The organism is Shewanella sp. SM71 (assembly GCF_025653905.1).
Classification (GTDB): domain Bacteria; phylum Pseudomonadota; class Gammaproteobacteria; order Enterobacterales; family Shewanellaceae; genus Shewanella; species Shewanella oncorhynchi.
The window spans coordinates 57,672-115,342 of sequence record NZ_JAKKRW010000005.1 but is presented as its reverse complement, the minus strand read 5'-3'; the positions used below and the strand labels follow the sequence as shown (position 1 = coordinate 115,342).

46 protein-coding genes and 13 tRNA genes (2 of these 59 cut by a window edge) are annotated in these 57,671 nt (G+C 44.4%); 21 read left to right on the top strand and 38 right to left on the bottom strand.

The window, feature by feature from the left end; genetic code table 11:
• Positions 1-100: the start of a nucleoid-associated protein YejK gene (gene yejK, locus L5L97_RS06610; protein WP_263181489.1), read on the bottom strand. It extends 929 nt beyond the left edge of the window; the window shows 100 of its 1,029 coding nt (coding positions 1-100); the start codon lies at positions 98-100; the stop codon falls past the left edge of the window.
• A 77-nt stretch (positions 101-177) separates the two neighbouring features.
• Between yejK and L5L97_RS06605 the strand changes: the two genes are divergently transcribed.
• Positions 178-396: a YejL family protein gene (locus L5L97_RS06605; RefSeq protein WP_011847036.1), complete on the top strand. Its 219-nt coding sequence runs from the start codon at positions 178-180 to the stop codon at positions 394-396.
• Positions 397-462: 66 nt separating this feature from the next.
• The gene (locus tag L5L97_RS06600) at positions 463-2,250 is read left to right on the top strand and encodes a DUF3413 domain-containing protein (protein WP_263138480.1); all 1,788 of its coding nucleotides are present in this window, start codon (positions 463-465) and stop codon (positions 2,248-2,250) included.
• 260 nt (positions 2,251-2,510) lie between these two features.
• Here the strand turns inward: L5L97_RS06600 and L5L97_RS06595 are convergent, their stop codons facing one another.
• Positions 2,511-3,617, bottom strand: a complete 1,107-nt coding sequence (locus tag L5L97_RS06595; protein WP_263148935.1) for an NADH:flavin oxidoreductase/NADH oxidase — start codon at positions 3,615-3,617, stop codon at positions 2,511-2,513.
• Between the two features lie 117 nt (positions 3,618-3,734).
• Between L5L97_RS06595 and L5L97_RS06590 the strand changes: the two genes are divergently transcribed.
• Positions 3,735-4,601 carry a LysR family transcriptional regulator gene (locus tag L5L97_RS06590; protein ID WP_263162827.1) on the top strand — a complete coding sequence of 289 codons (867 nt, stop codon included), beginning with the start codon at positions 3,735-3,737 and terminating at the stop codon, positions 4,599-4,601.
• 85 nt (positions 4,602-4,686) lie between these two features.
• On the opposite strand, the gene trmY is transcribed toward L5L97_RS06590, so the two are convergent.
• Together trmY and L5L97_RS06580 are read right to left on the bottom strand one after the other, a co-directional pair.
• Complete coding sequence (trmY, locus tag L5L97_RS06585) at positions 4,687-5,283, bottom strand: tRNA (pseudouridine(54)-N(1))-methyltransferase TrmY (RefSeq protein ID WP_263162830.1); 597 nt, start codon at positions 5,281-5,283, stop codon at positions 4,687-4,689.
• A gap of 609 nt (positions 5,284-5,892) precedes the next feature.
• Positions 5,893-6,165, bottom strand: coding sequence for a sensor histidine kinase (locus L5L97_RS06580; protein ID WP_317629526.1), 273 nt, complete (start codon positions 6,163-6,165; stop codon positions 5,893-5,895).
• 116 nt (positions 6,166-6,281) lie between these two features.
• Between L5L97_RS06580 and L5L97_RS06575 the strand changes: the two genes are divergently transcribed.
• The gene (locus L5L97_RS06575; protein ID WP_372834732.1) at positions 6,282-6,707 is read left to right on the top strand and encodes an efflux RND transporter permease subunit; all 426 of its coding nucleotides are present in this window, start codon (positions 6,282-6,284) and stop codon (positions 6,705-6,707) included.
• Positions 6,708-7,173: 466 nt separating this feature from the next.
• Here the strand turns inward: L5L97_RS06575 and L5L97_RS06570 are convergent, their stop codons facing one another.
• The gene (locus tag L5L97_RS06570; RefSeq protein WP_263181488.1) at positions 7,174-8,943 is read right to left on the bottom strand and encodes a flavocytochrome c; all 1,770 of its coding nucleotides are present in this window, start codon (positions 8,941-8,943) and stop codon (positions 7,174-7,176) included.
• Positions 8,944-9,169: 226 nt separating this feature from the next.
• Here L5L97_RS06570 and L5L97_RS06565 point away from each other — a divergent pair, with 226 nt between their 5' ends.
• From L5L97_RS06565 to L5L97_RS06550, 4 genes are all read left to right on the top strand, one after another.
• The gene (locus tag L5L97_RS06565) at positions 9,170-10,198 is read left to right on the top strand and encodes a porin (protein ID WP_263181487.1); all 1,029 of its coding nucleotides are present in this window, start codon (positions 9,170-9,172) and stop codon (positions 10,196-10,198) included.
• A 123-nt stretch (positions 10,199-10,321) separates the two neighbouring features.
• Complete coding sequence (locus L5L97_RS06560; protein ID WP_028759678.1) at positions 10,322-11,203, top strand: LysR family transcriptional regulator; 882 nt, start codon at positions 10,322-10,324, stop codon at positions 11,201-11,203.
• A 44-nt stretch (positions 11,204-11,247) separates the two neighbouring features.
• On the top strand, positions 11,248-12,186 hold the full coding sequence (locus L5L97_RS06555; protein WP_263181486.1) for a DUF819 domain-containing protein: 939 nt from the start codon (positions 11,248-11,250) through the stop codon (positions 12,184-12,186).
• Positions 12,170-12,475, top strand: coding sequence for a DUF819 family protein (locus L5L97_RS06550; RefSeq protein ID WP_263181485.1), 306 nt, complete (start codon positions 12,170-12,172; stop codon positions 12,473-12,475). Before L5L97_RS06555 ends, L5L97_RS06550 begins: the two co-directional genes overlap by 17 nt.
• Before the next feature lie 347 nt (positions 12,476-12,822).
• Here L5L97_RS06550 and L5L97_RS06545 read toward each other — a convergent pair.
• A tRNA-Pro gene (locus L5L97_RS06545) sits at positions 12,823-12,899 on the bottom strand.
• A gap of 311 nt (positions 12,900-13,210) precedes the next feature.
• Positions 13,211-14,740 (bottom strand): alpha/beta hydrolase, encoded by a 1,530-nt coding sequence (locus L5L97_RS06540; protein ID WP_263181484.1) that lies wholly within the window; start codon positions 14,738-14,740, stop codon positions 13,211-13,213.
• Positions 14,741-14,961: 221 nt separating this feature from the next.
• Between L5L97_RS06540 and L5L97_RS06535 the strand changes: the two genes are divergently transcribed.
• Positions 14,962-15,462 carry a DUF6942 family protein gene (locus L5L97_RS06535; RefSeq protein WP_263181483.1) on the top strand — a complete coding sequence of 167 codons (501 nt, stop codon included), beginning with the start codon at positions 14,962-14,964 and terminating at the stop codon, positions 15,460-15,462.
• 117 nt (positions 15,463-15,579) lie between these two features.
• Here L5L97_RS06535 and nadE read toward each other — a convergent pair whose 3' ends face one another.
• From nadE to dapA, 10 genes are all read right to left on the bottom strand, one after another.
• Entirely contained in the window at positions 15,580-16,410 is an 831-nt protein-coding gene (gene nadE, locus L5L97_RS06530) for an ammonia-dependent NAD(+) synthetase (protein ID WP_263148506.1), read from the bottom strand.
• A 201-nt stretch (positions 16,411-16,611) separates the two neighbouring features.
• The gene (locus L5L97_RS06525) at positions 16,612-17,916 is read right to left on the bottom strand and encodes an inosine/guanosine kinase (RefSeq protein ID WP_028759658.1); all 1,305 of its coding nucleotides are present in this window, start codon (positions 17,914-17,916) and stop codon (positions 16,612-16,614) included.
• Between the two features lie 163 nt (positions 17,917-18,079).
• On the bottom strand, positions 18,080-19,084 hold the full coding sequence (gene hemH, locus L5L97_RS06520; protein WP_263148507.1) for a ferrochelatase: 1,005 nt from the start codon (positions 19,082-19,084) through the stop codon (positions 18,080-18,082).
• Between the two features lie 112 nt (positions 19,085-19,196).
• Positions 19,197-19,841 (bottom strand): adenylate kinase, encoded by a 645-nt coding sequence (gene adk, locus L5L97_RS06515; protein WP_028759655.1) that lies wholly within the window; start codon positions 19,839-19,841, stop codon positions 19,197-19,199.
• Positions 19,842-19,981: 140 nt separating this feature from the next.
• On the bottom strand, positions 19,982-20,845 hold the full coding sequence (locus L5L97_RS06510; protein ID WP_263148509.1) for a co-chaperone YbbN: 864 nt from the start codon (positions 20,843-20,845) through the stop codon (positions 19,982-19,984).
• 184 nt (positions 20,846-21,029) lie between these two features.
• A complete protein-coding gene (htpG, locus tag L5L97_RS06505) occupies positions 21,030-22,943 on the bottom strand; it encodes a molecular chaperone HtpG (RefSeq protein ID WP_263181482.1) in 1,914 nt (637 codons plus the stop codon).
• A 181-nt stretch (positions 22,944-23,124) separates the two neighbouring features.
• A complete protein-coding gene (locus L5L97_RS06500) occupies positions 23,125-26,220 on the bottom strand; it encodes an efflux RND transporter permease subunit (protein WP_131523289.1) in 3,096 nt (1,031 codons plus the stop codon).
• Positions 26,217-27,299, bottom strand: coding sequence for an efflux RND transporter periplasmic adaptor subunit (locus L5L97_RS06495; RefSeq protein WP_263181481.1), 1,083 nt, complete (start codon positions 27,297-27,299; stop codon positions 26,217-26,219). The genes L5L97_RS06500 and L5L97_RS06495 overlap by 4 nt, the downstream gene beginning before the upstream one ends.
• A 368-nt stretch (positions 27,300-27,667) precedes the next feature.
• The gene (gene bamC, locus L5L97_RS06490) at positions 27,668-28,765 is read right to left on the bottom strand and encodes an outer membrane protein assembly factor BamC (RefSeq protein ID WP_198572357.1); all 1,098 of its coding nucleotides are present in this window, start codon (positions 28,763-28,765) and stop codon (positions 27,668-27,670) included.
• Between the two features lie 3 nt (positions 28,766-28,768).
• Positions 28,769-29,653: a 4-hydroxy-tetrahydrodipicolinate synthase gene (gene dapA, locus L5L97_RS06485; RefSeq protein ID WP_028759649.1), complete on the bottom strand. Its 885-nt coding sequence runs from the start codon at positions 29,651-29,653 to the stop codon at positions 28,769-28,771.
• 172 nt (positions 29,654-29,825) lie between these two features.
• On the opposite strand from dapA, the gene L5L97_RS06480 reads away from it, so the two are divergent.
• Together L5L97_RS06480 and bcp are read left to right on the top strand one after the other, a co-directional pair.
• The gene (locus L5L97_RS06480) at positions 29,826-30,377 is read left to right on the top strand and encodes a glycine cleavage system protein R (protein ID WP_028759648.1); all 552 of its coding nucleotides are present in this window, start codon (positions 29,826-29,828) and stop codon (positions 30,375-30,377) included.
• A 3-nt stretch (positions 30,378-30,380) separates the two neighbouring features.
• Entirely contained in the window at positions 30,381-30,848 is a 468-nt protein-coding gene (bcp, locus tag L5L97_RS06475; protein ID WP_113940881.1) for a thioredoxin-dependent thiol peroxidase, read from the top strand.
• A 245-nt stretch (positions 30,849-31,093) separates the two neighbouring features.
• Here bcp and L5L97_RS06470 read toward each other — a convergent pair whose 3' ends face one another.
• Positions 31,094-31,711 (bottom strand): LysE/ArgO family amino acid transporter, encoded by a 618-nt coding sequence (locus tag L5L97_RS06470; protein WP_113940882.1) that lies wholly within the window; start codon positions 31,709-31,711, stop codon positions 31,094-31,096.
• Positions 31,712-31,836: 125 nt separating this feature from the next.
• Here L5L97_RS06470 and L5L97_RS06465 point away from each other — a divergent pair, with 125 nt between their 5' ends.
• Positions 31,837-32,772, top strand: a complete 936-nt coding sequence (locus L5L97_RS06465; RefSeq protein ID WP_263181480.1) for a LysR family transcriptional regulator ArgP — start codon at positions 31,837-31,839, stop codon at positions 32,770-32,772.
• Positions 32,773-32,881: 109 nt separating this feature from the next.
• Here L5L97_RS06465 and htpX read toward each other — a convergent pair whose 3' ends face one another.
• On the bottom strand, positions 32,882-33,745 hold the full coding sequence (gene htpX / locus L5L97_RS06460) for a protease HtpX (protein WP_006082065.1): 864 nt from the start codon (positions 33,743-33,745) through the stop codon (positions 32,882-32,884).
• A 435-nt stretch (positions 33,746-34,180) separates the two neighbouring features.
• Between htpX and pepE the strand changes: the two genes are divergently transcribed.
• Both pepE and L5L97_RS06450 read left to right on the top strand, forming a co-directional pair.
• Positions 34,181-34,894, top strand: a complete 714-nt coding sequence (pepE, locus tag L5L97_RS06455) for a dipeptidase PepE (RefSeq protein ID WP_263181478.1) — start codon at positions 34,181-34,183, stop codon at positions 34,892-34,894.
• A 452-nt stretch (positions 34,895-35,346) separates the two neighbouring features.
• Entirely contained in the window at positions 35,347-36,930 is a 1,584-nt protein-coding gene (locus L5L97_RS06450) for a glucan biosynthesis protein G (RefSeq protein WP_263181528.1), read from the top strand.
• 454 nt (positions 36,931-37,384) lie between these two features.
• On the opposite strand, the gene L5L97_RS06445 is transcribed toward L5L97_RS06450, so the two are convergent.
• The 11 genes from L5L97_RS06445 to L5L97_RS06395 form a co-directional block, all read right to left on the bottom strand.
• Positions 37,385-37,471 (bottom strand) — tRNA-Leu (locus L5L97_RS06445).
• A gap of 137 nt (positions 37,472-37,608) precedes the next feature.
• Positions 37,609-37,695, bottom strand: a tRNA-Leu gene (locus L5L97_RS06440).
• 49 nt (positions 37,696-37,744) lie between these two features.
• Positions 37,745-37,818: transfer RNA gene (locus L5L97_RS06435), tRNA-Cys, on the bottom strand.
• Positions 37,819-37,861: 43 nt separating this feature from the next.
• Positions 37,862-37,937, bottom strand: a tRNA-Gly gene (locus L5L97_RS06430).
• A 213-nt stretch (positions 37,938-38,150) separates the two neighbouring features.
• Positions 38,151-38,699, bottom strand: a complete 549-nt coding sequence (gene pgsA, locus L5L97_RS06425; protein ID WP_028759642.1) for a CDP-diacylglycerol--glycerol-3-phosphate 3-phosphatidyltransferase — start codon at positions 38,697-38,699, stop codon at positions 38,151-38,153.
• A gap of 47 nt (positions 38,700-38,746) precedes the next feature.
• Positions 38,747-40,576, bottom strand: a complete 1,830-nt coding sequence (gene uvrC / locus L5L97_RS06420) for an excinuclease ABC subunit UvrC (RefSeq protein WP_263181527.1) — start codon at positions 40,574-40,576, stop codon at positions 38,747-38,749.
• 103 nt (positions 40,577-40,679) lie between these two features.
• Positions 40,680-41,324, bottom strand: coding sequence for a UvrY/SirA/GacA family response regulator transcription factor (uvrY, locus tag L5L97_RS06415; protein WP_006082070.1), 645 nt, complete (start codon positions 41,322-41,324; stop codon positions 40,680-40,682).
• 475 nt (positions 41,325-41,799) lie between these two features.
• Positions 41,800-41,890, bottom strand: a tRNA-Ser gene (locus L5L97_RS06410).
• A gap of 748 nt (positions 41,891-42,638) precedes the next feature.
• Positions 42,639-42,729: transfer RNA gene (locus L5L97_RS06405), tRNA-Ser, on the bottom strand.
• A gap of 179 nt (positions 42,730-42,908) precedes the next feature.
• Positions 42,909-44,906 carry a methyl-accepting chemotaxis protein gene (locus L5L97_RS06400; RefSeq protein ID WP_263181477.1) on the bottom strand — a complete coding sequence of 666 codons (1,998 nt, stop codon included), beginning with the start codon at positions 44,904-44,906 and terminating at the stop codon, positions 42,909-42,911.
• A gap of 452 nt (positions 44,907-45,358) precedes the next feature.
• A tRNA-Ser gene (locus tag L5L97_RS06395) sits at positions 45,359-45,449 on the bottom strand.
• Between the two features lie 221 nt (positions 45,450-45,670).
• On the opposite strand from L5L97_RS06395, the gene L5L97_RS06390 reads away from it, so the two are divergent.
• Positions 45,671-47,404 carry an AAA family ATPase gene (locus tag L5L97_RS06390; protein ID WP_263181476.1) on the top strand — a complete coding sequence of 578 codons (1,734 nt, stop codon included), beginning with the start codon at positions 45,671-45,673 and terminating at the stop codon, positions 47,402-47,404.
• A 74-nt stretch (positions 47,405-47,478) separates the two neighbouring features.
• Positions 47,479-47,994 (top strand): bifunctional 3-hydroxydecanoyl-ACP dehydratase/trans-2-decenoyl-ACP isomerase, encoded by a 516-nt coding sequence (gene fabA, locus L5L97_RS06385; RefSeq protein WP_028759638.1) that lies wholly within the window; start codon positions 47,479-47,481, stop codon positions 47,992-47,994.
• A 122-nt stretch (positions 47,995-48,116) separates the two neighbouring features.
• On the opposite strand, the gene rmf is transcribed toward fabA, so the two are convergent.
• From rmf to rlmKL, 5 genes are all read right to left on the bottom strand, one after another.
• The gene (gene rmf / locus L5L97_RS06380; RefSeq protein WP_006082074.1) at positions 48,117-48,293 is read right to left on the bottom strand and encodes a ribosome modulation factor; all 177 of its coding nucleotides are present in this window, start codon (positions 48,291-48,293) and stop codon (positions 48,117-48,119) included.
• A 187-nt stretch (positions 48,294-48,480) separates the two neighbouring features.
• Positions 48,481-50,316, bottom strand: coding sequence for a DUF3466 family protein (locus L5L97_RS06375; protein WP_263181475.1), 1,836 nt, complete (start codon positions 50,314-50,316; stop codon positions 48,481-48,483).
• Between the two features lie 28 nt (positions 50,317-50,344).
• The gene (locus L5L97_RS06370) at positions 50,345-52,270 is read right to left on the bottom strand and encodes an ABC transporter ATP-binding protein (protein WP_173497384.1); all 1,926 of its coding nucleotides are present in this window, start codon (positions 52,268-52,270) and stop codon (positions 50,345-50,347) included.
• A 1-nt stretch (position 52,271) separates the two neighbouring features.
• Entirely contained in the window at positions 52,272-52,526 is a 255-nt protein-coding gene (locus tag L5L97_RS06365; protein ID WP_113940891.1) for a glutaredoxin family protein, read from the bottom strand.
• Positions 52,519-54,648 carry a bifunctional 23S rRNA (guanine(2069)-N(7))-methyltransferase RlmK/23S rRNA (guanine(2445)-N(2))-methyltransferase RlmL gene (gene rlmKL / locus L5L97_RS06360; protein ID WP_263181473.1) on the bottom strand — a complete coding sequence of 710 codons (2,130 nt, stop codon included), beginning with the start codon at positions 54,646-54,648 and terminating at the stop codon, positions 52,519-52,521. Before rlmKL ends, L5L97_RS06365 begins: the two co-directional genes overlap by 8 nt.
• 257 nt (positions 54,649-54,905) lie before the next feature.
• On the opposite strand from rlmKL, the gene L5L97_RS06355 reads away from it, so the two are divergent.
• The 5 genes from L5L97_RS06355 (at position 54,906) to L5L97_RS06335 (ending at position 55,786) form a co-directional block, all read left to right on the top strand.
• Positions 54,906-54,982 (top strand) — tRNA-Met (locus L5L97_RS06355).
• A 41-nt stretch (positions 54,983-55,023) separates the two neighbouring features.
• Positions 55,024-55,100, top strand: a tRNA-Met gene (locus L5L97_RS06350).
• 155 nt (positions 55,101-55,255) lie between these two features.
• Positions 55,256-55,332: transfer RNA gene (locus tag L5L97_RS06345), tRNA-Met, on the top strand.
• Between the two features lie 155 nt (positions 55,333-55,487).
• Positions 55,488-55,564, top strand: a tRNA-Met gene (locus L5L97_RS06340).
• 145 nt (positions 55,565-55,709) lie between these two features.
• Positions 55,710-55,786: transfer RNA gene (locus L5L97_RS06335), tRNA-Met, on the top strand.
• Positions 55,787-55,990: 204 nt separating this feature from the next.
• On the opposite strand, the gene L5L97_RS06330 is transcribed toward L5L97_RS06335, so the two are convergent.
• The 3 genes from L5L97_RS06330 to recR all read right to left on the bottom strand — a co-directional run.
• Positions 55,991-56,404: a hypothetical protein gene (locus L5L97_RS06330; protein WP_263171931.1), complete on the bottom strand. Its 414-nt coding sequence runs from the start codon at positions 56,402-56,404 to the stop codon at positions 55,991-55,993.
• 233 nt (positions 56,405-56,637) lie between these two features.
• Positions 56,638-57,129 carry a GNAT family N-acetyltransferase gene (locus L5L97_RS06325; protein WP_263181471.1) on the bottom strand — a complete coding sequence of 164 codons (492 nt, stop codon included), beginning with the start codon at positions 57,127-57,129 and terminating at the stop codon, positions 56,638-56,640.
• Between the two features lie 441 nt (positions 57,130-57,570).
• A protein-coding gene (gene recR / locus L5L97_RS06320; protein ID WP_028759631.1) for a recombination mediator RecR crosses the window boundary here: on the bottom strand, positions 57,571-57,671 show its 3' portion. It continues 499 nt past the right edge of the window; 101 of the gene's 600 nt are visible here — the last part of the coding sequence; its start codon lies off the right edge, out of view; it ends in the stop codon at positions 57,571-57,573.

Sequence of the window (57,671 nt, the reverse complement as noted above, 5' to 3'; positions counted from 1 at the left end):
GACCGTTCAGCAGAGGTTGAGGACGTAAACGGCAGCGTAATTGCCCCTGACTGTCCTGAGAAATCTCGTGAATAATTGCGTGTTCGATGTTAATACTCATAAGCCCTGATAGTGATACTGGGATAAATCCGCTATTATATGCCGCTAATCCATTCCAAAGTGAAACATTTTTTGATTATGGCAATCCAATCGAAATACTCAAACACCCAAGTTGAATCATTAATCGCCGAAATATTGGCTGTGTTAGAAAAGCATAAAGCACCGACTGACCTGAGCCTGATGGCATTGGGTAACTGCGTGACTAACTTGCTAGAACGTAAAGTGCCCAGCGAATCGCGCCAAGCCGTGGCCGAACAATTTGCAAAAGCACTCGCACAATCGGTTAAATCCCAGTAAGTTAACTGGGTAATAATCATCAAAAGAATATAAGATACAAGGCCTTTTAGGAATAAGCGGATCACTATGGTCGAGCGAAAAAAGCAAATGAGCCGCGATCGGGTTTCCCGGCTCATCAACTGGGGGCATTGGTTCGCCTTCTTCAATGGTTTATTAGCCATGATAGTCGGAAGCCGATACCTTGGCAGCGTGGGTTATCCAGAAACTTGGTATGGCTGGTTTTATCTGAGCGTCAGCACTATTGGTCAGTTTAGCTTTCTCGCCTTTATCGCCTATTTGATCTGCCTATTTCCACTAACCTTGATATTGCCCTATTCAAAGATATTAAGAGGTGTCGCGGCGGTGATCGCGACCCTAAGTCTTTGTATCTTATTGTACGATACCATTGTTTACGCCGATTACGGCATGCACTTGAGCCCCTTCGCCTTCGATTTAGCTTGGGCGGATCTCAATGCCCTGCTCCGTGGTACTTCTTATATCGTCACACCGCTGGCCATCATCGCCATTGAACTGACCATGGCCAATTTTTTGTGGAAACGCATAGAGAAAATCCAAAAACTCAATTTAGGCAATAAAGTTATCACCTTAGTGTGTATCTGTTTTATCAGCAGCCACTTGATCCACATTTGGGCCGATGCCGCCGATATCACCGAAATTACCCGTTTCGACGATACTTATCCTTTATCTTATCCCGCGACTGCTCGCTCCTTTATGGAAAGTCACGGTATCGATGGTTCATACCAAGGCGATGACGTCAATCACAACACCAGTGTACTCAGCTATCCAGAGCAGCCACTCACCTGCCAGGCCGACACGAAAATCAACGTGTTGATGATTACCATCGACAGTTTGCGGGCGGATATGGTCGATGGCAAAAGCATGCCATTCCTACACCAATACACTGAAAATAATCAATCTTTTACCCAGCATTTCAGCGGCGGCAACCAATTTAGAACGGGCATGTTTTCACTACTCTATGGCCTGCAAGGCAGTTATGGCGATGCGCGAATTTTTAATAGCACCAGTCCTTTACTGACCAGAAGTTTTCAACAAGCAGGCTATGAATTGGGGCTTTTCCTCCCTGAAACCAATCTCAATTTGCGTTCATCACAGGCGATGTTTAATGACTTTAATCCTGTCATAGCCAAAGAAACCAATGGCAGTGCCGATGCCGATTTGCACACAGTGGCCAGTTTTAACGAGTGGCACAGCATCCAACATAAGCCTTGGTTGGCGCTCGTTAACTTAAAAGCGCCAGAAAATTTTGATACTCCCGTGGGTTTTCTGGGTATCGAAACTGTGAAAGCCGATACCGACCTTATGCCAGCGCAAAAAGTATTGTTTAATCAATATCGCCAATCTCTGTATTTTGTCGATCAACAACTCAAGGCGATGCTGGCCAATGTGTCCAACGACACCTTAGTGATTATCACTGGGGTCAATGGCAAAATGTTCACCAGCAACAGTGATGAAGCTAATCGCAACCTGTCACCACAGAGTGTCAAAGTGCCATTAGTGATCCACTGGCCGAATACGGGTGCTTCTAAGGTCAAATACCGCACCAGCCATTACGGCATTGCGCCGACTTTAATGACCCACGTGCTAGGTTGCACCAATAACACGACAGATTACAGCGCTGGCCGCAGCCTATTACAACCTGACAAAGAAACGTGGATCTATATAGGTGATAGCCGTATTTTTGCTATCTATCAAGAAGCAGAAGTGACAGTGATTGACCGCCACGGTAAATATCGTATTTACGATGAAAACTATGAACATAGGCTCAATAAAAAAATGAGCGCGCCTGAATTAATTGAAGTGATGCGTGAAGGTCGACGTTTCTATAACCACTGAGCTTCATCATCTTAGTTAAGAAAGCCCCATTCCTAAAGGATTGGGGCTTTTTTTATTCCCTAGTGACTGGATGAATACAAAATGCACGAAGCTTGGATTTAACTGCGTGGGTTGAAGGCTGCGTGGCCAGTATCTTGAATCTAGTCTCTTGTAGCTAGTCTCTTATGATGGACCTTACCTGCCACTAAAGCCAAAAGCCGCTATCTTTAGATAACGGCTTTTTAAGGCTTAGGTTTAAATCAACTCAAGTCACTCTACAATCAATCGGCTTTAACCGTAGAGTAGCGTGCTAACCAATGGGCGTAGGAAGCGGGTAATACCCAAGATGGGCGCGCAATTTTCAAGGTTTGCGCCGCTTGATATGGCCAATGTGGATTCGCTAAAAACGCTTTACCTATCATCACTAAATCCATTTGCTCATCTTCAATGGCCGCATTGGCTTGATGTGGATCATCCATACCCCAAGAAGTCGCAACGGGGAACCCCACTTCTTGACGAACCCGCGCTGCAATAGGCGCCAAAAATGCAGGACTCCATGGAATATTTGCCGTTGGAGTCGAGAAGCAAATGCTGACGTTCAGCATATCGAGCCCCGCTTGCTTAAATTGCTTCACCAAGGCTATCGATTCCGTCAGTGTTTCTTCATCTTTATGGTCGAATTCAATCACACCAAATCGCGCCGTTAAGGGTAAATGCGATGGCCAAACGTCTCTTACCGCGGCAATGGTTTCTAACAAAAAGCGTCCGCGTCCTTCCGCACTGCCACCGTATTGGTCGGTGCGTTGATTAGCATAGGTTGAAAAGAAGCTTTGGGCTAAATAACCGTGGGCGAAATGCAGTTCTAACCATTCAAATCCTGCCGCTAAAGCACGCTTTGCCGCCGCCACAAAGTCGGCTTTAACCCGCTCAATATCTTCAATTGTCATAGCGGTAGGCACTTTAGGTAAATTTGCCCCAAAGGCGACGGCTGATGGTGCAATCGGTTGCCAACCTCGCGCATCATCATCGGCAATATGGTCATCCCCTTCCCACGGGATATTGGCACTCGCTTTACGGCCTGCATGACCAATCTGAATGCCTGCAACAGCACCCGCATTTTTAATCGCACTAGCCACTTTTGCTAAGCCTTGTGCTTGTTCGTCATTCCATAACCCAAGGCATTTGGGGGTAATACGTCCTTCAGGAGAAACTGCAGTGGCTTCAACCACAACAAGACCGGCACCGCCACGGGCAAGGCTAGTGTAATGCACCTGATGCCAGTCGTTGATAAGTCCATCAGTGGCTTGATATTGGCACATGGGCGCAACGGCAATACGATTTTTGAGAGTAATGTCTTTAAGTTTAAAGGATGAAAATAGATCGGCCATGGTGTTTCCTGTGTCTATTAAGATCAAAAGGTATTTGAATACTGAATGACGACAGACTAGTCTTATCGTGCCATAATTAAAAGCACATACAGATTATAGATTTGATAAATTTTACTTATGATAAATCCACAGTGGTTACACACCTTTAGCGTGCTAGTCGAGAAAGGGAATTTCACCCGCACCGCCGAAGCCATAGGTATCACCCAAGCGGCCGTGAGTCAGCATATCAGTCGCTTAGAAGAAACCTACGGCACACTGTTTTTACGACGCACCCGCCAGCTTGAAATCACTCCCATTGGGGAAAACCTGCTGACCTACGTCAAAGAAGTTGAATGTGCGCAAAAGCGCTTACAGCAAAAACTGATCCATGATGATGCCAATGTCGGTGATATTAGCCTTATCACTCCAGGTAGCATTGGTTTAACGCTCTTTCCGCTATTAATCGAATTACAACAAGCCTTTCCGGCGTTAAGCATTCGCCACCGTTTTGCACCTGACAGTGAGATAGTGGCCTCAGTGTTGGCCAATGAACATGAAATCGGCATGGTCACCTTAAAACCTTCCGATCCTCGTATTCACAGCACACATTTTACCGAAGAGCCACTTGAACTTGTGGTACCGGCGAGCCATAAACAACATGAATGGACTGATTTACAACGGCTAGGGTTTATCTCCCATCCCGATGGTGAGGCTATGGCGACTCGGCTGCTTAGCCGTAAATATCCAACTCACCCCGGCATTCAAGAGATCCCCTGCAAGGGATTTACCAACCAAATCAGCCTCATTCTCGAACCTGTAGCAAAAGGGCTAGGATTTACGGTTATCCCGCAATACGCCCGCAAAGCCTTTGAACGACAAGAAGATATCTATGTTGTGGAATGTGGCAGCCAAGTTGTAGACACCATTTGGTTTATCCACCGCGCGGAATGGCCCTTGTCACGCAGAGCCCAAAAAGCGATTACATTTTTAAAGGGGAAAATATAAAACCCCCATTAAAAAATAGGGCTCGACACACACGTTGCCACACAGGAATAGTCAGCGTTAGCAACGGATACATAAGACTCAGAGGCTATTGATTGATATCCAATTCATTATGGATCAATACCACGCACTGAGAAGCAAACAGCATCTTTGGCCCTAAGCTGATCTTTTGCGCACCGAGTCGTTTCAAGGTATTAAAACTTTTCTTCGGCATAGGAATATGATCGGTCAGTAAAAAGCACGGATTACCCACAAATTCTTGCTCACGGATTGATGTACCCTTCTTATCCATCATAAACAATTGATAATCCACCGCGAGGTCCTGTACCAGCTTTTCAAAACTGGTGGTACTGACACTGATGCCCTCGTCAACAACACGGGTTTGCTCCTTCGTCATGCCCCGAGAAATATCTAAGGCTTTGGCAATTTTAGTGAGCAAAGCTTGCTCGTGAAAACCACCAATATGGCAAATATTTCGAGTATCGAAGCAGATAGTGCGGGAAAAATCATGGGTACTTTCTAGCACCAAATAAACGACAACATCGTTTCGATGGGACTGAGCCACAAAGATAGTGTTCATCAGGGTATGAGCTAAAATCTCGGTATGCGCCTCTTGGCCGACAGAAGCCAAAAACAACTGACTGTCAGTAGGTGCTGATCTTGCTCGTAAAACAAACGCGCGCATAGGTAAATGTCCTACTCAATAATGTCTTAAATGCTAAATGGCGGATGCATATAATTTGTGAAATTGACGATTTCGCCTTGAAAATTTTTGCCTTTTGCTGTGCCAAAGCCAGCCTAATCACTCGAACTTGAACCTTAGTCGCAAGCAGCGTTAGTCATATCGGCAGCGAAAACGTATAAAAAACAAAACCCGTATAGCAATGCTAACACGGGGTTTTGTTTAACTTAACTGCTGGTTATTTTAATGATTAAAACAAACTAACAATTAAGCATCTAATTTAGTCGGTATGAGAGGATTCGAACCTCCGCCCTCTGACACTCTATAACAGTGAACCGTTTAATCATAACCTGCTAAATTTAAACATAAATCATGTAATTTTGCACGTTTTAATTACCTCAACAATTTATGTACAGTTACACGCAAATGCGATATCAAGACTACAAGTACAACAAATTGAGCGTATTCAAACAAAATAACATCCCATTAGTTGTAATCAATATCGGATAACAACCAAAGGGATCTAGGGAATACCTACAATCCCTGCATTTTCCCGATTCAGCAATGTGCTCTGGCGTGGTGACCATACGTGCAGGAATCACCAGGACATAGTTAAGGAGGTCCTAAACCAGCTTTGACAGGCCAAGAAAGGATGAATATTGTTCCTCCACGACCCGATGGCTGGCAGACCACGTGGCCGCCGTGAGCTTCAGCAATTGTTTTAACCACTGCGAGGCCGAGCCCACTGCCACCACTATTTCGAGAGCGAGACGGATCAACTCGGCGAAATGCCTCGAATATGTAGCTTGCGGCTTCATCAGGAATACCAGGGCCTTCATCTTCTACGGTTAGATAACAACTTGCCCCCGAGCAGTAGAGTCGCACAGTCAAAGTGCCAGGTTCTGCATGCTGGCGCGTATTTTGAACTCGGTCAAGGTCAGATCCAGTGCCTCCTGCTGATCGTTACAGATTACGCTAGCCTCGTGACGGTCTAAGTCGATTTGGAACGGACCAACGCGCAACATTTGGGTATTTATGAGCGTGTTAGTGCGGGCGCGTCGCAGTACCGCCTGCACCCTAGCCACCACCTCGGCCTATCGGCAACAAATGCTATCCTCATCGTCGAGTTCGCCCGCCAATTGCATGCCGAGGACCATACGCTGATAGATGCTGCAGTGACCGCAGCACGCCTGCGTCTACGGCCAATTCTGATGACGTCGCTGGCATTTACTCTCGGAGTGGTACCCTTAATGCTGGCGAGCGGTGCCAGCGCCGAAACTCAGCATGCAATCGGTACTGGCGTATTCGGTGGCATGCTCAGTGTTACCTTGCTGGCAATATTCTTCGTACCGGCGTTCTTTGTCTTTGTCATCGGCACACAAGAGCGCTTGAGTGCCTGGCTTGCGCGGCATAATACTGCCAAATAGTCTCACCCGCTTTGATGCTCTGTAGGAAAGTCTACCAACACAATCCTATTGAGCATTAAAGCTGATCAATATATGTGTAATAATTTTAAACGCTGGAAATGTAGGTTCAGTGATAGTAATCGTTACTGCGTATCCGGCTTAAGGTTCAGACGTTCAAATCTGTAATTGGTTCTCTAAGAAGTGGTGCGATGCTGGACTCGCCTACAGTGTATTATTCGATTCATGGAAAGAGTAAGTACATTTCGCCAATATTCCCGCGCTATCTAAAAAGATGAAGCCATCGAAAAGTGAGCAAAATCCATCGAATCTAATTCTGCCGACAAATAAAAAAGAGAGACTACATTAGCCTCTCAAAAAATAGCAGGGGAGTACTTTAACTCAAGCAATAATTTTATTGCTAATATTTACGATGAATAAAACTTGAGATGTTGTGAGAGACAATAACGAGTCTCTCACTGATTTAGCGTTACTTTGTATTTAGAGCATGTTTGGCAGCATTTGTCCCTGCGATTTTACCGAAAATCACAGTATCAGCGACAGCATTCCCACCCAGTCGATTATACCCATGAACACCACCAGTCACCTCTCCCGCCGCAAATAAACCTTTGAGCGGTTGGCTTTGTATATCGAGTACTTCAGCTTTAGTGTCAATGGCAACTCCCCCCATAGTATGATGGATGCCAGGAGCAACTTTTACGGCATAATAAGGAGATTTTTCTATTGATAGCGGCATCTGCTCACGGTTAAATGCCTCATCTTTACCCTGTTTGAAATAATGGTTGTAGTTTGTGATAGTTTTGTCTAAAACACTTGGGGTCATTCCTGTTATTTTTGCAAGCTCTGCAACAGTATTGGCCTTTTCAAGCATTTCTAAATGATCATACCCCTGAACCATTTTAGCTTTTTTATATAATTCATTATCAAATACTAGCCAAGCATATTGTTCAGGTTGTTTTAGAATGGCATCGGAGGCTTTATCTCGAGTCGTTAATTCATTGATAAAGCGATTGCCTTCTTTATTAACCATTATAGCCCCGACACCTCGAACCGTTTCTGAAATTAATATACGGCTATCTTTTCCTACTGTTGGATGTGTCTGGATCCAATCAATATCAGTCATACTTGCACCGACTGCTTTAGCAAGTTCAATACCATCCCCAGTTGAAGTGATATTATTTGAACTTGTCATGCCTTTAAATGTAGGACGATAAAAAGCAATCATTTCTTTGTTAAACCCATAACCACCTGTGGCTAAAACAACTGACTTAGCTGCAACCATATAGTGACCAGAGTGTTTACCGTGGATGACAACACCCACAATTTTTTGTTCATCATCAACAACCAGTTTAACAACTTTGGAGTTGAGTCTTGTATCAACCCCTTCTTTATCCGATGCTTTTCTTAGTACATCAATAATATGTGGACCAACACTTAACCCACCAGATGGACGATGTGTTCTATCGACTCTAGCACCGCCAGAGCGTTTTAAATCATCCATATTGGCGCCCAAAGATTCTAACCATTTAATGCCATCAGCCGATTGCTCCGCTAATATTTGTACCAATTTAGGGTCGTTAGCATATCGACCGCCTTTCATTGTATCTTCGACATACCATTCGATTTTATCATCGACTTTATGATCTTTTTGCTGAACTGTACCCACAGCATTATACCCGCCTGCGGCGAGCATAGAGTTACCACCACTAAATGGTGCTTTATCAAGCAATATAACGTTAGCCCCCGCCTTTTTAGCTGCAATCGCAGCATTAAACCCAGCACTACCGGCTCCAACAACAATCACATCCGTTGTTTCTTTAGGACCTGCAGCTATCGCTTTATTTATGGCTTCATTATCCCAACCTTTGTCCCACGGTTCTTTGGATTTTGCTTTATTAAAAGGCATGTCGAGCCCTTTAAATGAATGACATTCATTACAATATAACTCTGGTTGTTCATGTCCTTTATGACAAGACGTACAATTAATATCACCTAAGTGTGAAGAATGTGGGTCAATTTCTAGTTTGGGATTTGCTAGTTTTCCATAATCACCATGGCAGGATTTACATTGTTTATTTTCAAATGTCTCGCTATCGCTCACTTTATTGGGTGCTGTATGGCAGGTTTTACAACCATTAACATCTTTATGGAATGATGCTAAATCATTTTTATTATCAGCAGCCCATGATGACGCCGTTAAAATCGAACAGACAATAATACTCAAGTATTTTATCTTCATGCAATTCTCCAGTTTTTATTTTGGTAAGATTTGGCGTGATGATAGTTTCTTAATTTTTTTAAATAGTGACATTGAGCAATAAATTGAAATTGTTAAATATAACTTAACACACTTTAAGTTATGCTTAACTCGATATTTTTGTTGATTAGATGTGATCTAAAGCGGAGATGTGTTTGCTTAAATCTCTAATATGGCATTGCTTTTACATTCTAAAAAGGTGATGCCGATGAAAAACACTAAATATATTGGTTTTAGTTTTATTTTAATTTGTTCAACTCCAGCTTTATCTGAGCCACTAGATTTTTATGGAAGACTGTGGCTTGGTGTGGCCAACTCAAGTAATGGTCTTTCTGGTAACGAAAAAGTTGATGGATTTTCCCTTGAAAATTATGCATCATATTTAGGCGTTAAAGGAGAGTATAGTGTATATGATAATTTTAGCTTGTTATATAAATTTGAAGCAGGGATAGAAAGCTTTGATAACGATGATTCTAATATTTTCAAACCGAGAAACTCATACTTAGGTTTTAAAACTAACTATGGTTCAGCTGTTTTCGGAAGAAATGATACCGTTTTTAAAAGTGCTGAAGGTAAAGTGGATTTATTTAATATTACCTCAAGCGATATGAATATGATCATTGCAGGTAACGATAGATTAGGCGATTCGGTAACATTAAATAGCGCTAAGGTCGCAGGTGTTACTATGGGAATTAGTTATGTTTTTGATAAGGATTTTAATCAAAAAAATCCAGAACTTTCTGATAAACAAAACAATTATGCAATTAGTTTTTCCCTAGGCGATGCTGCACTTAAAAAGAATAGTCACTATATTTCAATAGCCTATGCTGATGGATTGAACCAGTTAGAGGCAACAAGACTGGTGGGTGGTGTTGCTATTTCATCCGTAAAATTGGGGGCGATGTACCAGCGCTCTGAGTCAAGTATTTATGATAATATTAAAGGTAACTCCTACCTGTTAAGTATGGTTGTTCCTATTAATAAATATGATATAAAATTTCAATATTTAAAAGATGATGCTGGGCTGGGTAAAGTGACAAAAAATGCCGGAGCAGATCTAAAAACACTAAAAGAGAGTGATGTAAGTCAATATTCAGTAGGCGTTGATTTTAAGGCTCAAAAGGATTTGACTTTTGGGGTAGGTATTTCCTATTTTGATGGTGACTATACTGACGTCAAAGGACATACTGAGTTTGATGACACTCTCATTTTTGTATCTACAAGATATCTATTTTAACCTCTATAGATAAAGCGGCTAAATAGCCGCTTTATAAAAATCAGATATTTATCATGTTAATTATTTATCGTTTTAAACTATTATACTGCTAGTATAACTGATTTCCCCCTCGCGGAGCATTTGATGCGGATAACATTAAGACAATTGATGATCTTTAAAGCCATACATTCTGAGAGGCAGATCTCAAAAGCGGCAAAAGTACTTCATATGTCAACGCCTGCTGTAAGTATGGCACTTAAAGAATTAGAAAGTTCTTTAGGCTGCAGATTATTTGAGCGAGTGGCGGGAGGTTTGGTTGTAAATGCGCATGGAGAAATAATATTACCTTATGCTAATGAAATGCTATCCAAGGGAAAAGAGTTAGAAAATATATTTTCATTCCCTGAACATGGCATTAAGGGGACGTTAACCATTGGGAGCAGTAAGACTGCTGGTAACTATGTATTATCTAAAAAAATTCCATTATTTAAGAACCAATATCCCGATGTAAAAATAAAACTAGTCATTGATAATAGTTTAGTTATTGAAAAAATGGTTTCAGAAAAAGAACTAGACTTAGGCTTTATTGATGCTAAACCCGCGAGTAAAAATCTCATTTGTGAGCATTGGTTACAAGATAATCTTTGCATTGTGAGTGGCGTAACTCATCCTGCTGCGAATGGTTTAAATACAAAATCTTGGCTTAGTGAACAATTGTGGATATTCGACCATGAATCATCGTTCTCTCGAATTCGTGCAATTCAGCTATTAAAAAGCTTAAATATTCACGTTCGTGATGAAATCTGCATGTCAACCATTGGCTCTATTAAAAGGGCAATTGGAACAGGTATAGGTTTGAGTGTATTACCCCTATTAGCGATTGACGCTGAATTAGCAAGAAAAGACCTTATTTTATTACCTGTGGATGGATGGGATTATAAACGAACTTATTGGTCAATTCAGCGTGAAGGAGAAGAATTATCTGCATTAAGCATGAGTTTCCTAGCCTTTAGTAAGCTACTGTAAAATATAATATATGTATACCAGCTATTCTTACTAGGTGAATTAAATTGATATCATCAGATCTTGGAATAGGATTTTTTTTAGTCTTTTTACTATGTAGTTTATTTTATACACACACATCCTCTATTACACTTTTTAAGCAATTTTATCGTATTTTTCCACTGATGCTAATGTGCTACACCTTACCTGCCATCTTTAGCTCGCTAAATATTATTGATGCAAGTAATAGTCAGCTTAGCGAAATGGCAAAAACACACTTAATGCCCGGTTGTTTATTTTTGTTGATTTTAGGTACCGATTTCTTTGCTCTCAGTTTAGTGGGAAAAAAACTTCTCGGTATGTACGTGCTAGGTGCTGTGAGCATCTGTATTGGTGGTCCATTAAGCCTATGGTTAGGCTCTATATTTTTTCCTAACGAACTCGTCTGGCAGGGAGATAATGCTGCTTGGAAAGGCATGTCAACACTGATGGCAAACTGGCTTGGCGGAACCGCCAATCAATTGGCTGTAAAAGAAATCCACAGTGTCGGTGATGCCGTATTTGCGGTAATGATGACTATTAATATTCTTTTTTCCAGTATATGGATGGTTATATTACTTTTCATTGCAGAACGCCAAGATAAAATCGATGATTTCCTGAAAGCTGATAAAAGCTATAGACCGATATTTTGCACTGACATCAAACGTAAAGTGATAGGAAAACAAACAAGCTATTATTGGATTTTGATATTGAGCTTGACTTTTTTCATTGTAATTTTCTTCAGTGAAAAATTATCATCCTTCCTTGCAACAAGAATCGCTAATAGTTTCCCACACTTATTTAAATACAATCTTACTTCTGAATTTTTTTGGTCAGTATTAATTGCAACTTTTTTAGGATTATTATTTTCATTAACAAATGCAAGACATGTGTTAGTCAAGGAAACTCAGCAGGCAGCTCTTTTTTTTTATCTATATCATGATAATGTTGATGGGGTTGAACTTTGATATTAGCGCATTGAGCGCCGCGCCCTATTACGTTTGTATCGCTCTTATTTGGTTCTCTATACACATTATTATCTTATTTATTTTTACTGTATTTTTTCGATTACCTACCATGTACTTCGCGATCGCGAGTCAGTGTAATATTGGTGGTGCGGCTTCTGCACCAGTTATCGCCAGCGCTTTTCACCCAAGGCTGGCTTCCGCTGCTTTATTGATGGCAGTTTGGGGTTATACTTGGGCGTCTTTGTTGGCGTGGTATTTGGGTTTTTTAATGCAGTTTATTCAACCATAAGATGGGAACAAAAGTGTGTCCAACTAATTTTTTGCTCCCAATAAATGCCACTTCTGAATCTTCAAAGCATTACCCAAAGCTTTCAGAAAATGTCTATTTAACAATACAACTTATACATCCCCCCTATCAATCAAACCTCGAGGTGATTCAACACTGTGATAAAGTCGCAGCTACGCGCAGCCTGCCCATATTTATTATGTTTTTTCATGATTCAAGCTAGGACACTTTACCATGCATATACCTCAGTCTTTTGGCATGCTTAAAAAGAACTTTAAAATTCATAAAAATAAAAAAGCCTGCAAACGATTAAGTTAGCAGGCTTTTTAACTCTTATAAAAAGAGGAATTTGGTCGGTATGAGAGGATTCGAACCTCCGACCCCTGACACCCCATGACAGTGCGCTACCGGGCTGCGCTACATACCGAATTTTTAAGTATATTGCATACCTGTGCTGACTTAGCTAAATATTGTTTAGCGATAATCTTTACGGTTTTTGCTCAATTACTTATCACCTAAGATACTGTTTATGGGGTTTATCTTAAGCGAGCCAGAACTGTAGCAATTGCCTCGCAACTGCGCAAGGGCTTCATTACATCTCTTTGATCAACTGCTTAGTTTATGTTCTGAATGACACAATTTTCGTCGATAATGATTGCTCGATACTGATTACGTCCATACTCAAACAGGATTTAGCTGCAGAACAGACATAATGACACCCGTTTACTCAATCATCATTCAATGCGAGTGCATATGGGCGAGTCGGTACTCATCCATGCGCTCGAGTAGATATGGGAAAAAGGGATTCCATTTCTGTCGTAACATTTCAGATGCTGACACACTATACAAGCCGCGCTCTCCCCGCGAAGCTGAGGCTCCGATTTGGATCCTATGTAAATCAGGCTGGATCACTGCGCCATAAAGCCCATCATCTATGCCAAAAGGTAGCGCAACATGGGATAAGGAATACACGCCTGCAGGCCAATATAAATCTAATATTCGCACGTTTTCACTGACCTGAGTGAGCACTTTACCCTGTGCGTCTATATCCTGTGTATCTAAATTCTGTTCATTTAAACCCAGTTCATCTAAACCAAAGTATCGCGCCTGAACCTGCGTGGTTTCATTACTGATATTTTCCACCACAGTGCCGCGATAATGTAACTCAGGGTTATTAATGTTCGCCAACAAGCCCGCAAGTGGATCATTGGACACCATCTTGGCATTCACATCGAGTCGGTTCATATCAAACAGCACTAGCTCATGACCTTTTTCAGGTAATGTTTGATACAGATTATTCACCACCGCCGCAGTTGAAACCGTTGCGTCCACCACTGACTGAAAAGTGAGTATCGACGGAACTTGCACCCGTTGCTTCGGCGTTAATCCTGCCAATAAACCTTGGTTACGCAGGGCTAATTGATAAACTACATCGCCCGCATTAACCGCAAAAGAGGTATATTTAAAGGGATCGTACTCTACTTGAATACTGTTCCATTGCAGTTTATCCAGCTCCAACAATCGTCCTATCCAACTCTGCCAGCGTGCGGCCGCCGCAGATGGCGCTAGCCCTATCGCGGGAGAGATAAAAATCATTCCATCATAATCTGGGGTTTTATTATGGCTGATACGTTCTAACTCATGGTTCAGCGCGACGGCGGCACCCGTCGAAAAAGCCACCACAAATAATGGTTTATCTTTCAGAATTTGCCGCATATGCGCTGTGGCTAAATTAACCGCTGCGGCCAGATCTTGCCAATAAAGCTCAGTCAATCCACTTGGAATCGTGCCATGTCCTGGCAGTCTTAAACCGAGCACATGAGCTTTACCTTTAAAGTGCACTGCCACATTGGATAGAGCATAGGGCGAATCCGACATACCGTGGAGCAGTAATACTCCAAATTCGGCATTAGCCACAGGCCATTCATAACTGCGATTCCAGTTTTGTGGCCAATGTGCAGGATCAGATAAGCTATTTTTGACATAGCGGTTCACGGGAGATAGTTCAGAGGCAGGAATTTTCTGTACAACTTTGTGCTCAACTTCGGCGAATAAGCGGTCTTCTAACGCTAAGTACTCATTAAAATTAGCGAGTTTAGTATTATAATGGAACTCATTTTTTAGCTCAACCGTATGCCAAAGTGACAGCTCAGGGCGCGCATTAAGAAAATAGATCCCTGTCGCGAGTAACGCCACCACTATGCCAGTACTCGCATACACTGCAGCTAAAAATAGGTGTTTTGTCGAACCTATGATGATAGCCTTCATCGCTGTTCCTACATGAAGATAAAATGTGCAACTAGATTATACGGGTAGATAAAAACATCCTTCAAACGTTTTACCGCGATAAAAACCACTTAAGCAGTACAATTTAATCACTCCAATTTAGTCACCCCAATTTACTCATCTCGCAATTTTATTAGCCGCATAGGCCTTAATCGGGTTAGGATCGAAAATAGTCTTATTCCAACGAAACTTATACACTCTCGATGATAATCGGTAATCCACACGCTAGGTTCGCCTACTATCTTCCTACCGCGCCGCTGGTACCTGAGAACTGGCATTACACTCAACCAGACGCTGTCGGGGCTCTCATAGCGTTAAATGGCAATCATTGGCGTAAGATCTTCACTATTATGGCCAAAATAAGTACGGTTGGAGATGACTGGCGCAGCTATCGTGACCAAGTGTTACTCAAGCAAAATGAAATGATCTGCATAGGCGCTATAGAGCTGATGGCAAACGCTAAGATTCATCTCATTGCGGGGCAAGTGGTCGCAAATGCTTTAGGGCTCACCATGTCCGTGAACGATTCCGGTGCGCAGCATTTAACTACCCAAAATAAATCCATAACTGCACTTAAGCTGCCATCTTCGCTAGGACAGCATTTTTTACTCACGCCCTATTTGGATTATCGCCAATACCCAAACCAGCTGATCGCCCTGACACGGCAACACTTAGCAACACCAGAGCCCCAACACAGTAAATAATTCCATTATGATTGTGGTAACGGCTGTCACCACAGCATTAGTCACCAAATAACAAAGGCATAAAAAAGCACTCGTGAACAGAGTTCAAACGAGTGCATATTCAAGGACGATTCAGGGTTAGTCGTAAATGGTTGGAATAGGCTGACGTTTATGCTGCGTCGCCTTATAAATACCAATCAACTTGTCCTCAACCGCCTTGCCAACGTCCTTACCCTCAAGAAAATCATCGATTTGCGCATAGGTTAAACCAAGCGCGACTTCATCTTCGAGTAACGGTTTATTGTCTTCTAAATCCGCGGTCGGCGCTTTATAGACTAACGATTCTGGCGCACCAAGGTACGCGGCAAGTTGACGAACTTGGCGCTTGTTAAGGCCAAATAAAGGTGCCAGATCGCAAGCGCCATCGCCCCATTTAGTGTAAAAACCTGTGATATTTTCGGCGCTGTGATCTGTCCCCACCACTAACCCACCTACGAGTCCAGCGAGTTCGTATTGAGCTATCATCCGCATACGGGCTTTGACGTTACCCTTCACAAAATCAACCTTCGCCACATCGGGCAAAGGCAATCCAGCTTCGACTAACGCGGCAACAGCAGCGTTGTGCACGCCATCAACGCCTTGATGCACATTCACAGTGACCAACTTAGAGGGCTGAATAAACTGACAGGCTAATTGCGCCTCATGCTCATCTTTTTGGATCTGATAAGGTAATCGCACAGCGATAAACTGGTAACCGCCTTGGCTATTTTCTTGGTTTAAACTGTCCACCGCTAACTGACACAAACGCCCAGCAGTAGAAGAATCCACCCCACCGCTGATCCCTAATACCAATGCCTTGCTACGCGCTTCTTTTAGTTTGGTTTTAATAAACGCGACACGACGTTGCACTTCGAACTCAGGCTCTATAGCCGTGAGTACCTTCATTTCTCTTAAGATTTGCGCTTTCACCGAAAATTCCACCTTAAATCATCGCTGTATTTGGACTACCTGAACCCGACTAACGTTAACATTTATTCGCAACTGCCTGTAGTTAAAATTAGCGCTTGGCTGATTGATTATTGATAAACGCCATAAAAATAAGGGCAACAACGGTTTGCCATTATTGCCCTAGCGTAAATCAGTTAGCTTAATACCAATACAGCTATCGACTTATCTTTCCCAGTAGGATTCTTCTAAGCTGTCTTCGCGCTCAGGTAAACCGCGGGATAAACGCGGGCTATGCTGGGCTAAAACTTCGTAGGCGACGCGGTTAGCGTACTTGCACACTTGAGAAAACGAGGAATAACATAGGCCATCGCGCTTATGTTTACTTGAGCCTGGCACGTTAGTCTTGTGGAAAGTATTGGCCGCCAGATCGTGCAATAATGCCGATAATGCACCATCGCCAGCGCCATTAGTGTTACCGATTTTTTCTGGGCCGCCCATGTAAGGTGAAATGTGGGCAAACACTTTGATTGGTGTTTCACAGTCACTTTTAAGCTTTGGACGGGAAAATTCATAACGGTTAAATTCAGGAATCGCACCCGGTAACAGCGTGTGAGTCGTTTCGCGTTTTTCTGAGTCCTCGGTATAACCCGCAGTATAAAGCCCGATTGGACCCGCTGTGGTTAATACCATGTCGCACCATTCCAAGGCTTTTTCACTGGCAAGCAGAGGATCCCGTGAACCCGTTAAGGCTTCACCTTCGTCTTCATTCATCGCCAAAATGGTGACATGTTCTTTGATGAAGTTTTGCCACCATTGTGGATCTTCTTCAATCAAGAAACGCGTGCCTAAGGTTAATACCACGGGAACTTCGGCGGCTTTTGCATATTCGATAGCGCACATGGCCGCATCGGTAATACGGTCGCCATCACTGGCGCGCATCAAATATGCGGTCAACACTAAGGCTGAACTGCCCTGAACTACGTCTTTATCGATAAATTCAGGTGTGAGTTTATCCATAGCGCCTTTGCTGATCGCAAATGTTCGCTCGCCGCACTCAGAAATCAGGGTAAAACAGCGACCGATAGGACCATCTACAGGTTGTAGAAAGTTAAGGTCGACTTTAGAAGAGGTATTACATAAATAGCGGTAGGCGTAACTGCCCACTTCGATATTTTGACTCATTACTCCAAACAGCACTGAACGGTCATCGGCCAGAATAGAATAGTTGTGCACTGTGTTACCAATAGTGCCACCAGCAAATTCATCGCTAATCAAACCATGAATTTTTAACTCAGTGTAGAGTCTGTGGGCCTGTTCATCATTGATCAAGGTAGAATTGCCTTTGGGCAAGCCATAACGGCTCAGCAATTCGTCTTCCACTTTCGCTTCGATATCCACTAAGGTTTGATCAATACCGCTGATATAAGTCGCAAACGGCTGAGGCTGTTGAGTCAGCTGTTCAAGCAGCGGATCTCGGGTTTTAACCGGAAAATAATGTTTAGATTTACGCTGACCGGGAAACTTCATAGTGGCTCTCTTTTCCTGGCATCCATGCTAATTGGCGTCTGCCGAGGCGGTCAAGCCAAGCAGCATCCTAAAAATATTGAGTCTAGGCTAGCGAGACAAAAAAACCACCCCTTAGCCGGAAGGGCGCAGATTCTATCACAAAATCAGTTCGAAGCCAGTGCTCCTATATCCAAGATACCGCTTGTTCTTGGATTAATTGCCGTAATAATTCAATGTGTAACTCATCGTCGTTCAAACAAGGGATAAACCGATAGTCGCTGCCACCCGCATGCAAAAAGGTTTCCTTAGCGCCAATGGAGATTTCTTCTAAGGTTTCGAGGCAATCGGTCGCAAACGCAGGGCAAATCACATCGACACTTTTGATCCCTTGCGCAGGTAACTCGGACAGTAATTTATCGGCGTAGGGCGTTAACCATTCTTCGCGGCCAAAGCGCGATTGGAAGCACACTTGCCATTGCGACTCGCTCAGCTCAAGTTTTTGCGCCAACAGTTTAGCCGTGACAAAACACTGCTCGCGGTATGGATCGCCCTCTTTCACATAACGCAGTGGAATACCATGAAATGACAAGAGCAACTTGTCGGCCTGCCCATGGGTTTTCCAGTGGCGCGTCACACTGTGTGCCAGCGCAGCAATATAAGCGCTATGGTCAAAATAGTCTTTATTAAAGCGAACCTGCGGCATGTCACGCACAGTTTTAAGATAACGGGCAACGGCATCGAACACACTTGCCACCGTCGAGCAGGAATATTGGGGATACAAAGGCAGTACGACAATACGCTCTGCCCCTTGGGCTTTCAGGCGTTCAAATCCCACATCGATGGAGGGATTGCCGTAACTCATGCCCAGTTCAACCGGAATGATCTGGTTAAACGTAGCGCTTAAGTCCACCGCCAGTTTTTGTGCTTGGCGCTCACTTATCACCATCAAGGGCGAACCTTCTGGCGTCCACACGCTTTGGTAGAGTTTGGCGACTTTCGCCGGACGGGTGTTGAGGATAATGCCGTTCAGTAGCGGTTGCCAAATCCACGGCGATAAATCGACGACACGCGGATCACTTAAAAACTGCCTTAAAAAGCGTTTAACGGCCTTAGGACTAGGTTGATCAGGCGTGCCGAGGTTAACCAATAACACACCAAAAGCAGGGGAAGGATTCAACGTTAAGCTCATGGTTAATGAAGTTCACTTGGAGGCTAACATTGCGATACCCATAAAAAAAGCCTGCATCGGCAGGCTTTTTCTTAATATGAGAACTTGTTCTCGTAAATTAACCTTTATTCGGTTATTTCAACACTCTAGCTAACTGCTCACTCACGGCCGCAACCGATTGAGTACCGTCAAACTTGTTGTATTGAGTTTGGCCAGCGGCAGCCACTTTACCGTAGTATTCAACCAGCGGCTTAGTTTGCTCGTGGTAAATCGCAAGACGTTTACGCACTGTGCTTTCTTCGTCATCTGGACGAATAGCTAAATCTTCGCCCGTCACGTCGTCTTTACCTTCCACTTTAGGTGGATTAAAAACCACATGGTAAACACGGCCAGAACCTGGGTGAACACGGCGACCGCTCATGCGCTTAACGATTTCTTCGTCTGGCACGTCGATTTCAATCACGTGATCAATGCTAATACCGTTTGCTGCCATCGCATCCGCCTGTGGGATGGTACGTGGGAAACCGTCTAACAAGAAACCTTTAACACAGTCTTCCTGTGCGATACGCTCTTTAACCAGACCGATGATCAGATCATCAGAAACCAGTTGGCCAGCATCCATCACTTTTTTCGCTTCCAAGCCCAGTGGAGTACCCGCTTTTACCGCGGCACGTAACATATCACCAGTGGAAATTTGTGGGATACCATACTGTTCCATAATGAACTGGGCCTGGGTACCTTTACCGGCACCTGGGGCGCCCAATAGGATAATGCGCATCTCAAGAGTCCTCTTTTCGCATTGATATTCTTCTTAGGGCGGCGATCTTCGCACATCTGGCCGCCATTGAGAAGGGTTTTAGCTTCGACTTTAGCCTCAGAAACAGCAAATAAACTGCGGTTACTAAGCGATTTTTTTCATTAATAGAGCAAAGTATAGAGCTTACGGCGGTATTGATTGGCTATGGGATTACCTTGGCCAAGTGCCGTTAATACTTCCATAAATACTTGTTTTACTGTGCCATTTTCAGCACCTAAATCTTTACTGAGCACACCGAATAATAGTTCTAATGCTTCATCATCGCGGTGGGCAGCATGCAATGCCTTACTCAGCTCGAGTAATAACACTAAATCTGTTGGATTTTGCTCAAACTTTTGCTGCAAATCGCGAATTTCAGGGGTATCCGCCGCATCTAAGGCAAGTGCGAGCTTAGCTTTTAAACTCTGGTAGTAACCATCTTGGTCAGCAAGCCCTACCTTCTCAAGCATGGCTTGTGCTAACACTAATTCGCCCTGCATAAGATACACATCGGCAAGCACTAGACTCACCTCACCCGCTTGATTTGACCCCGCATGCGCGTCTTTAAGCAACACAGCTGCAGTGGCAAGATCCTCTGCGCTAACTTGACTCAGGGCGAGTAATGCTTTGGCCTGTGCTAACTGTAACTGCCACATAGGCGGTAAATATTTATCCAGCATAGCCGTGACTTGCGCCGCATCTTGCACCCCCGCAAAACCATCTACAGGCTGACCTTTATCCAATACTAACGTGGTCGGTAGACTTTGAATCCGAAAGTAATTGGCAATTTCTAATTCGGCTTCACAGTCAACTTTTGCGAGCACGAATCGACCCGCATTTTGCGCGGCAATTTGCTCTAAGGTGCGCAGCATTGCCACACTTTGTTCCTGTGGCTGTGCCCAAAATGCTAACACCACGATCTGTTGCATCGAGGCGTCAACCACTTGCTGAATATTGTCTTTAGTCAGACTGAGGATATTGTCCATAGTATTCCCTTAACATTTAAGGCCTCTATCATGGGAGGCCTTATTCTTTTAAAACTAAGCGTTAGAACCAAGTCTTAAAATCGAGTCTTACCGCTAACGGATTGAGTGACAGGCTAGGCGCAAACCACTCTTCCTGCACTAGAAACAATATCGGGGCCGTTCAAAGAAGGGCCCCGATAGTCATTTACTTCATGTTAGCCAGTAACATTTGGTTCATCAGCTTGATAAAGGCCGATGGGTCCGCAAGGCTACCTTTTTCAGATAATTGCGCCTGTTGCAGCAGCAGATTTGACCAATCCGCAAAGGCGGCTTCATCTTGAAGATCATTTAAGCGCGATACTAATGGGTGCGCTGGGTTGATCTCAAATGTCGGCTTCACTTCTGGCACAGGTTGACCCGCAGCTTGCATCAGCTTAATCATCTGAGTCGACATTTCGCCTTCACCCGCCACCACACAGGCTGGGGTGTCAGTTAAGCGTGACGTGACTTTCACATCCGCAACGGTTGAGCCTAATGCCGCTTTAATGCGTTCAACTAAAGCTACCGATTCTTGCTCAAGCTTTTCTTGCGCTTCTTTTTCAGATGCATCTTCCAGCTCACCAAGTTCTAAATCACCACGGGTCACTGAGTGCAGTTGTTTCTCTTTGTACTCAGTTAAGTGGTTGATTAGCCACTCGTCGATACGCTCTGACATCAGTAAGACTTCAATGCCTTTCTTACGTAGCAACTCTAAATGTGGGCTGTTAGCTGCGGCTTCATGGCTGTCGGCAACAATGTAATAAATCTTAGTTTGGCCTTCTTTCATGCGGCTGATGTAGTCATCAAGTGACACAGTCGGCGCCGCACTGCCCGTGTGGGTCGAGGCAAAACGCAATAAGCCAGCAATACGCTCACGGTTAGCGAAATCTTCCGCAGGCCCTTCTTTCAGCACTTGACCAAATTCAGCCCAGAACTGTTGATATTTTTCCGCATCGTCTTTCGCCAGTTTTTCCAGCATGCCAAGCACACGTTTGGTGATACCAGTACGCATCGCTTTGGTCACGTGGTTATCCTGCAGAATTTCGCGGGATACGTTCAGCGGCAGATCGTTTGAGTCAATTAAGCCCTGCACGAAGCGCAGATAAGATGGCATAAATTGCTCAGCGTCATCCATGATGAACACACGTTGCACAAACAGTTTTAGGCCGTGTTTACGGTCGCGATTCCACATATCCCAAGGCGCTTTTGCAGGAATATACAATAGGTTAGTGTATTCTTGCTTACCTTCTACCCGATTATGACTCCACAGTAGTGTATCGGTATAATCGTGGGAAATGTGTTTGTAAAACTCTTGATACTCTTCATCACTGATGTCAGCTTTATTGCGCATCCACAAAGCCGTGGCTTTGTTCATGACTTTCCATTGACCTTCGGTCGCAGGAATTTTTTCGCCATCAGGACCATCACGCTCTGGCGAGCCTTCTTGCCACATTTCGACTGGCACAGAGATATGATCTGAGTATTTAGTGATAATCGAACGCAGGCGCCAATCATCGGCAAATTCTTTTTCTTCGTCACGCAGGTGCAGCGTAATTTCAGTACCACGGCTCGCCTTAGTGATGGTATCAACGGTGAAGTTACCCTCGCCTTCTGATTCCCACAATACGGCTTCATCGGCCTTATGACCGGCAGCGCGAGTGCGAACAGTGACTTTTTTCGCCACGATAAAGGCTGAATAGAAACCGACACCGAACTGACCGATTAGCTGTGAATCCTTTGAGGATTCGCCCGATAGATTCTTAAAGAAATCAGCGGTGCCTGATTTTGCGATCGTGCCTAAATGCTCAATCACGCCGTCGCGGGTCATACCCACGCCGTTATCTTCGATGGTCACAGTGCCTTTTTCTTTATCGGCACTGATACGGACTCGCAGTTCACCGTCGCCTTCATAGAGTGCGTCATTGGTCAACGCCAGATAACGCAGCTTGTCCGCCGCATCCGCAGCGTTGGAGACCAGTTCACGCAAGAAAATTTCTTTGTTGGAATACAAAGAATGGATCATCAAATGCAACAGCTGTTTGACTTCTGTTTGAAAACCATGAGTTTCTTGTTGTGACATGAAATTTTCCTTTATTTGTTACGCAATTTGGTAAAAGTAACGCTTAGTGTTTACTAAATGGGGCTCCAAATTTGCTTTTCAAGGGCAAGGGCTAAAACGAGGTTCGAATGGCGAAAAATAAGGCGCTTGATGAATACCAAGCGCCTATATGTATGCTTTCAACATCAACCTGCACGAGGCGTTAGTCTTGGGCTAATTCTTTTTCTAACTGTTGGGCGATAGCTTCGGGCGATCCGCTGTTGCGGGCAAAGAGTCCATAGGCGGCTGGGATCACGAAGATAGTGAATAGGGTTGCCAGTAAAATCCCCGATAGCACAACCACACCAATCACAAAACGAGTTTCAGCACCTGCGCCTACCGCCAACACCAATGGCACGGCACCAGCGGCAGTGGTGATCCCTGTCATTAAGATAGGTCGTAACCGCTGCGCTGACGCTTGGATAATGGCCTTATCAAAATCAACGCCTTTATCCCGTAATTGGTTAGCAAACTCGACAATCAAGATGCCATTTTTCGCGGCTAACCCGACCAGCATAATAATGCCTATCTGACTGTAAATATTAAGACTCTGCCCCGTAAGCCACAAACCAATTAAGGCGCCGACGGTAGCCAGCGGCACAGTAAGCATGATCACCACAGGGTGGATATAACTCTCAAACTGCGCCGCGAGCACGAGGAATACAATCCCCAGTGCAAGGATGAATACGAAGTACATAGAGCTACCCGACTCTTGATAATCGAGGGATTGGCCCTTGTAGCTAATCACCGCTTCCGCTGGTAAATAGGTACGCGCCAATTGATTCATATAATCAAGGGCTTCACCTAGACTATAACCATCTTCCAAACTGGCTTCTATGGTGATCGCGCGCATACGGTTGTAACGGTTCAGCGAACTGGCGTCGGCAAACTCCTCCACAGTCACTAAGTTAGACAGCGGAATAAGCTCCTGACTGCGCTCGGAACGAACATAGATATTTTGCAGATCCGCCGCCGTATTTTGATTATCGCGCTCGCCTTCAACGATCACATCGTATTCTTCACCGTCACGCATAAACGTCGTCACTAAGCGTGAGCCCAGCATGGATTCCAACGTACGGCCAATGTTTGAAATCGACACTCCAAGGCTCGCGGCTCTGTCTCTGTCGATGACGACTCGAAGTTGAGGCTTAGTCTCTTTATAATCGTGATCTAATCCTAATAATTTGGGATTCTGTGCCGCCTTTTGCATCATGATATCGCGCCAGCGGGCAAGCTCTTCGTAGCTAGGACCACCAATCACAAATTGCACAGGTTTACCTACACCGCGACCAAAGGCTTGGCGCATTACAGGGAACGCTTGCACTCCGGCGAGATTGGCAAGACGCTTATTAATGTCGACGATAACTTCCTTTACTGGACGACGTTTGCCCCAGTCTTCCAGTACTATGATTGCCATACCGTTAGAGAAATCCGCCGCGCGGCCAAAGCCACGGGGGGCACGAATGAGCAGACGTTTGATATCACCCGTTTCGACCAATGGCATCAAGCGGTTTTCCACTTCATTCATATAGGATTCTATGTATTCGTAACTCGCGCCCTGTGGCCCGTTGACCATCAAGAATAACGAACCACGGTCTTCCTGTGGCGCAAATTCTTGCGGTACTTTTTGGACTAAATAGACACTAGAACCTAATGCGACTAACACCAGAATCGACACCAATATCGGGTGGGCCATGGCGGATTTTAAGGACAATTGATACCGGTTTGACACTTTTGTCATTATGCCGTCGACCTTACGCACCAACCAAGAATCCTGCGAGCTCGGCTTAAGCAACTTAGAGCACATCATGGGCGTGAGTGTGAGCGCTACTAGGCTAGAGAACAGCACCGCCGCACTCATGGTCACGGCAAACTCTTTAAATAATTTACCTAAATCACCCTCAAGGAAAGTGATTGGCATAAATACCGCGACCAACACGAGTGTGGTCGCGATAACAGCAAAAGCCACTTCACGCGCACCGAGGAAAGCAGCTTTGAGTGGGGAATCTCCTTCTTCGATACGTCTATGGATGTTTTCCAGCATCACAATCGCATCATCCACCACCATACCGATGGCGAGGATCATCGCCAATAAGGTCAAGAGGTTAATGGTATAACCTAGCGCATACAGCACAATAAAGGTGCCGAGCAAAGATACTGGCACAGTGATCGCGGGGATTAACATCGCGCGCACGCTGCCAAGGAACAGATAAATCACGATAATCACTAAAATCATCGCTGTGAACAGGGTTTGATACACTTCTTTAATCGAGGCTTCGATAAACACTGAGCTATCGTAGCTGCGTTTAATCGACATCCCCGCTGGCAAGGTCGGGTTGATTTTGTCAACCAGCGCATTCACTGCGCGCGCCACTTCTAACGTATTGGCGGTTGACTGTTTAGACACGCCTAAACCTATCATTGCCTCTTTGTTGCCACGGAACATAATCCGCTCTTCATCAGAGCCAATTTCCACCCGTGCGACATCGCTCAGTTTGACTAAATAACCGTCTTCCCCTTGGGTGATCACTAAGTTTGCGAAATCTTCGGCAGTGCGATAACCCCGCTCCAGTCGCACTGTAAAGTGCCGCTCCTTCGACTCTATCGAACCTGCAGGTAACTCGACGTTCTCAGCTCTGAGCGCGGCCTCAACATCGGCAACCGTTAAACTGCGAGAGGCCAAGGCTTGTCTGTCAAGCCAAACGCGCATGGCGTAAACCTTACCGCCACCAATACGCATCCGCGCCACACCATCGACCACCGAAAAGCGGTCCGACAAATAACGGTTGGTGTAATCGGTCAATTCTAGGGTCGTCATTTGATCCGACACGAGATTGAGCCACATGATCACTTCATCACTGCCATTGGCCTTTTGTACTTCTGGGGGATCAGCTTCATCGGGTAAATTGTCGAGTAAACCTGATATCCTGTCGCGCACATCGTTAGCTGCATCTTCAATATTACGACTAATATCAAACTCTAAGGTAACCGATGAGCGGCCATCACTGCTCGATGAACTCACGTGACGAATCCCTTCGACGCCACTGATCCTGTCTTCAATCAATTGGGTAATGCGGCTTTCCACCACAGCAGCACTGGCACCGCGGTAATTCGTGTCGATAGATACCACTGGCGGATCTATGTTTGGGTATTCGCGCAGGGGTAATTTATCAAAGGAGACAAGCCCGAAAGCAACCAGCAGCAAGCTGATCACTGAGGCAAATACGGGACGTTTGACCGAGAGATCAGTAAGGATCATACACTTGGCTCCGCGTTCGTATCGGCAAGATAACTAAACTTTTCCGCGAACTCAGTTTGCACTTTATCCCCAGGATGAACTTTCAGTAAGCCGCGGATCACCACGTTTTCGCCCAAGGCTAAACCGTCTAAGATCTCCACCCAGCCACGGGTGCGAATACCAATAGTGACTTGTTTACGTTCAATCACCTTGTCGGCATTGACGCTATAAACATAATGGCTGTTTTGGATCGGGATAATGGCAGATTCAGGCAACATCAAGGCCTCGCGGCTACGCTTGATGAGTTTGACCTTCATCAACATGCCCGGTAATAAACGCAGCTCAGGATTGGGGATTTCGGCGCGAACAATCACTGTGCGCGTGGTTGGATTCACACGGCTATCAATCGATGTCACCACACCTTTGAAAGTCACATCAGGGAAAGCGACCGCTTTGGCTTCAACCTTTTTACCTGGCTCTAAATCTTGAATAAAGCGCTCTGGCACTGAAAAATCGAGCTTAATGGTAGAAATATCATCCAATGTCGTAATCACAGTGCCGGGCGACACTAAGCTGCCCACACTGATTTGACGTAAGCCTAAACGGCCATTAAAAGGCGCCAGAATACTGCGATCATTGAGTGATGATTGCGCCTGTTCGAGCTCGGCACGGGTGGTATCAATAAGGGTTTGTAATCTATCGCGTTCTAACTCGGCCACAGTGCGGCTAGTCACCAACGAACTGATCCGAGCTAACTCACGTTGATTATCACTGACTTTGACTTGCGCGGCTTTAACCTTAGCGATCTGCTCAGCATTTTGCAGTTGGACTAATAACTCGCCCTTTTTAACGATATCGCCGTCGTCAAATTTAAGCGCTATCACCATGTCGGTGACTTTAGGCGTTATCGTTACAGATTCTGTGGCTTTATTGCTACCAATAGCTTCAACTTCATCGCGAATGGGCGCCATAGCGGCAGTGGCAATCACCACATTAGGTATGAGTTTAATCTGGGCTGCAGCAATCTCTTGCAGTTGCATGGCTTGGTATCCAAACCATGCCGCGGCCAATATGGCGATTATTAGAATAATTTTTTTCATCGGGCTTCCAAGGAATGACTCGCATTAATGACTGCTAGTTTACTCACTCACATCATCGCATCAATACGTTTTACTTTTTCTTACAAATTACGCTGATAGCGCAAAATATGTATGATTAAGTGTCTTTGGCGATATCAATGGTTGAGTTGCCAGAATGCAGTACGATAACAATGTTGTTAAGTGATTAATTTTACTTATTGCCACTAAATCAACATTTATCACTAAAACCATTTGAAAAAGATTGGTATATAGATAATTTAATTCTGCAACACAGATCGCCTAGATAATCGACAATCCCCTGCTTAAAACTCAAATTGCAGCCAATAAAAAAGGGCGATAATTCGCCCTTTTCTAGTCAACTGCTGAAATTAACGTATTTGACGTTCTTCTTTCATCAGGTTTGACAGTGACTGGTACACATTGCTAACTACTTCATCGCTTAATGGCTGATCTTCGTTATCGCGAAGGAAGATTTTCGTTTCTTCTGGAGTATCACCATCTTCAAGCAGTAAACGGTAGCTACCTTCTTTCAGTGCTAACTTATCTTCGCCCCACAATGAACTCCAGAAACCAGAGTTATCGTCAAACTTGATAAAGTACAATCCTTTAGCACTATCCATATCGGCAATTTCAAAGCCCATTTCTGGTAGCACTATGCGTAGACGATCCCACACTTGCTTGTAAGAGGCTTTAGCAGACCAGTAAGCTTTACCTTCTTCAGGCGTCACGAGATCAACATTAATACCTAAGGTTTGCTTCAAACGATTCGATTGGATCGCTTGGTCGCGCTTAACGCTGATATACGCAATGGCGCTGTTCAGCATATCAATAGTGTATCTTTGCTTATCTTCACCGCTTAATAAAACTTGTTGCGCTTTATCGTCGTAGAACTCTTCGTGTTCAACTAAGTGAATAACGATATTGGCAGTACGACCATGTGGGCGCGTTTCCACGTCAAAACGATAGCGTTGGCGCAACAGATAAACTTTATCCGCACCCCACATGCTCGATTCAATCACTTCACGGCTTTCAATCCAATCGGTTTCTACGTTGCCTTTGTCAAAATCACGGCTACGAACAGCAATACCTTTTTGAGCAAAGAAACCATCTAAGTTTGTGAAGATTTCTTGTTTCAAATCCACAGCATTGTCGATGGATTCAACCACGATTTTAATGTTGTCACTGCCCTCTTCCACATGAGTACCTTCCGCCATTGGCAGTACTTGCAGTGGCGGACGGATATCTAAGTTTTTGCCATACAGCGAAGCATTCACTTTAGAACCCAGTGCTGGTACATCGAATTCTTTATTGTAGGGTGGCGTTTTTAATCCCGCGGGGATCTTAAGCAAAGGTGCTTGCTCGGCCTGAACATAGTCGTCGTTACCGTTCGCTTGGCGGCGATCAAGTGGCGAACTACAGGCTGCAACAGCAGCAACTAAGATCAGTGGAGTGACTTTCTTTAACATTAATTATTTAACCTCTATCTGGGCACGAGTCATTGCTTCTATCAACAGACCATGACATTGCTCAGAAAGTTCAGTCAAAGGTAAACGAATATGGCCACATTCAATCAAACCCATACGATGGGCAGCCCATTTTACTGGGATAGGGTTGGCTTCACAAAACAGTGTGCTATACAAACCGCGCAGCGGGGTATCTATGCTCTGAGCCAACTCGGCATTGCCAGCGAGCGCCGCATCACACATAGCTTTAAAAGCCTTTGGTACTATGTTGTTAGCCACAGAAATTACGCCATTTCCACCTAAGAGTAAAAACTCTCTGGCAGTGGCATCATCACCGCTATACAAGAGGAAATCGTCGCCGCACAGTTCGCGCAGACGTTTTACACGGGATAAGTCACCTGTCGCCTCTTTTACACCAATAATGTTGCTCACGCTAACAAGCTCGGCAACAGTTTCTGGCAGCATATCAACGGCAGTACGGCCTGGAACATTATAAAGAATTTGTGGAATATCTGTGCTAGCGGCCACGGCTTTATAATGCGCAATCAATCCCTTAGGCGTTGGCTTATTATAATATGGCGTTACACCAAGCATAGCGGCAACACCCACCTTAGATAAGGACTTAGTGAGCTCAACGGCTTCAGATGTGGCATTGGCGCCATTGCCACCAATGACAGGAACACGTCCCGCAGCAAATTTAACGGTTTGTGAAACGACCGCTACATGCTCAGGCATAGGCAGAGTCGCTGACTCGCCAGTAGTACCAACGGCAACAATGGCATCTGTGCCTTGGTCAATATGGAATTCGACTAACCTTTCAAGACTTGCAAAATCTACTGAGCCATCACTGTTCATTGGCGTGATTAAGGCTACGATGCTTCCGTTTATCATCTGACTTTCCCCAAGATTTCAGGATTCGCTATGGTACTGATGCCAACCACTAATGACAAGCATTAACGGGGCTCTCAAATTGAATTAGTTATGGTAGCATTACATCCCGCACAAAAACTCAGCTTTAACCCTGAGTTTTCGCTCTATGATATCGAAAAAGTGAGGAAAATTCATGACCAATTTCCTGGTCGTAACAGCGATGGGTCTCGACCGTCCTGGACTTGTAAGTAAACTAGCTCGACTTGCCAGTGACTGTGACTGCGATATCGTCGACAGCCGTATGGCATTATTTGGTAACGAATTTACCCTGATTATGATGTTGTCTGGCTCGTGGGCATCAATAACGAAAATTGAAAGTATGTTCCCCAGTCTCAGCGTTGAGTTAGAACTGCTGACGGTGATGAAACGCACCTCTAAACACACACCACAAAACTACCTTTCTCGCCTCGAAGTACGCTTCACGGGTAAGGACCAACGCGGCACCATTAAACGCATTACCCAGTTCCTTGCTGACAGGTCATTAGATCTTGCCGCAGTACGTTCATTTTCTGAGGAACTCCCCGGTGGTGAACAAACGCAAAATGTGTCGCTAACCATTAATATTCCTGAAAAAGTTGAACTAGAAAAGCTCGAACAGAGTATCTATCAGCTCGCCCAAGATATGACCTTAGATTGTACTATTCGTCGTATGGAAGGCACTGCCATCTTAGAGGACAGAGGATAATAGATGAATACCTTAACGGCTGGGGCAAAAGCGCCTCACTTTACACTGCAAGATCAACATGGCAACTCAGTATCGCTGGCAGACAGCCTTAAGCAAGGCCCTGTTTTAGTGTATTTTTACCCGAAAGCATCAACGCCGGGTTGCACAGTTCAAGCCTGCGGCCTACGTGACAGTAAAGCCGAGCTCGATAGTCATAATGTCACTGTATTTGGCATTAGCCCAGATCCTGTGGCTAAACTGGCTAAATTTGCAGAGAAACAAGCACTCAACTTCACTTTGCTGAGCGATGAAGACCACAGTGTCGCCGACGCTTTTGGGGTCTGGGGTGAAAAGAAATTCATGGGAAAAACCTATGATGGCATCCACAGATTAAGCTTCCTTATCAATACCGACGGCACCATCGCCCACGTATTCGATAAGTTTAAAACCAAAGATCACCATGAAGTCGTACTCGCGCAAATCGCGGGTTAATGACAGATATGACGACGAATACAAGGCTTCAAGCTGCTGCTTTAATCGACACAAAAGTGTAAATTTTATCAGTTGAACTTGGTAGCCTGAATAAATAATCGGCAATCGATAACGAAAAGGTCCTGAAATCAGGACCTTTTTCATGAAAAATTTTCACTTTCATACCACAAGATACGGTCTAACCAAGCAAAAAAACCGCAAAAGCATTCAGCTATGCCCGTATTCTATGGCATCACAACGTCGGTTTATCCTGCCACATAGGGCCAAATAATCGCAGCGGCAATGCTCCACATGGTTAACCAAATAAAACGGTCAAGGTAACGCCATGCCGCTGGGCGAGTAAAAATGGGCGCTAACAAACGCGCACCAAAACTTAAGCCAAAAAACCAAATAAATGATGCCAGTACGGCACCCGCGCCAAACCAAGGCCGATCGAAATCATCAAATTGAGTGCTAATGCTGCCGAGCAACACCACAGTATCAAGATACAAATGCGGATTAAGTAAACTGATCCCAAGCGTCGTCAGTACGGCTTTCTTAAATGTGTCCGCATTATCAGCTTGATCCATCTCAATGCCCTTAGCCACAAACGACGCCTTTAGCGCGTTCGCACCATACCAGAGTAGAAACGCGGCACCACCGAAACTCGCCACATGCTTAATAGTGGGAAACGACTCAATAATATGCCCCAGCCCCGCCACACCCGCAGTGATCATCAGCGCATCAATGATAGAGCAGAGCAAGGCAATCGGTAATGTGTACGAGCGCTTAATGCCTTGCTTGAGCACAAAGGCATTTTGCGCGCCCACAGCAATAATCAAACTCCCACCAATCCCCATACCCTGTATAAATGCCGCTTGCATAACTACCTCTCATGTTTAAAGAAGCCGCTAGCATAGTCAAAACAACAAAATTAATATAACTAATGTTTTTTATGTATCATAAGTAAAATTAATAACCGTCCAAACACACTCATTTGAGGATGACTATGCTGGAATACGCCAATCTCAAAGCGCTCGCCGTTGTGGTCTCGGAAGGCGGCTTCGACCGCGCCGCCAAAGTGCTGCACATCACCCAGTCGGCGGTATCACAGCGCATTCGACAACTTGAAGAAAAAGTCGGTCAGTCACTGCTTATTCGCTCCAATCCTGTGGTCGCAACGCCCACAGGTAAGCGCCTGTTGCGCCACTATTCACAGGTACAATTACTCGAGAGTGAATTAAGAGCCGAGATGGACGCCGACGATCCCAACCATCCAACCACAGTGCGCATCGCTGTGAATGCCGACAGTTTGGCCACGTGGTTTTTACCTGCGCTAGCAGGCATGTTCAGTCGCCACGCTTGGTTATTGGAATTAATTGTCGATGATGAGTCTTACACCCATCATCTATTGAAAAATGGTGAAGCGGTCGGATGTGTCACCACAACCGAAGTGCCGATGGCGGGTTGCAGCAGTGAGTTTTTAGGCACCATGGAATATTTGTGTGTGGCCACACCCGAATTTGCGGCGCGCTATTTTGGCGACCTGAGCGATACTCCATCATTTAGTGACACCTCGTCATTCAACGCCATCAACCAAGCTCAGTTAGCAAAGGCGCCAGCAGTGGTGTTCTCCACCAAAGATAAGCTGCACGAGAAGTTTCTCGCCCAATATTTCAATATGACGCCAGGGCAATGGTGGCAACATACTATCCCCTCTTCCGAAAGTTTTTTAGAAGCGATTAACTTGAGTTTAGGTTATGGACTCGTTGGGCATTTACAAGCTAAACCATTAATCGATAAAGGGATACTGATTGAGCTCACGCCAGAGCGGCGCATGCGTGTGCCACTGTTTTGGCAGCATTGGAATATCAAAGCAAAACAAACGACACTGGTTTACCGTGCCCTTGCGGCAACCGCGCAGCATAATTTGCTGCAGGCATAAAAAATCGGGCTCAAACCAAAGTTTGAGCCCGATGTTAAAAGCCTTCAATCTAATATCAAGTGAGTCTTAAGCACTCAGATTTGACATTTAAGAGTTAACTCACTCTTTATTAGCTCGCTCTTAACGCAGCAATACGTTTCTCTAATGGAGGATGACTCATCATCATTTCCGCCATTGAACGCTTGCCGTTAATACCGAAGGCTGACATTTGTGCAGGCATTGCCGTACTTTCAGGGCCTTGGCGTAAACGCTCAAGCGCAGCAATCATCTTGCCTTTACCCGCTAAACGGGCCGCGCCTTCATCGGCTTTGTACTCACGAATACGTGAGAAGTAAGCGACGATGATTGAAGCCAAGATACCGAATAACATATCCAATACGAAAACAACGGCCATGTAAGCAAACATGCCTAAACCTTCGCCTTCTTCATCATTGCTCGACACGAAGTTGTTGATAATGCCAGCAACCACACGGGCCGCGAAGATCACGAACGTGTTAACCACACCTTGGATCAGTGTCAAGGTCACCATGTCACCGTTAGCAACGTGGCTCACTTCGTGGGCTAATACGCCTTCAATTTCATCTTGGCTCATACCATATAACAGACCCGTACTCACAGCCACTAATGAATTGTCTTTACTTGGACCAGTAGCGAACGCATTCATGTCAGGTGATTGATAAATAGCCACTTCTGGCATTTTAATCCCCGCTTGCTTAGCTTGACGGGCAACCGTCTCCACTAACCAACGTTCGGTACTGTCACGTGGGGTAGTGATGACTTCACAACCCATGGTCTTTTTCGCCATCCATTTTGAAATGGCTAAGCTGATAAAGGCCCCACCGAATCCAAAAATGGCAGCGAACACCAGCAGTCCACCCATAGTAGACGTGTTCACGCCTAGAATAGACATCACAATTGAGGCTACTAGCAACACAGCTAGGTTAGTCGCAATCAATAGAAATATACGCTTCATTTCAGCTCCTTTAGGGCAAGAATAGGCCATTTAACTTTGTTCAAAGACATAATATGTCCAAATCATCGAAATTCAAGTGGTAAAAGAAAAGAGTTTTTAAAATAGGTTATTTTTCTCGTATATAGACACTGCCTTTCATGGCCGAGAGTCTAGGGACAGTATATTAATCGAAACTTAAACTTATGCCCAAGCAACCTCAAGATACGAGTTTCATCGCGTTCTGAGAGCTTTAATTCAAGGCGCATCAATCTCTGACTTTTGCATTGATGCCACACAGAAGTAGAATACCCAGAACGCTCCATCTTGGTGGGGATCACTATCTTGAAAAACACCACCGCTAGCCGTGCTATGGCGCAATTCTGCTTTAACTCTGTATGTTTATCGGAATTAATCTTTGTTAACATACCAATACACTCCGAGATTTCAGGATACAAAATGACAATCAACGCCCTACTACTGAGCAGCTCTCGTGTCGGTGATACGTCTTATCTTGCCCACGCGATCCCTTTTATTAAACCGCTTACCGCCAACGCACAAAAATGGATTTTTATCCCCTATGCAGGGATTAGCATGAGTTATGACACTTATTTAGCGTCTGTCGTGACTGGGCTAGCTGAGCTTGAACTCGATATCAGTGGCATTCATCAGCATCCAGACCCTAAACAAGCAATAAAAGATGCCGATGGAATTTTAATCGGTGGGGGTAACACCTTTCACCTGTTACACCAACTATATCATTATGATCTGGTCGCGCTTATTCGTGAGCAAGTCGCCCTTGGTAAACCTTATATCGGCTGGAGCGCGGGTTCAAACGTATCGGGACTGAGTATTCGCACCACTAATGATATGCCGATCATCGAACCGCCTTCGTTCAACGCATTAAACTTAGTGCCGTTCCAGCTCAATCCACACTATTCCAATTACCAAGCACCGGGCCACAATGGTGAAACCCGTGCCCAACGGTTATTAGAATTCACTAAAGTCGACCCATTAACCCCAGTGATCGGCATAGTTGAAGGCTCAGCTTTGTGGCGACAAGGAGACACACTATCACTCTTAGGTGACAAACCTGCGTATTTATTCTGTGGTGAGCAGCAAGAGATCCTAATTCCTGTGGGCAGTGACCTATCGCACTTACTCAAGTCCTAATATCCACGTTAGCATATCTAAATGGGCTCACAGTTAACACCGTGAGCCTGAATCACTCATTAGCAATAATTAAGATTAACCATTTGATATTGTAAGCTTTTAATTAACACTCTCGATTCAACTGCGCCAATTTTGTGTAAAAACGCCACTGAATTCAATGAGAACAGTGTTAGCTCAGCCAAGACAGTTTTTACTGCAGTACCAATTGCTATTACTTATCGTAAAATCACACCGCAAAGTATTGAGAACGGCACCTAAAATAGCGCCATGCATAATTTATGTTACAAATCTCTAGCTACGCAGGTAAAATTATCCCTCACCTCAGCTACTCGAATCCCACGACTGAGGATTTTATAGCAGACAAGTTATTAATATTTAGGGATTAGATAGACTGAAGCATACATTGTGCCTATGAATCAGCGTCATTTTAGTAAGGAGTTTCCATTTTGCGAATGAATCTTATGATGAATTACCCTACCGGTTATCCGGCATTACTCAAAAAACTACCTTTTGTCATCTTGACCGCCATCGTCTATGTCGTCGGCATAAACAACGTCAATGCCGCAGCGGCAGAGACAACACCAACGCCTGCACCAGAGAAGAAATCTAAAAAATTCTCCCAAGACACAGTTATTGAACTAGCTCAACAACTGTCGCAAAAGCCATTTAAAGAAGCGAAAAAAGCACCTAAAGAACTGGTTGATCTCGATTTCGCGACCTATGGCAAAATCAATTACCAAGAAAATGCCGCGATTTGGGGCGGAACACCGACCAAATTTTCGGTACAACTTTTTGCTCCAGGCTTTCTCTATAAAAACCTTGTCGATATCGACGTGGTCGAAAACAGCAAAGCTATTCCAATTGAGCTAACAGAAGCTTCGTTCGATGTCCCTAACGACACCATTGAAAAACTCATCACTCAGGTGGGCCAATACGCGGGTGTGCGTTTACATTACCCTATCAATGATGATGAAATAAAAGATGAATTCATCATGTTTCAAGGTGCGAGCTATTTTCGCGTGCTCTCTAAAGGGCAAACCTATGGCTTGTCTAATCGTGGTTTAGCGATTGATGTCGCTCAGCCAAAAGGTGAAGAATATCCCCTGTTTAAGCGTTTCTGGGTCGAGCGTCCATCTAAATATCAGACGGCAATTGTGGTTCATGCTCTGCTAGATAGCCAAAGTGTCACTGGCGCCTATCGTTTTGGTATTTATCCCGGCGCACCATCACGTGTCGAAGTGGATGTAACCTTATTCCCACGCAAAGATATCCAGCATGTGGGTCTTGCACCGCTGACCTCTATGTTCCTCTTTGGCGGACTCGATAACTCAGATAAACCCGATTACCGCCCACAAGTACATAACTCCGACGGCCTACAAATCGATCGCGGTAATGGCGAGCGCCTATGGCGTCCATTAAATAATCCTAACAAACTGCAGATCAGTGCTTTTGGCGATGAAGATATAAAGGGGTTTGGTCTTATCCAGCGCCATCGTAAATTTGAAGACTATCAAGATCTGAGTGCGAACTATCAACTTCGACCTTCAGCATGGATTGAACCCCTCAATGATTGGGGCAAAGGCCAACTGGTGTTGCTTGAAATTCCCTCTAATGCAGAAACCAACGACAACATAGTTGCCTATTGGGAGCCGCAAGGCGGACTGAAAAAGGATCAGCCCTATAAATACTCCTATCGCATAACGGCCTCAAACGACAGCCCTTCTACGGCGTCAAAAGCACGTGTTGTCCGCAGCACTAAGGGGCAAGTGTTAGCAAAAGGCAAAGAATTACTTATCGATTTCAGTAACATCAAGCCGCAAGATATTGATAAAATTAGCATCGATGCCAGCATCAGCAAAGGTAAAATCCTGTCGTCTCGGATTGTCGCCCACCCAGATATCAATGGCGCTCGAGTATTTATCAGCTTCGAACCAGAAAGTACCAATGTAGCCGAACTGAGAATACAGCTTAAGAAAGATGATAAACCACTTGCAGCGACTTGGCTGTACCGCTGGAATAGCGATGATTGGCAATAAGCTGATATTCACTAGTATCACTGTCTAACAAGCATAAACTGACCGAGTAAAGTGAATAAAAAGCGCCAGTATTTACTGGCGCTTTTTTATGCCTAGGGGTTTATTTATAGGTTTTATCTCTAGCATAAATAGAACAAGCCAAGGCTAAAAACTCACGACCTGCTTTTCAGCAAACATAATCCCATACCTTATCGCTCGACTTCTCTGCCAGCATAACTACAGGCTTACTTCAAAATGACACTATCAGCTTAAAACATAGCACTATTGTGTGATTTTAGGGTTATTAGCCTTTCCTGATGTGCATCGCCGCAAGGACCTCTGCGAACTAAAGTAAGCAGTACGTTAAGTGCGTCAGTCAAGTTTGACCTTATAACCCTCACGAAGAATGCCGACTAAAAGTAGAAATCTAAATGCAAAAAAGCCTCGATATAAATATCGAGGCTTTTTCTTTTTTTGGTACCCGAGGCCAGACTTGAACTGGCACGCTGTTACCAGCGAGGGATTTTAAATCCCTTGTGTCTACCGATTCCACCACTCGGGCAAACGCTGAATATTAATGACGGGAATCATGTCAAAAATATTATTAACTCTACATCATTAACGCTTAACACTAATAAATCTATTTAATAAAGCCTATTGAATATTCGGACTTTATTTTTACCATCACTATCAAAATAATGGTACCCGAGGCCAGACTTGAACTGGCACGCTGTTACCAGCGAGGGATTTTAAATCCCTTGTGTCTACCGATTCCACCACTCGGGCAAACTCTTGATATTAACAACGGGAATCGTGTCATTAATACTTTAATCTATGGAGGCGCGACCCGGAGTCGAACCGAGATCGACGGATTTGCAATCCGCAGCATAGCCATTCTGCCATCGCGCCATAGTTGCTAACTCATGTTGATAGAATTAGACTTCAAAAATATTGGAGCGACATATCGGGTTCGAACCGATGACCTATACCTTGGCAAGGTATCGCTCTACCAACTGAGCTAATGTCGCATCTTGTTTTACTATTCACTCAGATAAAAAAGCATTTCACTTTATTACCTAACTAATATCAAACGTCAATATTTGGTAACGTTAAGACTTTGTTCGCACATTGCCTCTTGTCTACGGGGTGGCATTCTACCGATTTACCACCCAGTGTCAACCGCTGTTTTATCGATAACTTACTGCTTGCACACTAAATAATCTCTTTGATTTTTTATTGCACTATTCAGCAGTAAGATCTTTCCAAGCGGCTAAAATGTAACTCATCATTGACCAAAACGTTAATACAGCGGCGATATATAACAGTACAAATGCGGCATTAGTCATTAAAGGATTGTATTGCCAAATCAGCCCAATAATTGCCACCATTTGCGCAGCCGTCTTATATTTACCAATCCAAGAAACGGCGACAGTACCACGTTTACCAATTTCAGCCATCCATTCCCTCAACGCTGAAATGACAATCTCACGACCAATCATAAACAGGGCGGGCAATGTCAGCCAGATATTCGCGTATTGATCGACCAACAAAACTAAAGCTGTAATCACCATCAACTTATCAGCGACTGGGTCAAGAAAAGCGCCAAAACGAGTTAATTGTTTCAATTTACGGGCAGCATAACCATCTAATGCATCCGTTAACGCCGCGAGCCAAAAGGTAAATGCGGCAACAAAAGGGGTCCAGTCATAGGGTAAATAAAACAGCACCACAAAAATGGGCAGTAAAAAAAGCCTGAAAAGAGTTAATGCTATAGGTAAGTTAAACGGCATGATCAAACCAGTTAGTCAAAAGCAGCGCCAATCTTGCCTTAATTTTATCACCCTCGCAATGCATCATGAATGGTTTGTGCCATTTCTATGCTGATCCCTGGTACTTTGACTAATTCCGCCACACTTGCCCCTTTCACTTCCTGTAAGCCTCCTAAATGCTGTAACAAAGCTTTACGACGTTTAGGACCAATACCAGGGATAGATTCCAGTGTTGAAGTATTACGGGTTTTCTGGCGACGGTTACGGTGGCCAGTGATTGCAAATCGATGGGATTCATCACGAATATGTTGGATAAGGTGCAGTGCTGGCGAATCCCCTTCGAGGGAAAAGCTAGTTTCGGTATCCCCTAAGATCAAGGTTTCAAGCCCAGGTTTACGGCCCTCACCTTTCGCCACCCCAATAAGCTGCGGCGCTTTATCCAAATGAACAAACTTTTCATCCACTATCTTTTGGGCAATACGCAACTGCCCTAGTCCACCATCAATAAACAGAATGTCAGGGATTTTGCCGCCCGCTTCAATTTTATCGAAACGTCGGCTCACCGCTTGCTTCATCGCCGCATAATCATCACCCGGCGTAATACCGTCAATATTATAACGACGATACTCGCCTTTATGCGGCCCTTCTCGATTAAACACCACACAGGAGGCAACGGTGCTCTCCCCCATGGTATGACTGATATCGAAACATTCCATCCGCTGGATAGGCCCACTCAACTCTAAGATTTCTTCGAGTAACACAAAACGCTGTTCGACGGTGTTCTTATGGGACAGGCGCGTAACCACTGCATTCGTCGCATTAGTCACGGCTAAACGTAAGAAGCTCGCCCTGTCGGCGCGAACATTGGTCTTAATCGAAAACTTTTTATCTAGCGCCTCTGAAATCGCCGCTTCAAGTTCATGTAATTCTTCAAAATTATGGCTAATCACCACTTCTTTTGGGATAGTGCGTTGAATATCTGCATTTAAATAAAACTGTAGGATAAAGGAGCGTAGCACCTCATCCATATCAGTTTGGGCTGGCACTGAAGGATAATAACTACGACTGCCAAAAATTTTACCTTCGCGGATAAATAGCAGGTGGAAACAGGCGATGCCTGACGCATAATGCACCCCAATAACATCCATATCGCCTTTATTATTAGATACTTCCTGTTGCTCGGCAACTTTACGCAGCGCCATGATCTGATCGCGAAATCGTGCAGCCTGTTCATAGGCTTGCTGCTCGGCCGCAAGTTCCATTTTATCAACCAAGGCGCTGATCACTTGCTGATCTTTCCCCTTTAAAAACAGGCTGGCTAATTTCACTTGCTCATCATAATCAGCGTTACTGACTTTGCCCACGCAGGGCGCGCTACAGCGAGACAGTTGATATTGCAAACAGGGGCGTGAGCGCGATTTGTAGTAAAGATCGTCACATTGACGAATAGGAAACAGCTTCTGCATCAAATGCAGGCTTTCACGCACGGCGCCGCCATTGGGATAAGGACCAAAATAGTGGCCTTTTTCCCGCTGCGGACCGCGATGATAGGCGAGCCTTGGGTGTTCGTGCTGGCTTAATAAGATGTAAGGATAAGATTTGTCATCACGCAATAACACATTGTATTTTGGCATGTATTGCTTGATGTAATCATTCTCAAGCAACAGAGCATCTGTTTCACTGTGGGTCAGCGTCACATCAATATGGTGAATATGTGAAACTAAGGCTTGGGTCTTAACATTACCGAGGTTTTTACGAAAATACGAGGTGAGCCGTTTTTTAAGATCTTTGGCTTTACCCACATAAATGACGTCATTTTTGACGTCATACATGCGATAAACCCCAGCGGAGGATGAAACAGTACGTAAGAAACTTTGGGCGTTAAATTCATTAGACATCATTCACACCCACAGTTTTGGAGACTTAACACAAACAACATAGGAACATATAATCCAAGAACTCGCTAGATTAAAGTCATCGACCAACGCAATCCACTTCCCATTAAAAATGGCCAGCATCCAACATCTTATAGCGAATAGCTAACCGCGTTAGTTCGACATCACCACTGATCCCCAGCTTAGCAAATAAACGATAACGGTAACTGTTAACGGTTTTAGGACTTAAGTTCAGTTGCTCAGAAATATCGTTAACCTTCTCGCCATTGGTGATCATCAACATGATCTGTAACTCGCGCTCGGACAAAGACTTAAACGGGTTTTCATCGGCAGGATTAAACTGACTCAGCGCCATCTGTTGGGCAATTTCTGGGGACAAATAACGTTGTCCGCGAGAGACCTGACGTATCGCTTGCAATACTTCCGGCGGCGTCGCTCCTTTTGTTAAATAGCCCGAAGCACCAGCCTGCATCACCTTACTTGGGAACGGATCTTCCGTGTGTACAGTTAATACAATAATTTTTGCATGGGGTTGATATCGTAAAATTTTTCGAGTGGCTTCCAATCCGCCCATCCCAGGCATATTCATATCCATTAAGATCACATCCGCTTCATTTTGGCGAGCCCACTGCACCGCAGTCTCACCATCAGGGGCTTCGCCCACGACTTTGATCCCACGTTCATCTTCCAAGATGCGGCGGATCCCAGTTCTCACAAGCTCATGATCGTCAACCAAATATATCGAAATCAACTTAACCCACCTTTTACAATTTACAGCTCGATCCGTGTGTTAGAAAAAGCAACATGGCAAACGGATAACGAGTTCATAGGGCTAATTTAGCCCAACAACCCCATTTCGCAAAGCATAAATTCAACATTGTTAACTAGATGATATTTAAAGGAAGGATTCCAGAATAGCATACCAATAAAAAGCGTTTGAAAACGAAGCAATAACCGCAGAATGACCAGCCTAAAATCCCTGTTAAATCGATATCAAAGTATCCAGCAAATATAGGCAATTTTTCAGTTCAAGAAAAAAAAAAAGGCCATCATTACTGATAGCCTTTCACGTGAAAATAGCAGAAGAGATACGCTTAGAATCAGGAACCTAAGGTTAATAGCTTAAATGCAAAAAGGCGTAGGAGCTACGCTTAGAATGAAGAACCCTAGTTCAAATTTCACGCACAAAAAAGGCCATGAATAAACATGGCCTTTTTTGTAAAATATGGCGGAGGAGCAGGGATTTGAACCCTGGGTGGGCTATAAACCCACGCCGGTTTTCAAGACCGGTGCATTAAACCACTCTGCCACCCCTCCGAACGAGCGAGATAATAGCTATCTCTGTCGCCACTGTAAACTTAAATTTATGGTTAATAGCGTTGATTGACTATTTCATATTCACTTAAATCGAAAGCCGTGAACAACAAAGGGTTTATGATGAGAAAACTGAAATGAAAATTGCACAAACAAGAAAGGCCATCATTGCAGATGGCCTTTCCCGTGAATATGGCACAGAAGCTGCGATTCAAATCAGGAACCCAAGGGTTCAAACGATATGAATGCAAAATGCCGCTAATTGCTTAGCGGCATTTTGACTAAATATGGCGGAGGAGCTGAACTTAGAATGAGGAACCTTGGTTCAAATTACACAAACAAAAAAGGCCATCATTACTGATGGCCTTTTCCGTGAATATAGCGGAGGAGCTGCGCTTCAAATCAGGAACCCAAGGGTTCAAACGATATGAATGCAAAATGCCACTAATTGCTTAGCAACATTTTGACTAAATATGCCGCAGGAGCTGAACTTAGAATGAGGAACCTTGGTTCAAATTGCACAAACAAAAAAGGCCATCATTACTGATGGCCTTTTCCGTGAATATAGCGGAGGAGCTGCGCTTCAAATCAGGAACCCAAGGGTTCAAACGATATGAATGCAAAATGCCGCGAATTGCTTAGCAGCATTTTGACTAAATATGCCGCAGGAGCTGAACTTAGAATGAGGAACCTTGGTTCAAATTGCACAAACAAAAAAGGCCATCATTACTGATGGCCTTTCTCATAAATATGGCGGAGGAGCAGGGATTTGAACCCTGGGTGGGCTATAAACCCACGCCGGTTTTCAAGACCGGTGCATTAAACCACTCTGCCACCCCTCCGAACGAGCGAGATAATAGCTATCAACTACTCTGCTGTAAACCCTTAATTTAAAGAAGCAATCTACATGGTCAATCTACATCCAATCCGCTTAAAAATATCGCGTTATTCAACTTATCTTTGACCCCCTTGTCAGGTGAAGTGCCATTTTAAGGTGGCACACTTCACACTATAATTAAGACTAAGCTCGATTAATATTGATTAAACGGTCAGATAGTTTCTGCATCTCAAGGCTTAACACATCAAGCGCCGTTGCATCGAGAGAGTTATCTTCACTAATGCTATTTATTCGCACTGCCAACTCATTAATCTCTTGAGTGACTTGGCTTTGCTGCTGAGCAGCTAACGCGATTTGTTGGGCACGCTGTGAAATATCATCGAAACTTTGTACGGTACTCGATAGAGAATCGGCAGCGCCCTCAGCCTCCGCAACCGCATGGACAGTGCGGGACTCCCCAGCTTGCATTGCTTGCACAGCGAGCCGCGAAGCCGATTGCAAAGCGTTAATCATGGTACTAATTTCATTGGCCGAATCTTGAGTTCGCCCCGCAAGGGTTCGAACTTCATCAGCAACGACTGCAAAACCACGACCCTGATCGCCAGCTCTAGCCGCCTCAATTGCCGCATTGAGAGCGAGCAAATTAGTCTGCTCAGAAATAGCCTTAATCACATCTAATACAGCGCCCACCTTTTGGCTGTCTTGGGCCAATTGGGATATCACCTTAGTTGCGTTGGCTATTTCTCCTGATAATGCCTCGATGGAAATATTGCTGGCTGCAACACGAGTTTGCCCTTCTCGCACTACAATCAAAGACGATTGCGCAGTTGCAGCACAATCATTGGTATTATTCGCAACTTCCATAGCGCTTGAAGACATTTGCGTTATCGCAGCGGCTAATTGTGCACTCTCCAGCCGCTGTTGCTCTGCGCGCTGAGCTAACTTACGGCTAAGTCCGCTTAATTGCGTTGCCTCAAATTGAATTTTCTTCGCTTCTTGAGTGATCAGATCTAACATTGCCCTTAACGTCCCTGCATAGGTATTTACGGCTCGGCGCAAAGCGCCAATCTCATCATCCCGCTGAATTTGCAGTTCAACATTCGCCCCCAAACTACCGCCCCCAAGGGAAGCAATTTGATCTGTGGTTTCCTCAAGTTGCGCCAACAGTTTTTTACCCGATAACCAAGCCAGAGAAAGTAAAATGGCGAGTAATGGTAATAAAAACAATAAAATATCAAATGTCAGCTCACGGGCAAGCCCTGTAACTCGCGTTTTAGGCGTCACAAGGCCAATCACCCATCCGGTATCAGGCATTACAAAAAGGCTCACCTCACTCGCCTGATTAAGTCTTCCATCCTTATTTAAGCTTACAGACACCACTTTGTTGATTGAGGTTTGCTTAAGTGCAGCTTCAACGGGGGAGAGCCAAGGTAACTGCCCGACGAGATCCGTAAAACGCAACATAGTGTCGGACTTATTCGTTTCAGGAAAATGTAAGATATTACCCGCTTGGTCTAAAGCAAAAGCATAACCGTCAGTCACATTGCCATGTTCTGTTAAAAATTTGGCTAAATCATCAAGTTTTAAATCTATCGTTGCGACCCCTGCAAATGTCCCCGTGAGACGATATGGCACACTGCATGTCACCATAGCCACCTTTGTAACCGGATCTTGATAAGCCTCTGACCATAAACATTGAGATACTGAGCTAGTCCGCGCGCCCGTATACCAAGGATCATTATGATACCCAGGGCCAGATGGCGCATTATAGTCATCCGAATATGCCAGTAGATTATCGCTACCACGGGCCCAGAAAAAACTGTGGCGGATACTCCCAGCGACGAATTTATCTGGCTCAGGCCAGATCCCGCCCCCAGCGATAGTGAGATCGCCATTGTTATCAATCAAATTAGGTAAGGAGTTAAGATATAGAGCTTGCTCATGGGGTAGCACTTCGGCGAGGTGTGCAAGGCTTAAAGTAATCCCCTCAATGCTTGCCAACTTAAGTGCGAGTTGCCTTACGATACTGCTCCCCGTTTGCTCAATTAACTCTTGACTCGCCGCCACCACTCGAGGCTGCCCTCGAAGTGACATCACACCAAAAACCGCGAGCCCAGTCAGTAGAAGCAGCACTACGCTGCCCATTGTGAGCCGCTGCGAAATACGTGTAGGTAACAACATAGCTTTCTCTACTTAAAATAAGTCACCCAGATGGGAGAATTGTTCGGCCGTATGGTCCAAGACTGTCGAGAATCATACGTCGCACCATCCTAGTGCAAATTTTAAAGACCATAAAAACCATTAACTTGGCCACAAACTTAGTGTAGACCATAAATGAGAAGCACGGATAAAAAAGCCCATTAATCAGTAGCAGTCACTGATATCAGAATGAAGAATCTAGGGTTAACACAATGAACAATCATGACAGATAGTCTTTCCCTAAAGCATGGCACTGACGCCACGATTAGAGTCAAAACCTAAGAGCGGAAATAGCACAAACAAAAAAGCCATCATTACTGATGACCTTTCCCGTGAATATGGCGCAGTAGCTGCGCTTCAAATCAGGAACCCAAGGGTTCAAACGATATGAATGCAAAAAGCCGCTAATTGCTTAGCGGCTTTTTGACTAAAAATGGCGGAGGAGCAGGGATTTGAACCCTGGGTGGGCTATAAACCCACGCCGGTTTTCAAGACCGGTGCATTAAACCACTCTGCCACCCCTCCGAACGCCGGAAATAATATAAGTATACCGCTAACTTGTAAACCTCAATTTTTAAATATCGAGTCAAATGCTCAACTTATGTTCACCCCGATGTTTTTTACAACAAATACATGGCCAGTTTCAACGAATAATCGAGTAAACAGACGTAAAAACACCTATACAGTGAGAGACTTGTCGTCTTGGTATGGTAAAATCACTGCAACTTTTCACGGTAAATGCTTATATGAATTCACTCTTGATACCCACGTCTTCACTCGCACCTGGATTTAGCCTGCCAACCCTTCCTGAAACGGCTGACAATCTAAGCGCATTACTCTTAGGACAAGAGCGTGCTGTGGATGCGTTTAAACTCCACCAAGCTATTGTCGATCAGCACTTGTATCTAGCTGATTTCCCGAGCATTGACCGCCAATTAATGATCCAAGCCTGTATTGATAGCCTAGCGCCGTTATCTCCAGCTTATTTAGTGGCAACACACCCGACTGACAAAGCGGCAACATTTCAGTGGCAATCAGAGAAACCACAGGAAAATCAGGTCAGTATTGCCGAAAAAACGACTCGCTATCGCTACCTCAGTGGTAATATTCGCCGTGTAGACCTCATTGGCCGTATGGCACAAACAGGAACAACAAGCCAGTATCAAGCTGGTGCTCTGGCCGAATGTCATTATGTATTTATTTGCGCCGAGTCACTGTGGAAACGTGAAGGTTTATGGGAATTAGTGATGCAAATCCTAACCCATAAAGCATATCAGATTAACAATAACTTAAGTCCTATCCCGCTCAATTGTAAAATTGTCCTTATCGGTGCAGGAATGATTTATAGCCAAGTCAGAACTGAGGATTGGCAATTTCAACGTCACTTTACCCTACTAGCAGAACTCGCTAGCGAAATCAACTTGGTCCGTTATACAGAGTCACAATACGTCGCATGGTTGCAAGCGGTTGCACAAAGTGTCGAGGTCACTCTAGAACAATCAAGCCTAGCGCCACTTTTTCGTTATAGTGCACGGTTAACCGAACATCAGCGCCGCCTCAGTTTGTCTATGCTCGAGTTTGCCCAACTGATGGTGCAAGCTAAAGCCTATTGTGGTAAACCGAGTATCAATGCGAGCAGTATTGAGCTTGCGTTAGCCCAAGCCAACTATCGTCATAACAGCTCGGAAGAGTATTCAGGTCAAAGCTTCGATGACAACTTCATAAATCTGCCAACTTCGGGTGCTATGGTTGGTCAGATCAATGGCTTAACTGTCATTGATGCCATCGATTACAGTTATGGTGAGCCAGCGCGGATCACGGCATCTGTTCACTACGGTGATGGTGAAGTCGCCGATATCGAAAGAAAATCTGAACTTGGTGGCAATATACATGCCAAAGGAATGATGATCCTTTCTGCATGCTTGTACCGTATCTTTGGGCGAGATGCGCCATTACACCTAAATGCCAATATCGTTTTCGAGCAATCCTATCAAGAAATTGATGGTGATAGCGCATCACTCGCCGAATACTGTTGTTTGATGTCAGCGATTGCCGAACAACCCATTATTCAGTCACTGGCAATAACTGGTGCATTGGATCAATTTGGTAATGTGCAAGCGATTGGTGGCATCAACGAGAAAATTGAAGGCTTTTTTAATCTATGTGAACGTCGTGGTCTCACGGGAGAACAAGGCGTTATTATGCCCAAGTCGAACGTGTTACAACTTAACCTCAATCCCAAAGTGATTACAGCTGTAGGCAAAGGCTTATTTCACCTCTATGCAATCGAGCATATGGACCAAGCTGTTGAGCTATTAATGCAAATGCCTGCGGGTGTAGCCGATGAAGATAATGATTTTCCACATGATTCATTATACGGCCTTGTGCAGGAACGATTAGACAAGCTCGCAGGAAATGGCGAGGAGGAAATCGGCATAATCACGAGATTACTCGCAAAATTGGGATTTTTTCGCCGCTAATTAGCTGATCGGAGTTGTTTAGCTTACACGTGTTCGCTAATCTTGGCGGCTCTTATTGCTGGAGTAGTAAAACAATGAACAAAGCAAACAGTTTCAATAAAGAAGAACTCATCGCCTGTGGCCATGGGAAATTATTTGGTCCAAACTCACCTCGTCTGCCTGTCGATAACATGCTGATGATAGATAGAATCGTTACTATCAATGATAATGGCGGTGAGTTTGGCAAAGGTGAAATTGTCGCTGAACTCGATATTAATCCAGACTTATGGTTTTTTGACTGCCACTTTATTACCGACCCGGTAATGCCTGGCTGTTTAGGGCTTGATGCCATGTGGCAACTCGTTGGCTTCTATTTAGGCTGGGAAGGCGCAGAAGGCAAAGGACGTGCTCTGGGTGTAGGTGAAGTGAAGTTTACGGGTCAAGTATTACCAGGCGCTAAGAAAGTCACTTATAAACTCAATATCAAGCGTACTATTCACCGTAAACTGGTGATGGGTATTGCCGATGCAATCCTTGAAGTTGATGGCCGTCAAATCTACAGTGCAACCGATCTTAAAGTCGGTGTCTTTAGCGATACGTCTACATTCTGATCAGTCTTACTCCAATACACTGAAGATATCAGTACTACAGATATAAAAATGCCCTCATCTGAGGGCAATATGCTGCATTACTTTGCTTGTTCTGGGCTATTTAATTAATGAGTAAAACTCAATTATTTATTAAATAGCCCATTAACTCGGCCATCCACACCTTCACGCCAACCGCCTAACCACTGCGATCGCGAATCAAGATTTGCATATGGACAGAGCTCCTTAGAGCGTCCACCAACCCCAGCTTGGAATCCTTTTGAAAAAGCTCTGTCTAAACGATCTCGTTTTTGTCTTTTCATGCAAGCGTCCTCTGTTCTACATAAAATAGAAGCAAAAGCTTCACCCATAGAAATAGTGCTTTTTGACGCCAAGATCAATCAAAAAATCGGCTATTATACTGACTATTTATTAAACTATTGAGATCTTAGCGAAAAAAAAATCGAGGCATTTCGCCTCGATTTTTTAGTCTGAATTGAAGCTTAAAACTTAACGAATTCGACGACGGAACCACACCAATGGCAAGGCAAATAACCAAGCTAACGTTGCCGCACCAGAACGCTCAAAATTACCGGTATCGGTACTATCTTCAACAGTACAAGCTTCACCACTGGTAGCCGGTTTAAGCACAACCATACGTAGAACATAAGCAGTCACTGGATCACCATTACCATTCAGTTCAAATAGTGGTTTACCATTCTCACCAACAATAATATTACCATTAGAGTCTAACTGGAAAGAAGGCTTACGAATATAGGCAGTTCCCACGATGGTGCCATCTTCATTAATGCTGGTCGCTTCAACAACGAGAATATCACTGTTATAAGTCAGTACTTTTCCAGTACCATCCGTAAATTCGACCTTATGACGGGTCCAATTGCCATCAGAGCCCTTTTCATAGCCCTTAGATTCACAGGTCAGCAATTTATTGATATTGCTAAACTCACCCGTTGACTTCTCATACAGGAAACCCGCCTTAGGACGTGGTTTTTCCTTATCATAGGTGGTTTCTATATAACCTACGACTTGGCCTTTATTGTTAATATCTTTTGGCTTACTTGAAAGATCCGTGGTTGTTGAGCCAAAATCATTCGGGGTCACATAAGCCACTTCCGGTGTATTGGTATCAAAGACGAAAAATTTATCGCGTCGATAACCTTGGATGTAACTACGGTAGCTCCCGACAACAATACCATTATCATTAACGCCATAAGCAATTGAACCTTCTATTGAATCTCCCATAGGGATCCAATGGTATTGGTATTTACCTTCAGTATCTTTAGCCCAATAAGCTGCATCTTGACGCAAATTATTGGTGTCACCACCACGATAAACATGTGAGCGCCCCACAACAACGCCATTATCATTCAAACCCAGTGCTTGAGCGGTAAAGGTCAAGGTATTATCTGTCGCTGGAGTCAGCCCCAAAGGTAACTCAGTCCCAGTAGCAACATCATTGTCAATTTGCCATACATAGGCACGGGTCTGATACTGAATATTACGCGTACCCGTCGTATTCGGATATTGCTCACGTTGAACGCATACATCCAACGGCAAAGTATTATCGGTACTTAAACAAGAATTAACACGCTCACTACCATATTTACTGATGGCAGTACTGGCATAACCGGTTACTAAGTTATTGTTATTAACCGCCGTTGCTGCAGACCATCCACCTAACTCTACGGTTTTAGTCTTATCAGCATTAACAAATTGCGTGTAGGGAGGAACTAATGGAATTTCAGTGCTGCCCACTTTTACCACACCGCGGAACTCATAGTCTCGGTAATACCAATAATCATCGGCTACATCAGTGGTTGCAGTGTTCTCTGTTTTCTTTTCAGGCGCAGTCATGCTGCCCACTTTAATACCGGCATCATTAATACCGTAATAAAAGGTATCAACAGAGTTAATCACAGCAGTATCATTTGGCGGTGTAGTCCCATTAATGCTGTCAAAATTGGGGGTCCAAGGGTTAGATGTATCGTCATTTTCCTTAGCAATAAAGGCAAAGTTATTGGCAATAATGGCTTTATCTATCGAATACGTAATGGTTTCTTCCGGTGCGATACCATCGGCAACATCAATCACGCCGCCTTCGACATCTGAACTGCTGAGTTTTTTCTTACCCTTTGAAATACCAACTAATTCACCACTAGCATTTACACCTAAAGCATAACCGTTACGAGTGCCTTCAAGCGTGCCCTGCAGGTCATAATTATCGATATTAACGATTTCATAGACAGGTGCAGCATGGGCACTGTTTAATACACCAAGGACACCTAAGGCAACCAAGGAAAGGGCTTTATCCAACTTTGACTTCATTAATTCTATTCCCATTTTTATTATTGGTTTACTTCAGTGACTCAAGCTCTTCCCAACGCTCGAAGCAAACTTCCAATTGCTTTTCTTTATCAGCCAACTGACTCAATACCTGATTGACTTTATCCTGCGCCTGACTATAAAAGTCTGAATGTCCAATAGTGGTCTGCAATGCGAGAATTTCTGCCTCCAATTGCTCCATCACATTAGGTAGCGACTCTAACTCACGCTGTAGCTTATACGACAGTTTTTTTACCGCTTTCACAGGTTCTGCAGTTTTAACTTCAACGGGTTTAGTTTCAACCGCAGGAGCTTCGACCGCCTTTTGCGAACTAGGTTCCTCAGAATAAAACTTTGCCCCTTGGTTCACGGCATCTTGATAACCACCTACATACTCGCTCCAATGGCCATTACCCGCATACCACCAGCTACTGGTCACAGTATTGTCGATAAATGCCCTATCATGGCTCACTAGCAACAACGTACCTTGGTATTCAGTGAGCAACGACTCTAGCAATTCTAAGGTCTCAATATCAAGATCGTTAGTTGGCTCATCGAGAATGATTAAGTTTGCAGGGCGAATTAATAACTTAGCCAATAACAAACGGTTCTTCTCACCACCCGACAGCGCTTTCACTGGCGTTCTGGCACGCATAGGCGAGAACAAGAAGTCCTGCAAATAACTTAAAATGTGGCGGTCTTGACCATTGATCGTGATGGTCTTTTTACCTTCACCAACGTTATCTTCAACGGTTTGCTCAGGATCTAACGCTTCACGATATTGGTCGAAATAAGCGATTTCGAGCTTAGTACCGACTTTAATTTCGCCCGATTGCGGTTGCAGCTTCTCGATTAACAGCTTGATCAAGGTTGATTTACCACAACCGTTTGGCCCAATCAGCGCAATACGGTCACCGCGGATAACCGTTGTATTAAAGTTTTTAACCAGATTTTTATCGGGCAGATTGAAGTTAAGATCGGTCACATCAAACACTAACTTACCAGAACGTTCAGTATCCGATACTGCCATTTTAGCATTGCCTTGACGATTCAGACGTTCACTTCGCTCTTCACGTAGCGCCTTCAGTGCGCGAACTCGACCTTCGTTACGGGTACGTCTAGCTTTAACGCCTTGACGGATCCACACTTCTTCATCAGCGAGACGCTTGTCAAACAAGGCATTTTTCTCGGCTTCGACGCGCAACCATTCTTGCTTACCATCAAGATACATTTGATAGTTGCCCGGCCATGAGGTCACCACACCACGGTCTAAATCGACAATCCGCGTCGCCATACGGGCAATAAAGCCCCTATCGTGGCTGATAAAGACGATAGCGCCTTGATAATCTAGTAAAAACTTTTCAAGCCACTCGATAGTGTCTATGTCTAAATGGTTGGTCGGTTCATCAAGTAACAACAGATCTGGCTCGCTCACCAGTGCTCTGGCTAACGCCACTTTACGCTGCCAACCACCCGATAACTCGCTCAAGGATTTGTCAGGATCGAGACCTAACAACTCGCAGTTTTGTTGGATGCGAGAATCTAACTGCCATCCATTATAGTGGTCTAAGGTTTCTTGCAGACCTTGCATCTCATTTAGCATACGATCCATTTGCTCTGGATCGGCATGGGCCACATCGTGGGACAGTTGATGATAACGCTCAAGCGCCTCACCCACTTCCTTTAATCCCGCAGCAATATAAGCGTATACCGTGCCTTGCTCAGCCTTTGGCGGATCTTGTTGTAGACGGCTAACGGTCACATTACCAGCGATGTTGAATTCGCCTTCATCCAGCAGTACATCACCAGATAACACTTTTAATAAACTCGACTTGCCAGCACCATTACGGCCAACAATACACACGCGCTCGCCGCGTTGAATAGTAAAATCCGCTTTTTGTAACAACGGAGTGTAACCATAGGCTAAAGAGCCACTATTGATACGAACCAGACTCAAACTAAGCTCCTGTAAACTCTTGTAATTGCGTTGCGTTAAATGGCCAATGTAATTCTCTACCATCCCAAGCTTTAAGCACAGGGATCGATACGCCATAACGCTGCGCGAGGTATTCATCGTCACAAATATCTATGGCCCGATAGCCAATGTCAGCCGCTGCCAATAAGGCTGCGGCCAGTTCACACAGATGACATCCCTCTGTGTGATATAGCAGATAATGCCTATTATCTAATTCTGCTTGAGTCAACTCAGGCATGGGTGATAAGCCAAGTATTATGAATATGTGGATTACGTTTGTAGTCCATAGGCAAAGTCACGTCATCAATGTTCTTCACATTAATGTTCATCTTTGTCAGCGCCTCGATGTCCATCTTAAACTTACGTTTATTATTAGAGAACACTAGCTCGCCCGTTGGGCTGAGCAGTTTCACTAAGGATGCCAGTAAGTTCACATGGTCTCTCTGCACATCGAATGAATCTTCCATACGCTTAGAATTTGAGAAGGTCGGCGGATCGATAAAAATCAGATCGTATTGTTCATTACAATCCCTAATCCACTGCATGCAGTCAGATTGAACAAACTCATACTGCTTACCTTGCAGTCCATTGAGTGCAAAGTTGTCCTTCGCCCAAGCAATATAGGTATTGGACATATCCACCGTCGTCACCGATTTAGCCCCACCGAGCGCCGCATGCACAGAAGCAGAACCTGTGTAAGAGAACAGGTTAAGTACCCGGCGTCCCTTAGATTTTTGACCGACTAAACGGCGTGTCAATCTGTGATCGAGGAATAAACCTGTATCCAAATAACCGGTTAAGTTCAGTTTGAACTTAGCGCCATATTCGGTAGTGATAAGCTCTAACTTACGCTCATCCAGCTTTTGATACTGACTCGTGCCCTTTTGACGCTCACGGGTCTTCATGATCATCTTGTTCGGATTGATACCAATGGCCGACGGCAGTGCTAACAATACATCGCTTAAACGACGCTTGGTTACGGCTTCAGGTATAGTTGCTGGCGCCATATATTCTTGAATAATCACGTAATCTAAGTATTTATCTACTGCGACGTTATATTCAGGAATGTCGGCATCATAAATACGATAGCTGTCGATGCCTTCTTTCTTGGCCCACTTCTCTAATAACTTGGCATTTTTCTTAATGCGGTTAGCAAATGCAGGGGCGATATCGGCAATGTCGACGCCGTCTGGCAGCACTGGCGTATCACGACGTGTACTGGTCGCATGCAAGGTATAAATGTTAAAAGCACATTCTAGGGCACCGTTGAACATCTTCATCTGTTTGTCGGCTTTAAGCTTAAGTGATGATACCAGCTCGATATCACTACACAGCATGGCCACTTTCCAGCCGCCAAACTCTTTCTTAAACTTGTCGCCTAGCTGATAGTAAAGCTGCAATAACTCAGACACATTGCCTAAACGTTCACCATAAGGTGGATTAGTGATCAAATAGCCACTTTCTGCAGGCGGCGTTATCGTCAACGCATCTGCAACTTGAAACTCAATTAACTCGAGTACACCGGCATTTTCGGCGTTACGTTTGGCTAACGCGACTAAGCGCGAATCGATATCTGAGCCGTAGAATTTAATCTCACAACGTTTCACGCCTAATGAGGCACGCGCTTTCGCTTCTTCAACGATTTCTTGCCACACAGCTTTATCATGACGACGCCAATGTTCAAACCCAAAACGGCTACGCTGCAGACCAGGCGCAATATCGGCCGCCATTAAAGCCGCTTCGATCAACACAGTACCGCTACCACAGAAAGGATCGAGCAAGGTCGAAGGCGCCGCTTGCCAGCCACTGCGTACTAACATGTTGGCGGCTAAGTTTTCCTTCAGTGGCGCTTCACCAGTAGTAGAACGATAGCCACGTTGATGCAATGATGGACCAGAGAAGTTCATCGCAATCGTGATTACGCCATTACGAAAATGGGCATCAACTTTAAAGTCAGCATCGACGCGTGACACATTTGGGCGCTCAACGTCATCGTCCCGGAATCTATCCACAACCGCGTCTTTAATCTTAAGTGCGCCGAACTGGGTATTATTGATAAAACCACCCGTACCATGAAAATCGATACTAAAAGTGCTTTTATTGGAAAAGTGCGCCGGCCAATCAACACAATAGGCGGCATTATAAAGTTGCTCGGCCGACTCGCAGCTGCCTTTATAGATAACCAACACGATACGGCTGGCTAAGCGTGTCCATAAAGTAATCCGATACGCTAAAGCTAAGGGGGCAGTGAAATACACACCAGCAACACTCTCTTTTACTTCAGTCGCATCAAATTCTGTCAGCTCTTGGGCTAAGCTATATTCAAAGCCCTTAGGGGCGGCGGCAAAAAAATTAAGCATGGGATAATCAGTACGCAGTCAAAATCAAAGCGACATTATACCTGCTCGAATACATAAAAGATAAACAGTTATTAGTCGAAACCCCATTTAGTCTCGTCCTCGACCTAAGATAATCAACGAAAAATCCCTAACTTATGTTTAAATTGTATGAAAGCCCCCCACTCCGCTTTATATTTAAGCGTTCACCACCTTTTTCGATCTTCGTCCTTGCAATGCCAAGGCGCTGCCGTTATAGTCTGCCCCGCTTTGAAGACGGACGCGGGATGGAGCAGCATGGTAGCTCGTCGGGCTCATAACCCGAAGGTCGTAGGTTCAAATCCTGCTCCCGCAACCATTTAAATGCAAAATAGTAAAGTAATACAGATAGATATCGGACGCGGGATGGAGCAGCATGGTAGCTCGTCGGGCTCATAACCCGAAGGTCGTCGGTTCAAATCCGGCTCCCGCAACCACTTTATATATGTGTTTATAAAGAGAAACAGCTTATCGGGCTCAACTCCTTATAAACAACAGGCGAAGGTAGTCGCTGATTTAACATTAGCAATCCTGCTTCCGCAACCAATTCTTAAATGACAGAATTAAACAGTTATTAACAGCAACAATCGGACGCGGGATGGAGCAGCATGGTAGCTCGTCGGGCTCATAACCCGAAGGTCGTCGGTTCAAATCCGGCTCCCGCAACCACTTTATATATATGCTTATAACGAGAAACAGCTTATCGGGCTCAACTCCTTATAAACAACAGGCGAAGGTAGTCACTGATTTAACATTAGCAATCCTGCTTCCGCAACCAATTCTTAAATGACAGAATTAAACAGTTATTAACAGCAACAATCGGACGCGGGATGGAGCAGCATGGTAGCTCGTCGGGCTCATAACCCGAAGGTCGTCGGTTCAAATCCGGCTCCCGCAACCACTTTATATATATGCTTATAACGAGAAAGAGCTTATCGGGCTCAATTCCTTATAAACAACAGGCGAAGGTAGTCAGTTAAAATCCGGCTACTGCAACCAATTCTTAGATGTCAGAATTAAAATAGTTATTAACAGTAACAATCGGACGCGGGATGGAGCAGCATGGTAGCTCGTCGGGCTCATAACCCGAAGGTCGTCGGTTCAAATCCGGCTCCCGCAACCACTTCTCTTTAATGAAAGAGAAAAATAACCAGCATAAGCTGGTTTTTTTGTATCTAAAATTCGTAATAACCCTCTGTAAAATCCTAACCAGATCACCATGGTAGCTCATCGGATTCAACGACCTATAAACAACCGATGAAAGCCATCAGTTCAAATCATCTTCAACAACAGCGTCCAAAATAAGATTTAAACTGATCAGCTGACATCAATGCATTTTTTGGATGTCAAATTTCGCCATAAAAGTGTCGGACAATATGACTCCAGCCATAGCACCAAAGGAAACGGTGAAAATCATGACGAAAGGTAGAGGTTTCAAATAAGCGGAAGTCAGAACACCTTGACCGAACCAGTGCAGTATTAGACCAAGCATCATGATGCCAAAAGCGAACTTATTCGCGGCAAAAAACATCGAGGTTTCGAATGCCCACAACTCTTTATTTTCCTTAAATTGGGCAAAACCAAAGTAGAGATAGAGCAGTAATGCCACTAAGGCGATAGCGCAGACACTGAGTGTATAAGTTAACTCCGATGCCCCGACCAACACTTGATAGCCGATACGAATGGCATAAATACCGACACCCAACCAAAGTATCAGCAGCGGCAATAAAATGAGTCCCATTTTTATCCTTAAAAGTTGAGATATACATGCACTTTGCACCTAAAGCGAGCTCTGAAAATAGGCGCTTAATGCTATTCCAAGACCTCGGTCCGTAAAGTGAGCTCTTGAAGTAAGTTCTTAAATTGAGCGCTTAGAGCAAATTCTTAAAGTTAGTACTTAGAGTGAGTATTTAAAGTTCGTTCTTAGATTAAGAGCCTTAAAAGCAACAGATAAAATACATAGAGATCAGCATGTTATTTTAACCGCGCCATATGATACACACTGATAAACTCACCATTTCTAAAAGCAAAATCCTTCGACTCACCTTCCATTACAAAGCCAAACTTTTTATATAGACCAATGGCGGCATGATTATCGGTATAAACCGTTAATTCAATTCGTTTTATATTCATCCATTTATCGGTAAGCTCAAGCATCGCGTTAATCAAGGCACTGCCTATACCGCGGCCTTGCCAACTGTCTTTTACCCCCATTCCAAAGGAGGCAACATGCCTACGGCGAGGTTGCTCATACACTTCAAAACCCAACTCACCGACAATTTCACCTTCAATCTCTGCGACATAACGATGAACATGATTCGATGTTGCAGCAAGACGCGCCTCCCATTTATCGGTCGATGGCAAAGGTAATTGCAAGGTACCGGCATAGGCATTTGGACAGGCATATACTGCTTGAATGGCTGCAGCGTCACTCTTCTCTGCATGCCTAATCGTAATATTTCCCAATGAGTCCCCTCCCTAGTTTTCAAATAAAAAAGACGTGGCCAATTCAACGTACACAGAACTAAGCACACAGGTCTAAGCCCAACGAATTGACTTGGGCATGCTGTGGATCACTGTGATTAAGCAACTCAACCCGATTATTATTAAACCGACTTTACGGATGAAGTTCACATAAGACAAGTATGAAATTTAAAAAACTATTGATAAACATGGATTTTATACAGATAGATATCAATCAATATAGGAATTGAATCAACCACTGCCCTGTCTCCATAACCCAGCCTCAACACCTAGGTTGAAACTCTGGGCAAATAAAAACCCGCTCAAGATAAGATCTTGGCGGGTTTATAAGATTCAAGCACTAAGGTGATAATCGAGTTGAATACTTCAACCTTCAATTAATCCAATACAATCAATAGTATGGTTCTAATATAAACTGTTTAATTAGAGTGGTAAACGGCCATTAAAGGACAGCGCTAACGTAGTACTATCCACATATTCCAACTCGCCACCTACGGGTACGCCATGGGCAATACGGCTTATCA

Excerpts from the sequence above, each read along its gene's own strand:
- L5L97_RS06605 (WP_011847036.1), top strand. The coding sequence starts at position 178 with ATGGCAATCCAATCGAAATACTCAAACACCCAAGTTGAATCATTAATC.
- L5L97_RS06600 (WP_263138480.1), top strand. The coding sequence starts at position 463 with ATGGTCGAGCGAAAAAAGCAAATGAGCCGCGATCGGGTTTCCCGGCTC.
- L5L97_RS06595 (WP_263148935.1), bottom strand. The coding sequence starts at position 3,617 with ATGGCCGATCTATTTTCATCCTTTAAACTTAAAGACATTACTCTCAAA.
- L5L97_RS06590 (WP_263162827.1), top strand. The coding sequence starts at position 3,735 with ATGATAAATCCACAGTGGTTACACACCTTTAGCGTGCTAGTCGAGAAA.
- trmY (WP_263162830.1), bottom strand. The coding sequence starts at position 5,283 with ATGCGCGCGTTTGTTTTACGAGCAAGATCAGCACCTACTGACAGTCAG.
- L5L97_RS06570 (WP_263181488.1), bottom strand. The coding sequence starts at position 8,943 with ATGAAGATAAAATACTTGAGTATTATTGTCTGTTCGATTTTAACGGCG.
- L5L97_RS06565 (WP_263181487.1), top strand. The coding sequence starts at position 9,170 with ATGAAAAACACTAAATATATTGGTTTTAGTTTTATTTTAATTTGTTCA.
- L5L97_RS06560 (WP_028759678.1), top strand. The coding sequence starts at position 10,322 with ATGCGGATAACATTAAGACAATTGATGATCTTTAAAGCCATACATTCT.
- L5L97_RS06550 (WP_263181485.1), top strand. The coding sequence starts at position 12,170 with ATGGGGTTGAACTTTGATATTAGCGCATTGAGCGCCGCGCCCTATTAC.
- L5L97_RS06540 (WP_263181484.1), bottom strand. The coding sequence starts at position 14,740 with ATGAAGGCTATCATCATAGGTTCGACAAAACACCTATTTTTAGCTGCA.
- L5L97_RS06535 (WP_263181483.1), top strand. The coding sequence starts at position 14,962 with ATGATAATCGGTAATCCACACGCTAGGTTCGCCTACTATCTTCCTACC.
- L5L97_RS06525 (WP_028759658.1), bottom strand. The coding sequence starts at position 17,916 with ATGAAGTTTCCCGGTCAGCGTAAATCTAAACATTATTTTCCGGTTAAA.
- hemH (WP_263148507.1), bottom strand. The coding sequence starts at position 19,084 with ATGAGCTTAACGTTGAATCCTTCCCCTGCTTTTGGTGTGTTATTGGTT.
- adk (WP_028759655.1), bottom strand. The coding sequence starts at position 19,841 with ATGCGCATTATCCTATTGGGCGCCCCAGGTGCCGGTAAAGGTACCCAG.
- L5L97_RS06510 (WP_263148509.1), bottom strand. The coding sequence starts at position 20,845 with ATGGACAATATCCTCAGTCTGACTAAAGACAATATTCAGCAAGTGGTT.
- htpG (WP_263181482.1), bottom strand. The coding sequence starts at position 22,943 with ATGTCACAACAAGAAACTCATGGTTTTCAAACAGAAGTCAAACAGCTG.
- L5L97_RS06500 (WP_131523289.1), bottom strand. The coding sequence starts at position 26,220 with ATGATCCTTACTGATCTCTCGGTCAAACGTCCCGTATTTGCCTCAGTG.
- L5L97_RS06495 (WP_263181481.1), bottom strand. The coding sequence starts at position 27,299 with ATGAAAAAAATTATTCTAATAATCGCCATATTGGCCGCGGCATGGTTT.
- bamC (WP_198572357.1), bottom strand. The coding sequence starts at position 28,765 with ATGTTAAAGAAAGTCACTCCACTGATCTTAGTTGCTGCTGTTGCAGCC.
- dapA (WP_028759649.1), bottom strand. The coding sequence starts at position 29,653 with ATGATAAACGGAAGCATCGTAGCCTTAATCACGCCAATGAACAGTGAT.
- L5L97_RS06480 (WP_028759648.1), top strand. The coding sequence starts at position 29,826 with ATGACCAATTTCCTGGTCGTAACAGCGATGGGTCTCGACCGTCCTGGA.
- bcp (WP_113940881.1), top strand. The coding sequence starts at position 30,381 with ATGAATACCTTAACGGCTGGGGCAAAAGCGCCTCACTTTACACTGCAA.
- L5L97_RS06470 (WP_113940882.1), bottom strand. The coding sequence starts at position 31,711 with ATGCAAGCGGCATTTATACAGGGTATGGGGATTGGTGGGAGTTTGATT.
- L5L97_RS06465 (WP_263181480.1), top strand. The coding sequence starts at position 31,837 with ATGCTGGAATACGCCAATCTCAAAGCGCTCGCCGTTGTGGTCTCGGAA.
- htpX (WP_006082065.1), bottom strand. The coding sequence starts at position 33,745 with ATGAAGCGTATATTTCTATTGATTGCGACTAACCTAGCTGTGTTGCTA.
- pepE (WP_263181478.1), top strand. The coding sequence starts at position 34,181 with ATGACAATCAACGCCCTACTACTGAGCAGCTCTCGTGTCGGTGATACG.
- L5L97_RS06450 (WP_263181528.1), top strand. The coding sequence starts at position 35,347 with ATGAATCTTATGATGAATTACCCTACCGGTTATCCGGCATTACTCAAA.
- pgsA (WP_028759642.1), bottom strand. The coding sequence starts at position 38,699 with ATGCCGTTTAACTTACCTATAGCATTAACTCTTTTCAGGCTTTTTTTA.
- uvrC (WP_263181527.1), bottom strand. The coding sequence starts at position 40,576 with ATGTCTAATGAATTTAACGCCCAAAGTTTCTTACGTACTGTTTCATCC.
- L5L97_RS06400 (WP_263181477.1), bottom strand. The coding sequence starts at position 44,906 with ATGTTGTTACCTACACGTATTTCGCAGCGGCTCACAATGGGCAGCGTA.
- L5L97_RS06390 (WP_263181476.1), top strand. The coding sequence starts at position 45,671 with ATGAATTCACTCTTGATACCCACGTCTTCACTCGCACCTGGATTTAGC.
- fabA (WP_028759638.1), top strand. The coding sequence starts at position 47,479 with ATGAACAAAGCAAACAGTTTCAATAAAGAAGAACTCATCGCCTGTGGC.
- rmf (WP_006082074.1), bottom strand. The coding sequence starts at position 48,293 with ATGAAAAGACAAAAACGAGATCGTTTAGACAGAGCTTTTTCAAAAGGA.
- L5L97_RS06375 (WP_263181475.1), bottom strand. The coding sequence starts at position 50,316 with ATGAAGTCAAAGTTGGATAAAGCCCTTTCCTTGGTTGCCTTAGGTGTC.
- L5L97_RS06365 (WP_113940891.1), bottom strand. The coding sequence starts at position 52,526 with ATGCCTGAGTTGACTCAAGCAGAATTAGATAATAGGCATTATCTGCTA.
- rlmKL (WP_263181473.1), bottom strand. The coding sequence starts at position 54,648 with ATGCTTAATTTTTTTGCCGCCGCCCCTAAGGGCTTTGAATATAGCTTA.
- L5L97_RS06330 (WP_263171931.1), bottom strand. The coding sequence starts at position 56,404 with ATGGGACTCATTTTATTGCCGCTGCTGATACTTTGGTTGGGTGTCGGT.